Raw genomic sequence first — 57671 nt, forward strand, 5'->3', positions numbered from 1 at the left:
GAAACGCCGTAGCGCCGATGGTAGTGTGGGGTCTCCCCATGTGAGAGTAGGGCACTGCCAGACACCTATTTAGCCAGTCCGGCTCATAAGCAGAAGCCGGCTGAAGTTCCAGTCAAATGGATAAAAGAAATTCGGTGGTGCGGTAGTTCAGTTGGTTAGAATACCGGCCTGTCACGCCGGGGGTCGCGGGTTCGAGTCCCGTCCGCACCGCCACCGTATTTAGGGGCGTAGTTCAATTGGTAGAGCACCGGTCTCCAAAACCGGGTGTTGGGAGTTCGAGTCTCTCCGCCCCTGCCAGTTAACAACTAAGTAATAATTGATATAGCTTTCAGATTAATAGCCCAGCTAAATTTAGCTGGGTTTTTTCTTGTTTGTAATTTACCTCGTGTTCATTGTCTACTTGTAGAAATTCTCTTTAAAATCCCAATTATTTTCACAATATGGTTCTTATATGGTTCTTAGCTTGTTATAGGCGCTTTTTCGACAGGAATTTTTAACAACTGCTGAATAAATGTTTGTTGATCACTGTTTTGTAACCATACCGCATATAATGGGCGTTTGATTTGTTCTCTATTAGGTGACGTCACCAGCTTAGGATAATCTTCCTGCCAATGAATAGGCAGAAAGGCTGCAGCATTTACGCTATTTAGCAATTCTCGGGCAATATGTGCTGATGTGGTTGTAATGATCGGCGGATAGTCATTTTTTAAGATCTGTTGCTCTTGCTGGTGAAAATCAGCTCCCCACTCCAACTTGATGTAATTTTCTACGCCTTGTTTAAGATTATGTTGCGTTGTCAATAAAACGAGCTGGATGTTACCGATCAATTGACTTTGGAATTCATCCATCTTAGGCGGTTCTGTCGTGATTAAGAGATCTAATTCACGGGAGTGTAGCTGTTTGACTAGAATTTGGCGTGTAGAAACGCGAGATTCAACTCTCATCCCTTGATGATGCTGATAAAAAGTATTCAGCCAAGATATCAGGTAGCCCTCCCATAGGGACGCAGTAGCACCGATAGAGAGTTCTGTATGCTGTGAGACATAACTGATTTCTTTCTTTGCTAACTGCCAAGTATTCATTAGTGATTCTGCATAGGGTACAAGACGTTCCCCTGCGGCTGTCAGGCGAATATTATTGCGATGCCGTGTAAATAAATTGGTACCCAGCTGATTTTCTAATTGGCGGATCCGAAAGCTAACAGCGGATTGTGTTAGATAGAGTGATTCAGCTGCCCGACCAAAGTGGCGAGTCTTACTGACTTCCAAAAAGGTTTTCAGTAATTCAGTGTCCACATGTATCTCCAATAGTTTTTGTCGTTAAGATTTAAATATTTTGTTTTACAGAATGTCAAGCCTACCTAATACTCCGCGCCATAATTAGTATGACAGTAGAGTTAGGAGTGTGTCAGATGGCTGAAAGCTTCATCACGACTAATCGTTTTTTTGATAATAGAAATTATCCACGCGGATTTTCCCGTCATGGTGATTTCACCATCAAAGAGGCCCAATTGCTAGAACGTTATGGCCATGCGTTCAATGAATTGGATCTTGGTAAACGTGAACCTCAAACAGAAGAAGAAAAACTGTTTGTTGCCGTTTGCCGAGGTGAGCGTGCCCCTGCAACGACAGAGGAAAAAGTATGGACAAAGTATTTGGCAAAAATCAGCCGTCCAAAACGTTTTCATACTCTTTCCGGCGGAAAACCGCAGATAGATTCTGCAGAGGACTATACCGATACTGATGATTAATATCATCATTGATAGTAATGATCCATCAAGAGGGGCGAAATAGTCCCTCTTCTAGATTACCCTGCTTGTTTCTGTAGTTGAATAAGTAACCTATCTATGCTCCGGTAGCTGAGTGCTTCCATAATATCTGGTCTTTCTATTCTTTTTTGTTCTTTCAGGTCTGCAATCGTGCGTGAAACTTTGAGTATTCGGTGCCAGGCACGAACAGATAAGCCTAATTTCAGTAGTGTATCTTCCAGAAAAATTGAATCTTCCATCTTAAGTTTACAGGCGCTGTCAGTTTGTTTGCGATTGAGATAAGCATTCACATGTCCACATCGTTCTATTTGCACTTTTCTGGCGATTAGTACCCGTTTTTTGACTTCATAGCTACTTTCGCCATGTTTTTCTGATGACTGGCTTAAGATACCTGGAGGAAGTAAGGGAACTTCAATTGAGAGATCAAAACGATCTAGAAAAGGACCTGATAATTTGGAGAGATAGCGTAATATTTGCTGTGGGCTACTGCGATTGTGCAATCCTTGGTGATATCCCGTTGGGCTTGGGTTCATGGCAGCAATTAGTTGGACTTGAGCAGGGAAACAGACTTTCGCTCTTGCACGGGATATGACTATTTCGCCGGATTCTAATGGCTCACGTAGCGCATCCAGGGCACCTCGGCTGAATTCAGGCAATTCATCCAAAAATAATATACCATTATGCGCAAGGGAAATTTCCCCTGGTTTAGGAATTGAACCTCCACCAACGAGAGCTGCCATTGATGAACTGTGATGAGGCGCTCTAAATGGGCGTGTATGCCATTTTTGAGGATTAACCGAGTTACCCGTTAGGCTGTTGATTGCAGCGACGTCTAGAGCCTCTAGATGCGTTAAGGGTGGTAGTAAGCCACACAATCGGCTGGCCAGCATAGTTTTACCTGTACCAGGAGGGCCAAGTAGAAGAAGATTATGACCTCCAGCGGCGGTAATTTCCAGTGCACGCTTGGCTTGCTCTTGCCCGATAATATCCCGTATATCTAAAACAAGAGGGTCAGCCTGTAACGTAATGGGAGGTGGGGAGGATAAAATGGCGGTTTCTCCTCGCAGGAAGTGGCAGACTTGAAGTAAGTGATTGGCCACCAATGTTTCATTCTGGGATAAGATAGCCAGTTCAGCTTGATTTTCTATGGATAAAATCAATAGTCTTCCTGCTCTTTTCGCACTCAGTGCGGCGGGGATGGCACCCATGACTCGGCGTATTTCGCCAGACAGTGCTAACTCCCCTAAAAATTCATAATTATGCAGCTTATCTGTCGGTATCTGTTCTGATGCTGCCAAAATCGCGATGGCGATAGGTAAATCATATCTTCCTCCCTCTTTAGGGAGATCGGCAGGCGCCAGATTGACGGTGATCCTTTTTGGTGGATAAGTAAAACCGCTGTTGAGCAACGCGCTTCTGACCCGATCTCTCGCTTCCTTGACGGTGGTTTCAGGTAGACCAACAAGCGTTAAGCCAGGCAGGCCATTACTGATATGTGCTTCTATTGTGACAATGGGGGAATCAACGCCTATTGTTGCTCGAGTATAAATGACGGCGAGTGTCATGGTGCTCTCCTTAGCAAGAAAGTCGCTATCATGAATTGATAAAAAATAATAAAAAGTATTTTGTTGTTATTTTGCGAAGAGGCTCGTAAATATATTTACTGCTATTGGTATTTCGAAATTCATTCACTATTTGGTTTTTCTAATTAACATTTTGTTATATATGAATAATTTAATATTTTTAGGTGCTTTTTATAAAGAGAGTGAATGAAATCTGTATGATATTATTCGTCAGTTATTATATATAATTTATATTAATGAATTATCTGTTGTCCCATTTGTTCATAATAATGGGCATAGATAAAAAATATCTGCTTGGATGTTACCCCCTATAGAAAGGTGATTAAGTCGAGTTTTTATTATTTCCTATATTAATTATTTTATTAAACATACAGATGGCAATGTTTTCTGATAGCAAAAAGTATAAATGCCAGTGTATTTATCTGTTTAAATATTTATCTATATGAAAAATATAATTAAAATATTTTTTTGTGAAAAAAATAAAATTAATCGTTGTCAATAATCATGGAAAATGATAACTCTTAAAGATACGTTGAGCATACGAGTTAAAACGAAAAAAATTATGAACACATTTGTCCTAGTGATTAGCCTAATTATCGTGAGCGTGGTGGTGATTATTATCCCACCGTGCGGGGCTGCACTTGGACGAAGGAAGGCTTAAACAGAAAAATAGCCAGATTTCACAAAGACCCCCGCACCGAAAGGCGCGGGGGTTTTTTTTGACACGTAGAAACGCATAACAAAACAACATCACAGCAAGCCATTTACAAGCTAAATACAACAGGGGAATGACAATGAACGGGGCGCAATGGGTTGTACAAGCATTACGAACACAGGGAGTTGAAAAGGTTTTTGGTTATCCTGGTGGAGCAATCATGCCGGTTTATGATGCGCTGTATGACGGGGGAATTGAACACTTGTTGTGTCGTCATGAACAGGGAGCGGTGATGGCAGCAATCGGCTATGCAAGGGCGAATGGTAAACCCGGGGTTTGCATCGCGACATCAGGGCCAGGGGCAACAAACTTAATCACCGGATTGGCGGATGCGCTGCTGGATTCTGTCCCAGTTGTGGCTATCACCGGTCAGGTGAGTTCTGAATTGATTGGCACTGATGCCTTTCAGGAAATCGATATGTTGGGGCTTTCCCTTGCTTGTACAAAACACAGTTTTCTGGTCGATTCGCTGGATAAATTACCCCAGGTCATAGCTGAAGCCTTTACCATAGCAACAAGTGGCCGCCCCGGCCCTGTACTGATTGATTTACCGAAAGATATTCAGTTAGCTCAAAGCGATTTAGCGCCTTACCTGATACCTGTTGTGTCCGAATCTTTTTTCCCTGAACAAGAATTGGAACAGGCTCGTCACATGATGGCCATGGCCCAAAAACCCATTTTGTATGTAGGTGGTGGTATTGGCATGGCTGATGCAGTACCTGAGCTGCGATGTTTTGTTACCGAAACGGGATTACCCGTTGTTTCCACGCTGAAAGGCTTGGGAGCTGCGGATGCCGAGCATGAATGCTATTTGGGGATGTTGGGGATGCATGGCACAAAGGCTGCCAATCTTGCTGTCCAATCCTGTGATTTATTGATTGCCGCTGGAGCCCGTTTTGATGATCGAGTGACAGGGAAATTAAATACTTTTGCCCCCCATGCCAAAGTGATCCATGTAGATATCGATCCTGTTGAATTCAATAAATTACGTCAGGCACATGTTTCATTACCGGGGAATTTAAAAACATTGTTGCCCCACTTACAGCAACCTTTATCGATCGAATCCTGGCAACAGGAAGTCAAAAAATTAAAAAACGAACATACATGGCGTTATGACTATCAAGGCGTAAGTATTTATGCGCCATCACTATTAAAACAGGTGTCTGAACGCAAGCCATTCAACGCGGTAATCACAACTGACGTTGGGCAGCATCAGATGTGGACAGCGCAGCACATGACATTTGATGGGCCGGAAAATTTCATTACTTCCAGTGGATTAGGCACGATGGGCTTTGGCATTCCAGCGGCGATTGGCGCCCAGATGGCTCGTCCGGAAGATATGGTGCTCTGCATATCCGGTGATGGTTCTTTCATGATGAATGTACAGGAGTTAGGTACCATCAAACGTAAGCAGTTACCGATCAAAATTATTTTATTGGATAACCAGCGTCTGGGCATGGTTCGGCAGTGGCAAGAACTATTTTTTGACAAACGTTATAGCGAAACGATCTTAAACGATAATCCTGATTTTATTACCTTGGCAAAAGCTTTTGATATTCCTGGTCAGCAAATCACTGATGAAACCCAAATCAATGCAGCACTGGATGCTTTGTTCAGCAGCGAAGGTCCGTATTTATTACATGTATCCATTGACGAATTAGAAAATGTCTGGCCATTGGTTCCACCAGGCTCAAGCAATGCAACCATGTTGGAGAAGTCATTATGATGCAGCATCAACTTGCTATTCAGGCACGGTTTTGTCCTGAGATTTTGGAACGAATTCTGAGAGTTGCCCGTCATCGTGGATTTCAGATATGTGCTTTGAATATGGATCATACAACAGATAGTGATAATGTAAGCATTGAACTCACAGTCGCCAGCCAACGCTCTGTAAATTTACTTTTTTCTCAACTGATGAAATTAGTCGATGTTGCTGGTGTTGAGATCCGAAACAAAGAATCACAATTAATAAGCGCATAAGGCGCAATTGAAGGAAATTGAAGAATGACAAAGCAAGCTGATTATATTTGGTTCAACGGTGAAATGGTTCCTTGGGCCGATGCGAAAGTCCACGTTATGTCTCACGCCCTGCATTACGGAACTTCCGTATTTGAGGGCGTTCGTTGCTATAACTCTCACAAAGGGCCAGTTGTTTTTCGTCATCGTGAACATATGCGGCGTTTGCATGACTCAGCCAAGATTTACCGTATGCCCGTGAGCCAGAGCGTTGATGAATTAATGGAAGCCTGTCGTGAAACACTCCGTAAAAATAAATTAGTCAGCGCTTACATTCGCCCATTGGTTTTTATTGGTGATGTTGGAATGGGGGTCAATCCTCCAGACGGTTATAAAACAGATATCATTATTGCGGCTTTTCCATGGGGGGCTTATTTAGGAGAAGAGGCGCTGGATCAGGGTATTGATGCGATGGTTTCTTCATGGAATCGTGTGGCAGCAAATACGATCCCAACAGGGGCAAAAGCAGGTGGTAACTATCTTTCCTCTCTGCTGGTGGGCAGTGAAGCACGACGCCATGGCTATCAGGAAGGTATTGCACTGGATGTTCATGGCTATATTTCAGAAGGTGCGGGGGAAAACCTGTTTGAAGTGAAAGATGGGGTGCTGTTTACGCCTCCATTTGCGTCATCAGCGCTGCCGGGGATTACCCGTGATGCCATTATCAAGCTGGCGCAGGATCTTGGTCTGGAAGTTCGTGAACAAATACTTACCCGTGAATCGCTTTATTTGGCTGATGAAGTATTTATGACGGGGACAGCGGCAGAAATCACGCCGGTTCGTAGTGTTGATGGCATTCAGGTGGGTATTGGTAAATGTGGGCCAATCACTAAAAAAATCCAGAATGCCTTCTTTGGCTTATTTGATGGTACGACAGAAGATAAATGGGGCTGGCTGGACGTCGTTAATCCTTAATAAAAAAGACAAAATGTAACAGGCGGCTCGTTCCCTGCCTGTTTTGATTGCTGATACTAATTAGATAAGACACGGGAGTGAAAACAATGCCTAAATACCGTTCTGCCACGACAACTCATGGCCGTAATATGGCGGGAGCACGAGCCTTATGGCGTGCGACGGGTATGACCGATGAGGATTTTGGAAAACCTATTATTGCGGTTGTGAACTCATTTACTCAGTTCGTGCCCGGGCATGTTCACCTGAGGGATTTAGGAAAACTGGTAGCAGAACAGATTGAGGCATCAGGAGGCGTTGCGAAAGAGTTCAACACGATTGCAGTTGATGATGGTATTGCGATGGGGCATGGCGGAATGCTCTATTCCTTGCCTTCGCGTGAGTTGATTGCTGATTCTGTGGAATATATGGTCAATGCCCACTGCGCGGATGCGATGGTGTGTATCTCCAACTGTGACAAAATCACGCCGGGCATGTTGATGGCATCAATGCGCCTGAATATTCCGGTTATTTTTGTTTCTGGCGGCCCGATGGAAGCCGGTAAAACCCGCCTGTCTGATCAGATCATCAAACTGGATCTGATTGATGCGATGATTCAGGGAGCCAATCCCAATGTCAGTGATGAAGAAAGCAATCAGATAGAACGTTCAGCTTGTCCGACGTGCGGTTCCTGCTCAGGCATGTTTACGGCTAACTCCATGAATTGTCTGACTGAAGCATTGGGGCTTTCGCAGCCGGGTAATGGTTCACTGCTCGCCACTCATGCGGATCGCAAGGTGCTGTTTTTAAATGCGGGCAAACGCATCGTCGAGCTGACCAAACGCTATTATGAGCAAAATGATGATAGCGCTTTGCCTCGTAACATCGCGACCAAAGCTGCCTTTGAAAATGCGATGATACTGGATATTGCGATGGGCGGGTCGACCAACACGGTACTGCATCTGCTGGCGGCGGCGCAGGAAGGCGACGTTGATTTCACTATGGCGGACATTGATCGTTTATCTCGTCTAGTACCTCATTTGTGTAAAGTGGCACCAAGCACCCAGAAATATCATATGGAAGACGTACATCGCGCAGGGGGAGTCATCGGGATCCTCGGTGAACTGGATCGTGCGGAGCTTTTGAATCGTGATGTGAAAAATGTTTTGGGGCTGGATCTGCCGCAAACATTGGCTCAGTACGACATCATGCTGACACAGGATGAAGGTGTTAAGAGCATGTATTCTGCGGGGCCAGCAGGTATTCGAACCACTAAAGCCTTTTCGCAGGATTGCCGTTGGCCGTCATTGGACACAGATCGCAAGGAAGGGTGTATCCGTGAACGCACTCATGCTTATAGCCAAGATGGTGGTTTGGCAGTGCTGTCTGGTAACGTCGCGGCTAATGGCTGTATCGTAAAAACCGCTGGGGTGGATGAAGGAAGCCTGACTTTTCGTGGCCCAGCCAAGGTTTATGAAAGTCAGGATGATGCAGTAGAGGCGATTCTGGGAGGCAAAGTCGTTGCGGGTGATGTTGTGGTTATCCGCTATGAAGGCCCGAAAGGCGGTCCCGGTATGCAGGAAATGCTCTATCCAACCACCTATTTGAAATCGATGGGACTGGGTAAAAGCTGTGCTCTTATCACTGATGGTCGTTTTTCAGGCGGAACATCAGGGTTGTCGATTGGGCATGTTTCCCCTGAAGCGGCCAGTGGTGGTGTGATTGGGTTGGTTTATGATGGCGATATCATCGACATTGATATTCCGAACCGTAAAATCCATCTGGATGTTAACGAAACAGAACTGGCAGTACGTACACAGGCTGAACTATCTCGTGGAGATCAGGCATGGACACCTAAATCCCGCGATCGTCAGGTCTCTTTTGCCCTGCGTGCTTATGCTTTACTGGCGACCAGTGCCGATAAAGGCGCTGTGCGCGATAAAGCAAAATTAGGGGGCTGACTGTGGCAGTTTATCCTCTTAATGCTGAGCCAAAGGGAGCGGAATACCTCAAAGCCGCCTTGAGTGCACCGGTTTATGATGTCGCCCAAGTCACCCCGCTGCAAGAAATGGAAAAAATCTCTGCCCGTTTAGCGAATACCATTTTAGTTAAACGGGAAGATCGTCAGTTAGTACACAGTTTCAAACTGCGCGGTGCATACACGATGATCGCGGGTTTGACTGAGGAGCAGAAAGCTAAAGGCGTGATTACCGCTTCTGCGGGCAATCATGCGCAGGGGGTGGCACTTTCTGCCAGCAAAGTGGGTACCAGAGCCATCATCGTCATGCCGATTGCTACAGCAGATATCAAAGTTGATGCAGTCCGCAGTTTTGGTGGTGAAGTCCTGTTATACGGTGCTAATTTTGATGAAGCTAAAGCAAAAGCCATCTCGGTGGCAAAAGAGCACGGTTATACCTTTGTACCGCCGTTTGATCACCCTGCCGTGATCGCGGGGCAGGCAACACTGGCAATGGAACTTTTACAGCAGGATGTCCACCTTGATCGCATTTTTGTGCCGGTTGGTGGTGGCGGTTTGATTGCGGGTGTTGCAGTACTGATCAAACAACTTGTACCGGAAATGAAAGTCATCGGAGTGGAGGCCGAAGATTCTGCGTGTCTGAAAGCGGCACTGGAAGCAGGGCGCCCGGTTGACTTACCGAGAGTGGGGCTGTTTGCGGAAGGCGTTGCAGTCAAGCGTATCGGTGATGAAACATTCCGTTTATGCCAGCAGTATGTCGATGATGTCATTACGGTGGATAGTGATGCCATCTGTGCCGCCATGAAAGATATTTTTGAGGATGTTAGGGCGATTGCCGAACCTTCCGGTGCTATGGCACTGGCGGGTTTGAAGAAATATGTACAGCAGCATCAGATTCAGGGAGAAAGGCTGGCGCATATTCTCTCAGGTGCCAACGTGAATTTTCATGGTCTGCGTTACGTTTCTGAACGCTGCGAACTAGGAGAACAGCGCGAAGCATTACTGGCTGTCACAATACCTGAGCAAAAGGGAAGTTTCTTGAACTTTTGCCAGACGTTGGGAACGCGTGTTGTGACCGAATTTAGTTACCGTTATTCGGATGCGACTAACCCTGCTGAAGCCTGTATTTTTGTTGGTGTACGGCTGAATCGTGGCAATGCAGAACGTCTTGAAATCATCAATGAGTTGAAAGCATCGGGTTATCAGGTCGCTGACTTTACCGATGATGAAATGGCAAAACTGCATGTTCGTTACATGATCGGTGGCCGTCCTGCCAAGCCATTACAGGAACGGCTATACAGTTTCGAATTTCCTGAATCGCCGGGAGCTTTATTAAAGTTTTTGCAGACACTGGGAACACACTGGAATATCACACTATTCCATTACCGCAGCCATGGGATGGATTACGGTCGCGTATTGGCTGCCTTTGAACTTTCAGGTGCGGAAGTGCGTTTTGATCGCCATCTTGATGATTTGGGTTATGAATACCATGATGAAACGAATAATCCTTCTTTTAACTTATTGTTGAAATAGGATTCTTTGATCATCGGCATAAAAAATAGCACCTTGGCAGGTGCTATTTTCAGAATAAAGAATTTTTCACAACATCCCCCAAAATGCTTTAACCAATGGTTCCTGTAAGCGCTTACTCAGCGTACAGACGCCTAACTCAAATGGTTCGACCAGCGCAATATTCTCTAATAGGGATATACGATTGCGTACAGGTTCTGGGCTATTTTCGACGACAACCGCCGGGATCAGCGCGATACCGCAACCTAACGCGACCATCGAAACAATGGCTTCATGGCCTGAAACGGTAGCGTAAATCAAAGGATTAGGGATTTTATTCCGGCGGAACCACAGTTCGATGCGTGTACGTGAAGGCCCATGTTCCGGCAGAATAAAAGGAATGGCATTCCAGTCAGGTTGTTCCTGTGTGGCAAGTGTTCTCACAGCACAAGGCAGGGAAGGGGCAATCAATACCAAAGGGATTTCGCCTATCTTGGTAAAACTGACATTATGGGGCAGTTTCTCCGGTTTGCCTGCAATGCCTAAATCGGCTTGGTCAGATTGGATCCTATCGACGGCATCAGCGGCATCTCCCGTTGTCAGTTTTATTTCTACCAAAGGGTGCTCTGCCCGAAATTTATCCAGTACCTGCGGGAGATGGCTATAAGCCGCTGTAACTGAACAGAACAGGCGTAATTCACCGCTCAATGAGGGACTCTGGTGATTTAATGAGTGACGTAACTGTTGATATTGCAGGAGCGTCTGCTGGGCAAATTGTTTTAGCTGTTCACCTGCGAAAGTGAGCTTGACTGTCCGGTTATCCCGCAGAAATAACGGATGCCCTAATAGTTCTTCAAGTCGTTGGATTTGGCGTGAAAGTGTGGATGGACTGACGTGTATAGCTTTGGCCGTGCGTCCAAAGTGACAACTTTCTGCAAGATGTAAAAACAGTTTTAAATCGCGTATATCCATCGAGTTCTGGCCTTCTTACCGTGACAAGTTTAACGTTGCATAAAATGCAACATAGTCTTGTTAATATATCAATTTAAGCAATGGCTTTCATGGCATATATTGAAACGATGCAAACGACCTCACAACAATAATATCGGAGTCACCATGGCTAATTATTTTGATACGTTGAACCTGCGCCAGCAATTAGCGCAGTTAGGCAAATGTCGTTTTATGGCGCGGGAAGAATTTGCTGACGAAGCAGGATATTTAAAAGGCAAGAAAGTGGTCATTGTCGGCTGTGGTGCGCAAGGGCTTAATCAGGGTCTAAACATGCGTGATTCTGGTTTGGATATTGCCTATGCATTGCGTCAAGAAGCGATTGAAGAAAAACGCGCATCATGGCGTAAGGCAACGGAAAACGGCTTCAAGGTCGGCACCTATGAAGAGTTGATCCCACAGGCCGATTTGGTCATTAACCTGACACCAGACAAACAGCATTCTGCGGTGGTTCAGGCAGTTCAGCCTTTGATGAAAGAAGGTGCAGCACTGGGATATTCTCACGGTTTCAATATCGTGGAAGTGGGCGAGCAGGTTCGTAAAGACATCACCGTCGTGATGGTTGCGCCTAAATGCCCAGGTACGGAAGTTCGCGAAGAATATAAACGTGGTTTCGGTGTCCCTACTTTGATTGCCGTGCATCCAGAAAACGATGTGAAAGGTGAAGGCATGGCCATCGCAAAAGCATGGGCTGCCGCAACGGGGGGTCATCGCGCTGGTGTGCTGGAATCTTCTTTCGTGGCTGAAGTGAAATCAGACTTGATGGGCGAACAGACCATTTTATGCGGTATGTTACAGGCAGGTTCTCTGCTTTGTTATGACAAGCTGGTGGCAGAGGGAACAGAGCCGGGTTATGCCGGTAAGCTGATTCAATTTGGCTGGGAAACCATCACGGAAGCACTGAAGCAGGGCGGTATAACATTGATGATGGATCGCCTGTCCAACTCAGCAAAACTGCGTGCTTATGCCCTTTCCGAGCAGTTGAAGGTTATTTTAGCACCGCTGTTCCAGAAACATATGGATGACATCATTTCTGGAACGTTTTCTTCTACCATGATGGCAGACTGGGCAAATGACGATAAAAACCTGCTGACTTGGCGTGCAGAAACAGGCCAGACACCATTCGAAAACTACCCGGATCACAGCGGCAATATCAGCGAGCAGGAATACTTTGATCATGGCGTGCTGATGATAGCGATGGTCAAAGTTGGGGTGGAGCTGGCGTTTGAAACTATGGTGGATGCCGGCATTATTGAGGAATCAGCCTATTATGAATCGCTGCATGAACTGCCATTGATTGCGAATACCATTGCTCGTAAGCGTCTGTATGAAATGAATGTGGTGATTTCCGATACGGCGGAATATGGTAATTATCTGTTCTCTCACGTTGCGGTTCCATTACTGAAAGAGAAATTTATGGCTACCTTGCAGGCAGGGGACATGGGTAAACCCGTGGCAGACAGCAGTATCGACAATGCCCAATTACGTGATGTTAACGAAGCGATTCGTCACCATCCGATTGAGACAATTGGTCGTACTCTGCGTGGTTATATGACCGATATGCAACGCATTGCAGTGGGTGGATAATTTGCTCATCAGGCCGATCTGATAGAGATGGACTCCCATAAAACAACGCCCGATGAAATTCTCTCGGGCGTTGTTTTTTTATGGGGGTTTACAGGCTAAGCTGTTGTTTCAGATCATCGATTGCCTGACGCTGTAAAGTTTCAAAAGGCGCTCTTGGTTGCTGCAATTCAAGCATGGCAAGAGTCGGATCAATGACTTCAGTGCGAACGCCAGACAATTCTTCCATTACGGCCAAGCCACAGAAAGGCACATAAGCTTCGGAATAACCGCCTTCGTGCACCATCACCAGCTTGCCATGACAGAGTTCATCCGCCATTTGCTGCATCTTGCGGGTCATCTCGCGGAAACTGTCACTATGCAGCTGCATCCGTGCCAGCGGATCAAAGCCATTGGCATCATAGCCACAGGCAATGATAATCAACTCAGGCTGGTAGCGTCGCAGTGCCGGCATGACAATTTGATCCATGGCATACATGTAGCTGTCATGACCCGCCCCAGCCATCAGTGGAATATTGATATTGAACCCTTCACCCGGACCTTCACCGATATCGCTTTCGCCGCTGTAACCTGCCGGATAGCAGCGATCCTGATGCAGTGAAATTGTCAGTACATCATCCCGTTGCCAAAAGATATGTTGTGTTCCATTGCCGTGGTGCACATCCCAGTCGACGACTGCTACCCGGCCAAGGCCCAGTTGCTCTTTTGCTTTTTCAATCGCAAGAGAAATATTGGAGAGGAAACAGAAGCCCATGGCTTGATCGGGCAGGCAATGATGGCCAGGTGGGCGAGAAAGGCTGTAGGCATTATCCAGCTCATCCTGCAAGACGGCTTTTACTGCTGCATAGGTTAGCCCCGCGGACAGTTTGGCAATTTCATAACTGCCTGCACCCAGTGACGCTTCAGACCCCAATGTACCGCCACCGTTATCGCTCAGGTACTTAAAGCGCTGTAAATAAGATTCTGTGTGAACGAGCCTTAACGTTGCTTCATCAATAGGCTCTGCACTCATTAGCTCTAATGAGTGACTTAAACCGGAAACATCCATTAAGCTTTTCATTCTGCGTTTGGTTTCTGGTGATTCGGCATGTCCTGCCCCGCACGGTGGCTGTATCCATCCACCTACGGGAAATATGAAGGTATGTTGGGAACCCGTATTGTGCCAGAAACAGAGTTCATCAAAGAAAAAACCAGTTTTACGTAGCATATTGCACCCATTTTATTGCTTCGATGATAATAAGATTATAGTGCTAATTAAGTTAAACAGATATTATGTGTTACTGTAAATAGAGGTTCACTATTGCATAGAAGAAGGGAATAAATCTATTTTTATAGAAATAACTTTAATCTTTATCACAAAATTAAATTATAAATAATAATGATCACGTGACTAATTAAAATTGTTACTAAATATGAAATTTTTGTATTAATTAATTTATTGATTTTTAAATAAAAACATTGAAATAAATATTTATTATCATGATTTGACAAGGTAATAAATAATATATAATCAGGATGTTTTTTCGCTAATATGTACGGATGTTAAATAATAAGTGTTAAATAACAATAGGATATAAATTGTTATCGCTAAGGTTATGGTTGGTGTTTATTAATATTAAGATGAAGAATAATATTAATGAAAACAGAATATCGTAAAAATTTATTTTTTCTTAATAATATAGTTACTGAAATAGAATAAATAATTTTAAAAAAGACTGGAGCGTATTTATGTATGATAAGTATCTGTAAATATTCTATTTTAGCTCATTTAGCTTTGTTAAGTTAATAATGAAAATCAATATTTAATTTGTTAATGGTTTATTATGAAAAACGTTTATTGTTTTTTATTTAAATATAATTTGAAAAACAATTTTCATATAAATTAGGGTTAAAAAATAGAATGACTTAATTATTTTATCTCGTGATAACCAATTTATGTAAAGGAAACTTCCTTTCTGCTACACTTCTTACCCCTGATGTTTATCCTGATATAGCCCTCTAAAGAGTATGCGATTAAATCCTAGTCAACAACAAGCGGTTGAATTTGTCACAGGGCCTTGTCTGGTTCTGGCAGGTGCAGGCTCCGGCAAGACCAGAGTGATCACCAATAAAATTGCCCACCTGATCCGTGCCTGTGGTTATCAGGCGCGTCATATTGCCGCAGTGACTTTCACCAACAAGGCGGCACGGGAAATGAAAGAACGTGTCGCTCAGACTTTGGGGCGTAAGGAAACCAGAGGGCTGATGATTTCGACTTTCCATACTCTGGGCCTGGAAATCATCAAGCGTGAATATAAAGCGCTGGGCATGAAGAGTAACTTCTCGCTGTTCGATGATCAGGATCAGAGGGTATTGCTGAAAGATCTGACGGCGGATTTACTGGAAGAAGATAAAGATCTACTGCAAAAACTGAACTCCAGCATTTCCAACTGGAAAAATGATCTGATGTCACCAGAGCAGGTGATTAGACAGGCTCGTTCGGCGCAGGAGCATCAATTTGCGGAGTGTTATCGCCGTTATGATCTGCATTTGAACAGTTGCAACGTTCTCGACTTTGATGACTTGATTACCAAACCTACGTTGCTGTTAATGCAGAATGAAGAGGTTCGGGAACGCTGGCAAAATAAAATTCGTTATCTGCTGGTGGATGAATATCAGGATACCAACACCAGCCAGTATCAATTGGTGAAACTATTGGTGGGCAATCGGGCGCGTTTTACTGTGGTGGGTGATGATGACCAATCCATCTATTCATGGCGTGGTGCTCGCCCACAAAACTTGATCCTGCTGAATGAGGATTTTCCTCAGTTGAACGTGATCAAACTGGAACAGAATTATCGTTCATCAGGACGGATATTGAAGGCCGCGAATATCCTGATTGCCAATAATCCCCATGTATTTGAGAAGAAACTGTTTTCAGAACTGGGCTATGGCGATCCGCTCAGGGTGATCGAAGCGAATAATGAAGATCATGAAGCGGAGCGAGTGGTGGGAGAATTGATCGCTCATCACTTTATTAATAAAACCGAATATAAAGATTACGCCATTCTATATAGAGGCAATCACCAGTCTCGTATTTTTGAAAAAATGCTGATGCAAAACCGTATTCCTTATCGCATTTCTGGGGGAACTTCATTCTTTTCCCGCCCTGAAATAAAGGACTTACTCTCTTATCTGCGGGTGTTGACCAATCCCGACGATGACAGTGCATTTCTACGGATCGTCAATACCCCACGTCGAGAAATCGGCGCGGTGACAATCCAGAAATTGGGCGAGTGGGCAAATCAGCGTAACAAAAGCTTGTATTACGCCAGTTTCGATCTCGGTCTGGAGCAGAGTCTTACAGGGCGCGGGTTGGCTGGCCTACAGCACTTTACCCACTGGATGGATGAAATTTCCCGCCAGGCCGAGCGTGAGCCATTGCTGGCAGTGCGGGATTTGCTGCGCGGTATGGACTATGAAAGCTGGTTGTATGAAACGTCACCTAGCCCAAAAGCGGCTGAAATGCGGATGAAAAACGTCAATCAGCTTTTTACTTGGATGAGTGATATGTTTGAAGGGGATGATCTTAATGAGCCAATGACACTTCCGCAAGTTGTGGCGCGTTTTACCTTGCGAGACATGCTGGAACGCGGGGAGGAAGATGGGGAATTGGATCAGGTTCAGCTGATGACACTGCATGCCTCCAAGGGGCTGGAGTTCCCTTATGTTTTTCTGGTAGGCATGGAAGAAGGTTTGTTGCCGCATCAAAGCAGCATTGATGAAAATAATATCGACGAAGAGCGACGTCTGGCTTATGTCGGGATTACCCGAGCGCGACGGGAGCTATTTTTTACCCTCAGCAAAGAGCGTCGTCAGTATGGTGAGCTGATTCGGCCTGAACCGAGCCGATTTTTGCTGGAGTTGCCGCAGGATGATTTGCACTGGCCGAGAGGCAAAAAGATGATCAGTGCGGAAGATCGAATGAAGCAAGGGCAATCGCGTCTTACCGATATCAAATCCCGTTTGGGGCTTGGTCAAAAAAACAGCGGTAAATAAAATCTGATGAATACCCTGTATTCGCGTTGAATACAGGGATAGGTAGATTATCCGAGATGGGAGTTATTCTGCTCTTCAAGGAACAATGTCCACTGAATATAACTTTGCAACTGGATTTCCTGATGTAAGGCTTCAGCCCTGAGTGGATGCTGCATTTGCCACTGATAGGGCAGGGTGATGGTGAGCGTCTCATTTTCAACCCGCAGCCGCAAGGCCGGCAAAGTATCGTCTCGCCGACGGCTGGCCAAAATAATGGCCAGACGCAACAAGCGGCATAATTGCTGTGCCTGTAACGGTGGCAAGGCATTTTGCTGACTGAGTGAGGCCAGATCGACAGGGCCGCTTTGATTGTTCAACAGCGTTGCCAGCAATCGTTTTTGAGCGGGGGTATAACCGGGAAGATCCAAATGACTGATGAGATACGCTGAATGAGCCGGGCCTTGGCGAAAATCGACACACAGGCCGATTTCATGAAGTAGACAGGCGCTGGTCAACAACTCGCGACATCGTGCATCCAGATTCCATACCGTGGCGACCTGCTGACAAAAATGTTCGGCCAGTTGTTTGACGCGCAGAGCTTGTTCAATATCCAGTTGAAAACGGTGTTGAATATTGCACAGAGTTCTTGTACGGATATCCTGCTCAATGGGTAAATTCAGCATCCCATAAACCAGCCCCTCACGCAGTGCGCCCCCCGCAAGGATCATGCTTTCGATGTTCAGTGCCTGAAAGATGGCAATTAAAATTGCCAGCCCGCTAGGGAAAACTAATGCCCGCTCCAATGTCAGCCCGTCGATTTCAAGCTCTTCCAGCTTGCCGCATTCAATCGCCTTGTATTTAAGCTGTTGTAGCTTCGGCAGGGTGATAAGTTCATCCATTCCCTGTGCAATCATGATTTCCTGCAACGCCTGTACTGTACCGGAGGCACCAACACAAATCTGCCAACCCTGCTTAAGCAGGGTCGTGGTGATAGGGGCGAGAATATGATGGGCAGCGGATTCTGCCTGTGCAAAGTTTTCTTCTGTCAGGCTGCGATCATTGAAGTAGCGTTCCAGCCAAGTGACACAGCCCACTTCAAGGCTGAACAACAGATTGGCTTTTGCTCCGGTGCCTGTAACCAATTCTGTACTGCCACCACCAATATCCACCACAAGACGCTTTTCAGACCCACCTGTCGTGTGGGCAACACCTTGATAAATCAGCCGAGCTTCTTCTTCACCACTGATGACTTTGACTGGACTCCCCAATATTTCAGAGGCTTTCCCGACAAAATCAGCCGAATTTACAGCCAATCGCAATGTTGCCGTAGCGACAACGCGGATCTGCGAGGCAGGGATATCCTGTAAATATTCGGAAAATAGGCGAAGGCACTGCCATCCCCGCTCCATTGCCTGTTGTGATAAATGATTATTTTTATCCAACCCGGTGGCCAGCCTGACCTTGCGCTTGATGCGGGTGACCACTTGAATGCTACCAGACACTTCACGGACAACCAGCATGTGAAAACTGTTTGAGCCTAAATCGATAGCGGCATAGAGCGAAGAAGAACTCAGCATAGTATTATTCAGCCTGGATGTTTACGGTTGCGAGTTGGATTTCCACGGCGCGACATATTGGTGCGGCGTGGGTGCCCTCCTGAACGAGCGCGGTTACGGCGCTTGGGTACAGGTAAATCCATCAGCAGTGCATCACTGTTATATTTGCTTACCGGGATCTGATGCTGGATATACTCTTCGATCGACGTTAGATTCAGAGCGTACTCTTCACATGCCAGACTGATTGAATGACCGCTTTCTCCTGCACGACCCGTACGGCCAATGCGGTGGACGTAATCTTCACAGTCGTCCGGCAGATCATAGTTAAATACATGGGTTACCAAAGGAATATGCAGACCGCGGGCAGCAACATCAGTGGCGACTAGAATATCCAGATTTCCCAGACTGAACTCTTCCAGAATACGCAGACGTTTTTTCTGCGCAACATCACCCGTCAGCAGACCAACACGATGCCCATCGGCAGCCAGATGCGCCCAGATATCTTCGCAGCGGTGTTTGGTATTGGCAAAAATGATGCAGCGATCTGGCCACTCTTCTTCCAGCAGGGTCTGTAACAGACGCATCTTTTCTTCATTGGAAGGATAAAACAGCTCTTCCTGAATGCGATGCCCCGTTTTCTGCAAGGGCTCCACTTCTACATATTCAGGGCTATTCATCTGTTCAAAGGCGAGTTCACGCACTCGATAAGACAGGGTAGCGGAAAACAGCAGATTCATTCGCTGAGCGGCAACAGGCATCCGGCGGAACAGCCAGCGGATATCTTTGATAAAGCCCAAATCGTACATGCGATCTGCTTCATCCAGTACCACAACCTGAACCGCATTAAGATTGACATATCCTTGTTTGGTGTAATCGATTAAACGACCGGTTGTGCCAATCACGATATCGACGCCAGATTCCAGAACCTTAAGCTGCTTATCATAGCCGTCGCCACCGTAGGCGAGCCCCATTTTCAGTCCCGTGGCTTCTGCCAACTCCTCCGCGTCAGAGTAAATCTGGACGGCTAATTCGCGGGTGGGGGCCATAATCAGCGCCCTTGGCTGATTGGTTTTGTGATCTGCCGCAGCAGGATGGGTCAGTAAATAATGAAAAGTAGACGTCAGAAATGCTAGCGTCTTGCCCGTTCCGGTTTGTGCCTGCCCCGCAACATCTCGGCCTTCGACAGTAAAAGGCAAAGTTAGCGCCTGTATTGGCGTGCAGTTGGAAAAGCCCTTTTTATCAAGGGCTTCAATGACCTTGGGGTGCAATGCGAAGTCGGAAAACTTCTTTTCTGTCAAATGTGTTTTGCTCATAGTGTGGTAGAATATCAGTTAACTATTGCTTTAAGAAAGTGTATCCGCTGAAATAAAGACACGTTTATGTTGGTTAATGTACACTGGGACCGTAAAAAATTTTACTTTGGAGCAAAAATAATGAACGAGAAGATTATAAGTGATCGTATCATCCATTTGGCTGATGCGGATTTTGATGCAAAAAAATTAAACGTAAAAGGCGCAGTTCTGGTCGAATTCTGGGCTGAATGGTGTGGTCCTTGTAAAATGATTGCCCCTATTTTGGACGAAGTTTCCGAAGAATACGCAGGCAAGCTGACAGTTGCCAAACTGAACGTTGATGATCACGAACAAGCACCAAAAGCTCATGGTATTCGCGGTATTCCAACACTGATCTTGTTTAAAGATGGTGAAAAGGCCGCAACGCAAGTAGGTGCTTTGTCAAAAACGCAACTGAAAGCGTTTTTAGACTCACATATCTAATTTAGAGTCTGATCACAGTAATCACGGGCGTTTAGCGGATAAAGTGATTTATCTTACTGACCGCTAGACGTCTGCAACGAAGCGTGGTAAGTTAGCAGTCATGTGCTTGTATGAAGCATTGCATCAGTGGATTCTTCAATTTATATAAAGAATTGACATTAAGCGTGTTACATACTAAACAATCTGTAGTGTCTGATAAATCTGTTATCTCTGGTTCATCTGAAGTATCTGATGGCATATCGCATTTGGCAAAGTATTTGAGAGCATATATACGGGAATCATTCGGTATATAGCTTGGTGCTGACAGCGTCTCTATGTTAAGCATCTTTATGTCGCGATTTTTTATATCTCAATCGTTATTGAGATAGTATTTGCTGAAGTTGTGTTTACTGAGACAGTACTCACACTGAGATAATGCTTACGATAAGATAGTTTTTATGATGAGATAGTTCTTATATTTGAAATTAACTACGTTTCGTTACTATTCTCTCAGCCGTGTTTTGACAGTTTGTCAGCCTTATTTTGAAATCAATCTGAGTACTTCAAACTATTGCCTTGTAATATTAGTTAATATGTTAAAAGGTTTTATTCGTTTCTGGTACAAATAAACAGGCACCGATAACGCTGCCATACCATTCACGTTCATAGTTCGAGATATACCCCGAGTTAAAGAACCCACCATTATGAATCTTACCGAATTAAAGAATACGCCGGTATCTGAGTTGATTACTCTCGGCGAAAATATGGGGCTGGAAAACCTGGCTCGTATGCGCAAGCAAGACATTATTTTTTCTATTCTCAAACAGCATGCGAAGAGTGGAGAAGATATTTTCGGAGATGGGGTACTGGAGATATTGCAGGATGGATTTGGTTTCCTCCGTTCCGGAGACAGCTCCTACCTTGCAGGTCCCGATGATATCTACGTTTCTCCTAGCCAAATCCGCCGTTTTAACCTCCGTACTGGTGATACCATTTCAGGTAAAATTCGCCCACCAAAAGAAGGTGAACGCTATTTTGCCCTGTTGAAGGTTAACGAAGTTAACTTTGACAAGCCTGAAAACGCCCGTAATAAAATCCTGTTTGAGAACCTGACTCCACTTCATGCTAACAATCGTCTGCGCATGGAGCGTGGCAATGGTTCTACTGAGGATTTGACTGCCCGTGTTCTGGATTTGGCCGCACCTATTGGCCGTGGTCAGCGTGGCCTGATTGTTGCTCCGCCAAAAGCGGGTAAAACCATGCTGCTGCAAAACATTGCGGCTAACATTGCCAACAACTACCCAGACTGCGTCTTGATGGTTCTGCTGATCGATGAACGTCCAGAAGAAGTCACTGAAATGCAGCGTCTGGTAAAAGGTGAAGTGATTGCTTCAACCTTTGATGAACCTGCTTCCCGTCACGTACAAGTGGCTGAAATGGTTATCGAAAAAGCAAAACGTCTGGTTGAACACAAAAAAGACGTTATTATCCTGCTGGACTCCATTACCCGTCTGGCTCGTGCGTATAACACTGTAGTTCCTGCTTCCGGTAAGGTACTGACCGGTGGTGTGGATGCTAATGCACTGCATCGTCCAAAGCGTTTCTTTGGTGCGGCCCGTAACGTTGAAGAAGGTGGCAGCCTGACCATCATCGCGACTGCGCTGGTTGATACGGGTTCCAAGATGGACGAAGTTATTTACGAAGAATTTAAAGGTACAGGTAACATGGAACTGCACCTGTCCCGTAAGATCGCTGAAAAACGCGTCTTCCCTGCCATTGACTACAACCGCTCTGGTACACGTAAAGAAGAATTGCTCACTACGCAGGATGAACTGCAAAAAATGTGGATCTTGCGTAAAATCATCCATCCGATGGGCGAAGCTGATGCGATGGAATTCCTTATCAACAAACTGGCTATGACAAAAACAAACGAAGAATTCTTCGACTTTATGAAACGTTCATAGTTTGTAAATGATAAATAGTCATTTCGTCAAAACGCCACATTCTTGTGGCGTTTTTTTTATCAAGGGATTAACTTGTTCGCCTGAAATGGTACATATTTTGCATCTTTTTCATCAGATTAAGTGAGTGTTTTCTGGGCGCAGCCATTTACAAATGCTTAGGAAACCATTATTAATCACGCTCTACAGCTTACGTTGTCTATTTGCTTTATTTTTATACATAGCAGAATGTCTTCTTTTTAATAGGGAGCTTATGGATTTGGTGTCGAATGGAACATCCATAAGCCAATGAATAATAGATGATCCATCATTATTTTTACAGAGAGTTGTTATTGTGAATATTCCCAGTATGAGTGTCGAAATTTTTTGCATATTTATATTTTCATCCGTGTTTCTGTTTCTGGCACGCAAGGTGGCAAAAATTATCGGCCTTGTTGATAAGCCGAATTACCGCAAGCGTCACCATGGATTAATCCCTCTGGTAGGTGGTATCTCTGTCTTTTTTGGCGTTTGCTTTGCTTTTGCTATAACAAAAGAATTTATACCTCATAAATGGTTATATCTGGCTTGTGCGGGAATATTGGTTTTTGTCGGCGCGTTAGATGACCGTTTTGATATCAGTGTGAAAATTCGGGCAGCAATTCAGGCACTGGTTGGGATCAGCATGATGTATTTTGCTGATCTCAAAATTGAAAGTTTGGGCAGTGCTTTTGGCCCATGGGAAATGACATTGGGCCCATTCAGCTACGTTGTTACTCTGTTTGCTGTCTGGGCTGCCATTAACGCCTTTAACATGGTCGATGGGATTGATGGCTTGTTGGGAGGTCTGTCCAGTGTTTCTTTCGGGGCATTGGGAATTTTGCTATATGCAAACGGTAATACGGCACTGGCATTCTGGTGTTTTGCGTTTATCGCGGGGATATTACCGTATATTTTTCTCAATCTGGGGCTACTCGGGAAGCGCTTCAAAGTATTTATGGGAGATGCGGGAAGCACTCTGATCGGCTTTACCATTATCTGGTTGCTGACCGAAACGACTCAGGGCGAACACAGTTCGGTTAATCCAGTGACTGCATTGTGGATTATCGCGATCCCATTAATGGATATGGTTGCCATTATGTATCGCCGACTGCGCAAGGGCATGAGTCCGTTTTCGCCCGATCGCCAGCATATTCACCACTTGATCATGCGTGCGGGTTTCACTTCCCGTCAGGCATTTATCTTAATTACTGTGGCCGCTGCTTTATTGGCATCGATAGGGATCATTGGTGAACAACTGAGTTTTGTGCCCGAGTGGGTCATGTTGGCATTGTTTTTGCTTGCATTTATGTTGTATGGCTATTGCATCAAACGAGCATGGCGGGTGGCCCGTTTTATTAAACGGTGCAAGCGTCGTATGCGCCGGGCAGTCAGCCATCACTAAAAACATTTGACTTATCAAAGAGGTTTTGGGCAGTGATAAACTCAGAAACGAAATCTAAGCAGGATCAATCTGTTATAGAGCATGAGTTGGATATTCGTGCACTGTGTCATGCTCTGTGGCGCGGAAAGATATGGATTATCGCACTGGCAATGATTTTCGCTGCCGTTGCTTTAGGTACATCGTACCTGATGCAGCAGAAATGGAGCGCAACCGCGATTGTGGATTTACCGACGACCAATGATCTGGGGAGTTATTATTCACAACAACAATTTCTGCGCAACCTGGATACCCACATCAATGCCTCTCCAGAGGCACAACTGCCGACTATTTCAGATGGTGCATACAAAGAATTCATCACACAGGTGGTGGCGTATGATACCCGCCGCGAATTCTGGCTTCAGTCTGATTATTACAAACAGTACAGGGAAGGTAATGAGAAAGCAGATGCGGTATTGCTGGAAGAGTTAATTAATACGATTCAAGTGTTACGGCGTGATGATAAAAAATTACCGAATGAAGTCATAAAATTGACGGCAGAAACGGCAGTGAATGCCAATCAGTTCCTGCGAGAGTATATGGCGTTTGCTAATCAACGTGCGAGTACTCACCTGAACAATGAGATTAAAGGTGCGTGGGCAACCCGTATCCAGTCGATGAAAGCGCTGGTCAAGCGTCAGGAAATGGTCGCCAAGGCGATGTACAGCCGCAAATTGAATGTCTTGCAGCAATCATTGAAAATAGCTGAAAAACAAGGCATCAACCGTAATCAAACAGACACTCCCATTGAAGAATTACCTGAATCCCAGATGTTTATGATGGGGGCGCCATTACTGCAATCACAAATTGAAACCTTGGAAGTCACTGGGCCTAATTACAGCATCGATTATGATCAAAACATAGCGATGTTGGCTACATTGAATGTTGGCCCGACTCTGCAAAATACTTTCCAGACCTACCGTTACCTCAGAACCCCTGAGGTGCCTGTCAACCGAGACACCCCCCGCCGTGTATTCATGATGATTATGTGGGGAGCTATTGGTCTGTTAGTTGGAGCTGGAGTCGCGCTGACAAGGCGTTCGCACACATAAAATCAGCTCAAATAAGTTTTATTCAGGGAAATATAAATTAATGACTGTTTCCGATGGTCTGTATTCTACATACACATACACATACACATACACATACACATACACATACACATACATCGGAAGCAGGGATAGAAATGGCGGTAAAGAACGCCCTTTCCTGGAAGCATCAGTAATGATTGACAAAATAAGAGAGCCACTGTGAAAGTGTTGACTGTGTTTGGTACTCGGCCGGAAGCTATCAAAATGGCTCCTTTGGTACACGCATTGGCCAAGGATGCTGCCTTTGACGCAAAAGTGTGTGTGACTGCACAGCATCGGGAGATGTTGGATCAGGTACTGCATTTGTTTGAGATCACGCCAGATTTTGACCTCAATATCATGAAAAAAGGGCAGGATCTCACGGATATCACGTGTCGTATTCTTGAAGGCATGAAGCCAGTATTAGAAGAGTTCAAACCAGATGTAGTGTTGGTGCATGGTGATACCGCGACTACAATGGCGACCAGCTTGGCCGCTTTCTATCAGCGCATTCCGGTAGGCCATATTGAAGCGGGCTTGAGAACCGGCGATCTTTACTCCCCGTGGCCGGAGGAGGCCAACCGTAAAATCGCAGGTCATCTGGCGATGTATCATTTTGCACCGACAGAAAACTCTCAAAATAACCTCTTGAAAGAATCCATTGCCGGAAGCTCTATTTTTGTGACGGGCAATACGGTTATTGACGCTCTGCTGTGGGTACGTGATCGCATTGTGAGTGATGACGCGCTGAGTGGTCAGCTTGCTAAACTTTACCCCTTTATTGACCCGAATAAAAAAATGATTCTGGTGACAGGTCACCGCCGTGAGAGCTTTGGGGGTGGGTTTGAGCGTATTTGTGAAGCGTTGGCACAGGTAGCCAGAGCGCACCCTGAAGTTCAGGTCGTTTATCCTGTTCACTTGAACCCGAATGTGAGTGAGCCTGTTAAACGTATTCTGCATGACATTGATAACGTTATTCTCATTAATCCACAGGACTATCTGCCATTTGTCTACTTAATGAATCATGCCTACATGATTCTGACAGACTCTGGTGGTATTCAGGAAGAAGCCCCTTCTCTAGGTAAACCCGTTCTGGTCATGCGCGACACCACGGAGCGGCCAGAAGCCGTTGATGCGGGTACAGTGCGGCTGGTGGGAACAAAAACGCAGACCATCGTTGAGGAAGTCACGCGCCTATTAACGGATGACATCGCTTATCAGCAAATGAGCCGCGCTCATAACCCTTATGGTGATGGTCAGGCTTGCCAGCGAATTCTTGAAGCATTGAGGAAAAATCAGGTGACATTATGAGCTTTGAAACAATTTCTGTGATCGGCCTTGGTTATATCGGTTTGCCAACTGCTGCGGCATTCGCTTCCCGCAAAAAAAACGTCATCGGTGTGGATGTCAACCAACATGCGGTAGAGACAATTAACCGTGGTGCGATTCATATTGTTGAACCTGATCTGGACAAAGTGGTGAAAACCGCTGTTGAAGGCGGTTACCTGAAGGCCGTGACTTGTCCGCAGCCTGCGGATGCTTTCCTGATTGCAGTACCAACGCCGTTTAAGGGCGAGCATGAGCCTGACATGGCCTATGTGCGTTCTGCGGCAGAATCGATAGCGCCAGTTTTGAAAAAAGGGGATTTGATCATTTTGGAATCCACTTCTCCTGTTGGTGCGACCGAACAGATGGCAGAATGGCTAGCAGCGGCACGTCCTGAGCTCTCATTCCCACAGCAGGCAGGCGAAAATGCAGACATTGATATCGCGTACTGTCCTGAGCGTGTTTTACCGGGTCAAGTCATGGTGGAATTGATCAAGAACGATCGCGTAGTGGGCGGCATGACACTAAAATCGTCCCGTAGGGCGAGCGAGCTGTACAAAATTTTCCTTGAAGGCGAGTGCGTTGTCACTAATGCCAAAACGGCAGAAATGTGCAAATTGACTGAAAACAGTTTCCGTGATGTCAATATTGCCTTTGCCAACGAACTTTCCCTGATCTGTGCCGAACAGGGGATCAATGTCTGGGAACTAATCAGTCTGGCAAACCGCCATCCACGCGTCAATATCCTGCAACCCGGCCCTGGCGTAGGCGGGCACTGTATCGCGGTAGATCCGTGGTTTATCGTATCCCAGAACCCGGCACAATCTCGCTTGATTCATACCGCGCGTCTGGTTAATGATGGCAAGCCGCTTTGGGTGGTTGACCAAGTGAAAGCCGCAGTCGCGGACTGTCTGGTGGAGAGTGGTAAACGGGCGGATGAAATTAAAATAGCCTGTTTTGGTCTGGCTTTTAAACCAAACATTGATGACTTACGGGAAAGCCCGGCTGTTTATATCACGAAGATGGTGGCACAGTGGCATGTTGGTCAAACTGTAGCGGTTGAACCGAATGTTCATCAATTGCCTAATTCGCTGAAAGATCGTGTGGAATTAGTTGATATACAACAAGCATTGAATGAAGCTGACGTTGTTTTGATGCTGGTGGATCACAGCCAGTTCAAGGCAATTGCCGGCAGAGAAATAAAACAAAAATGGGTTGTTGATACAAAAGGAGTTTGGCGTTGAAACGTATTCTGATTACGGGTGGTGCAGGTTTCATTGGTTCTGCTGTTGTTCGCCATATTATCAATCATACCGAAGACAGCGTTGTTGTGGTTGATAGTTTGACTTATGCGGGTAATCTTGAGTCACTGTCATCGGTGGTTGATCATCCACGCTATGCCTTTGAGCAGGTTGATATCTGCCAGCGTGATGCATTAGATCGTGTATTTCAGCAGTATCAACCGGATGCCGTCATGCACCTTGCGGCCGAAAGTCATGTGGATCGCTCCATTGATGGGCCTGCTGCCTTTATCGAAACCAATATCATTGGTACCTATGTTTTGCTGGAAGCATCCCGCGCATTCTGGCAGCAACTGGATCAGGAAAAGCAGGCTGCATTCCGTTTCCATCACATTTCAACCGATGAAGTGTATGGCGATTTGCATGGCGACGAGGGTTTCTTCACAGAAAATACGCCTTATGCACCAAGTAGCCCTTATTCCGCGTCGAAAGCATCCAGTGACCATTTAGTCAGGGCCTGGCGTCGTACTTATGGCTTACCGACCGTGATCACCAACTGTTCGAATAACTATGGTCCTTATCACTTTCCGGAAAAATTGATCCCTCTGATCATCTTGAATGCATTGGCAGGAAAGCCATTGCCTGTCTATGGCAAAGGAGAGCAGATCCGTGACTGGTTGTATGTGGAAGACCACGCGCGCGCGCTGCATCTCGTCGCTACCACGGCAGAACCGGGTGAAACTTATAACATTGGTGGTCATAACGAGCGCAGAAATATTGATGTCGTAGAGACCATCTGTGAACTGCTGGAAGAGCTGCGTCCTATAAAACCCGCAGGTATTGTCTGTTACCGTGACCTGATTACTCATGTGGCTGATCGTCCGGGGCATGATATGCGTTATGCCATTGATGCGGCGAAAATTGAGCGCGAATTGGGCTGGACTCCGCAGGAAACCTTCGAATCCGGTATTCGCAAGACCGTGCAATGGTATCTGGAGAATGAGAATTGGTGGCGGAGAGTTCAGGACGGTTCTTATGCGGGTGAACGTCTTGGTCTGGCGAATGAATAAACCTGTCTGGGGGATAGTATGAAAGGAATTATACTCGCGGGAGGCTCCGGCACCCGTCTGTATCCAATAACACGCGGCGTCTCAAAGCAGTTATTGCCCATTTATGATAAGCCGATGATCTACTATCCACTGTCAGTCTTAATGCTGGCAGGGATACGCGATATCCTGATTATTTCCACGCCGGAAGACTTGCCTGCTTTCAAACGCTTATTAGGCAGTGGTGAACAGTTTGGTATTCGCCTGAGCTATGCCGTGCAGCCTTCTCCCGATGGTTTGGCACAGGCATTTATCATTGGTGAAGAATTCATTGGCAATGATGCCTGCTGTCTGGTGCTCGGAGATAATATCTACTTTGGTCAGGCGTTTAGTCCGAAACTGCAAAGTGTCGTTGCCCGTCAGACTGGAGCAACGGTATTCGGTTACCAAGTGATGGATCCTGAACGGTTTGGTGTCGTGGAGTTTGATGAGCAATACCGCGTACTCTCGATTGAGGAAAAACCAGCCCAGCCGAAATCAAACTGGGCAGTCACCGGGCTCTATTTCTACGACAACAAAGTGGTGGATTTAGCTAAACAAGTGAAGCCTTCTGTCCGTGGTGAGCTGGAAATCACCAGTATTAACCAGATGTATCTGGAATGCGGCGAATTGAACGTTGAACTATTGGGACGCGGGTTTGCGTGGCTGGATACCGGCACCCATGACAGCCTGATTGAAGCCAGTACTTTTGTGCAGACCGTCGAAAAACGACAGGGATTCAAAATTGCCTGTCTAGAAGAGATCGCATGGCGTCACGGTTGGTTGAATGATGAACAGTTAAAAGCCGCTGCTGCCAACTTGGCAAAAACGGGTTACGGTAAATATCTGATGGACTTGCTCCATGTCTATTCGCGCTAATATTGAATCACTGGCATGGGATAGCCAATTTTTCGGTTTGCCCACTGCCCGTTTGAACTTTTCACTGCAGGCATCAGTGCTGACGACGGCTCAGTTAGATGAGTATGCACTGGTGCAGGCGAAAGTCCCTGCCCAGCAGATGGACACCATTGACGGTTTATCTGCCTTGGGGTTTTCATTGGTGGAAGGTGAAGCAGATTTTTTGCTGCCGGTGGATTCTGGCGCGATGCGTTGTAGGAATGCGACCGGAATTCAGTCGAAACAAGCGCTGATTTCCGCAACACCGCAGGATATACCTGTATTGACGGCAGCAGCAGCCAGTGTATTCAAGGCCAGCCGCTTTCGGGCACCTTGGTATCAGCCTGATGATAGCGGCCGGTTTTATGCGGCTTGGGTTGAAAAAGCAGTTTTGGGTACTTTTGACCATGAATGCTTGCTCGTCAACGATGAGTACGGTCAAATTATCGGCTTTGTCACCCTGAGAGATATCGGTAGCCATGAAGCCCGTATTGGCTTACTGGCAGCCCTTCCGGGCAATTATCACCGGGGCATTGGTAAAAAATTAATGTCGGCGGCGCAGCGGTGGTGTGAAAACCACCAGATACAGCGGCTGAGAGTGGCAACACAAATCAGCAACATCACTGCCTTGCGTCTTTATACACGTAGTGGTGCAACCATTGAGAGCACCGCATATTGGTTATACAGAGGATGAGATGATTCCATTTAACAAACCACCAGTAGTCGGCACGGAACTGGAATATATGCAACAGGCGATGGGCAGTGGCAAATTATGCGGCGATGGCCACTTCACTAAACGCTGTGAAGAATGGATGGAGCAGCATTTTAACTGTCTGAAGGTGTTGCTGACGCCCTCTTGTACAGCAGCATTGGAAATGGCGGCCATTTTGTTGAATATCCAGCCGGGTGATGAAATCATCATGCCGAGCTACACCTTTGTTTCGACCTCCAACGCCTTCGTCCTGCGTGGTGCAACCATCGTTTTCGTGGATATCCGCCCAGACACGATGAATATGGATGAAACCAAGATTGAAGCAGCCATTACAGACAAAACCCGTGCCATTGCGCCAGTGCATTATGCGGGTGTTGCCTGTGAAATGGATGTCATCATGGCGCTGGCGGAAAAATATAACCTGTATGTGGTGGAAGATGCCGCCCAAGGCGTGATGTCCACCTATAAAGGCCGCGCACTCGGTACTATTGGCCATATCGGTTGTTTCAGCTTCCACGAAACCAAGAACTACTCTTCCGGCGGTGAAGGTGGTGCGATATTAATCAACGATGAATCGATGATTGCCCGTGCCGAAATTATTCGTGAAAAAGGAACCAACCGTAGCCAATTCTTCCGTGGACAGGTGGATAAATACACGTGGCGTGATATTGGCTCCAGTTATTTGCTGTCTGATCTGCAAGCTGCATACCTTTGGGGGCAGCTGGAAATTGCTGAGAATATCAACCAGCGCCGCTTATCCCTGTGGGATAACTATTATCAGGCCTTGCAGCCATTCGCAGAAGCGGGACATCTGACCTTGCCAGTTGTGCCGGAGGGTCTGGAACATAATGCTCATATGTTCTACATCAAACTAAAAGGTGTCGAGGAGCGCGGCGCATTCAACCGCTACATGCAAGAAGCAAATATTCTGACAGTGTTCCATTACGTAGCATTGCATACGAGTCCGGCTGGCGAAAAATGTGGTCGTTTCCATGGAGAAGATCGTTTTACGACCAGCGATAGTGAGCGGTTGGTGCGTTTGCCAATGTTTTACAACATTACTGATGAAGAGCAGCAGGTAGTTATCAACCGTATCAAGGAATTTTTTGCCTGATATGTCACTTGCTAAAGCTTCTGTATGGACGGCGGGTTCCACACTAATCAAAATCGGTGTGGGGCTGCTGGTCATTAAACTTCTGGCGGTGTCCTTCGGCCCAGCGGGTGTTGGGCAGGCGGGCAACTTTCGCCAACTGATTACCGTACTGGGCGTGCTGTCTGGTGCGGGGATTTTTAACGGTGTCACCAAATATGTAGCGGAACACCATCAGCAGCCGGAAAAACTCAGGGCGATACTGGGTACTTCGTCTTCGATTATTCTGGGGTTTTCCACCCTGTTGGCGGTTATTTTTCTCTTGTTCACTGACGCCATCAGTATCGGCCTGTTTGGTCACAATAACTACAAAACAGTTGTACAGGCGCTCGCATTTATCCAAATGGGTATTGCTTACGCCAACTATTTTCTGGCCATCCTAAAAGGTTTCAGGGATGCTCAGGGCAACGCACTGTCGATTATTCTGGGTAGCCTGACAGGAATGATTGCCTATGGCCTCTGTTATTGGCTGGGAGGCTATGAAGGCGCGCTAGCGGGCTTGGCTTTGGTACCGGCTTTGGTGGTTCTGCCAGCGGGGTTGATGATCCTGCGCAGTAAGGTGATTACGTTTTCAGCATTAAAGCCCATGTGGGATCGCGTGATTGCCAGCCATCTGGGGAAATTCACGCTGATGGCGCTTCTGACTTCTATGACGCTACCAGTGGCTTATATCATGATGCGAAATCTGATGGCAGAGCGTTATAGCTGGGAGGAAGTCGGAATCTGGCAGGGTGTGAGCAGCATTTCGGATGCCTATTTGCAGTTTATCACCGCCTCTTTCACCGTCTATTTGTTGCCGACACTTTCCCGATTGGAAAGTAAGCAAGAAATTACTGGCGAAATCGTCAAGGCGCTGAAGTTTGTGTTACCTGCCGTTGCCGCAGCCAGCTTTTCAGTTTGGCTGTTGCGTGATTTTGTGATTTGGCTGCTGTTTTCAGATAAATTCACCGCGATGCGGGATCTATTCGCATGGCAGCTGGTGGGCGACGTTTTGAAAGTTGGCGCTTATGTTTTTGGTTATCTGGTGATAGCGAAAGCGGCGCTGCGTTTTTATGTACTGACTGAAATCAGTCAATTTCTGCTGCTGACAGGCTTCTCTCATTGGCTGATACCCGAAAATGGAGCGTTGGGGGCGGCGCAGTCATACATGGCAACTTACATTATTTATTTCATCCTTTGTTGTAGTGTATTTATTATTTATCGCAGGCGAGCATGACAACCCTAATTCACGTCTTGGGATCGGATATTCCACATCACAATCAAACGTTATTGCGTTTCTTTAATGACGTCTTGGCTCAGGAAATGATTTTTCCAGCTAAACCGTGTTTTATGGTGGTGTCCAAAGACCACACATGGCTATCTAATTACCCGGCCTTGGCGATCACGGTTTATGGCAGCAAAGCTGCTTTGGCACGGGCTGTGATAGAGAAAGCGCAGGCAGACAGAAAGACCCGTTTCTTTTTCCACGGCCAGTTCAATGCGGCTTTGTGGCTGGCTTTACTGGTTGGCAAAATCAAACGCCATCAATTCTGGTGGCACGCTTGGGGGGCTGACTTATATGAAGACTCCCGCCAGCTAAAATTCCGTTTGTTCTATCAGCTTCGTCGTTTGGCACAGAAACGGGTAGGGCAGGTTTTTGCCACGCATGGTGATCTCCAGTATTTTAGCCAGTCCAACCCCAATGTACCGTCAACACTGCTCTATTTTCCAACGCGTATGGAGCCATCACTAACCGTAACGGAAAAGACATGCCCGTCAGAGGGGATCACCATTCTGCTGGGGAATTCCGGTGATCAATCTAACCGCCATATTGAAGCGTTAAACAAGATTCACGGTCAATTTGGTGATGAAGCACGAGTGATTATGCCAATGGGTTATCCCGGCGATAATCAAGCCTATGTACAATGTGTGGAGCAAACCGCATTGTCGCTGTTTCGGGCGGAAAACGTCCATATTTTGAAAAATAAAATGGCTTTTGACGACTATCTGTCATTGCTGCGTCAATGCGATTTAGGCTATTTCATTTTCAATCGCCAGCAGGGAGTCGGAACTCTTTGCCTGTTAATTCAATTTGGTATTCCGTTTGTCCTGAGCCGTCAGAATCCATTCTGGCACGATCTGACAGAACAGCAGATCCCCGTACTGTTTGATGGAGATGAACTGAATAAACACTGGGTGCAGGAAGCACAGCGTCAAATGCTGTCCCTCGATAAAAAGGCGATTGCCTTTTTTGATCCCAATTTCATTGAAGGGTGGAAAGCCGCCCTGTCGGCTGCATTGGGAGAGTATTAATGACTTTGACGCAATTCAGCGGGTTATTTGTTGTTTACGTGATCTCGCTGTTCTTTATCCTAACCCTGACATATCAAGAGTTCCGGCGCGTTCGCTTTAACTTTAATATCTTTTTTTCACTGCTTTATTTGCTGACATTCTATTTTGGCTTTCCGTTGACCTGTATGTTGGTGTTCCATTTTGAGGTGCAGATAGTCCCTGTAGACTCATTGTTGTACGCGATGCTGGCTTCTGGCTGTTTTTATGCTATTTATTATGTCAGTTATAAAACACGTCTCAGTTATAAGACGCCAGCCCGTAAGACAGCCTCGTTTAGCACACCATCTTCTGTCGTGTCTCGCCGGCCGCTGTTCACCATGAATCGGGTGGAAACTAACCTGACGTGGCTGTTGTTGGCCAGCATTGCTATCTTTACAGTTGGCTCGTTCTTTATGCAGAACGGCTTCTTGCTGTTTAAGCTACAGTCGTATAGCCAGATATTTTCCAATCAAGTTTCCGGCGTGGCACTCAAGCGGTTTTTCTACTTTTTTATTCCTGCCATGCTGGTGGTGTTTTTCCTGAAACCCACTAAAACCCGCTGGTTGTGCTTTTTGGTGGCGACAGTCGGGTTTGGCATACTGACTTATGTGATAGTTGGGGGAACACGGGCTAACATTATTCTGGCTTTTGCATTATTTCTGTTTATTGGAATTGTCCGTGGCTGGATCACTTTGTGGATGCTACTTTTGGCGGGTGTCATCGGGATCGTCGGCATGTTCTGGCTGGCATTGAAACGTTATGGGCTTGATGTGAGCGGTTCGGAAGCATTTTATACTTTCCTGTACCTGACGAGGGATACCTTTTCTCCGTGGGAAAACCTCGCTTTGCTGCTGGATAATTACGGCAAAATTGATTTTCAGGGACTGGCGCCGATTGCCCGTGATTTCTATGTTTTTATTCCAAGTTGGATGTGGCCGGACAGACCTAATCTGATATTGAACACGGCAAATTACTTTACGTGGGATGTGCTGGATAATCACTCTGGTCTGGCGATCTCTCCAACCTTGATAGGCTCATTGGTGGTAATGGGCGGCGTATTTTTTATCCCCTTTGGCGCGATTGTTGTCGGATTGATTATCAAATGGTTTGACTGGGTCTATGAAGCGGGAAAACAGGAAGTTAATCGCTATAAGGCAGCAATTTTGCAGGCTTTCTGTTTTGGGGCGATTTTTAACATCATTGTCCTTGCCCGTGAAGGAATGGATTCTTTTGTTTCTCGAGTGGTGTTTTTTTGCCTCATTTTTGGTTTGTGTCTGGTGGTCGCAAAATTGTTTTATTGGTTGTTTGAAAGCGTGGGGCTGGTTCGAAAATTTGTCATCAGTAATGTGCCTGCGTCGCAGAAAATATCCACTATTGCGGATGTTAAGGAAGAAAAATGACACTGAATAACATTCCAAAATACCGTATCCGTGGCCTCAGTCTCTGGGGCTTTCGTGGAATGTCGCATTTCCTCGATCATCTTTTTCAGGATGGGCAGGTAAAAACAGGTACATTGGTTGCGATTAATGCAGAAAAAGTCCTCACTGCGGAAAAAGACAATGCGCTGAACATATTGCTGGATGAGGCTGAATACTTATATGCCGATGGCATTAGTATCGTGCGCGCCATTCGCCGCAAATATCCCGATGCGCAGGTGTCCCGCATTGCGGGGGCGGATTTATGGGAAGCTTTGATGGAACGGGCAGGTCAGGAAGGTACGCCGGTATTTCTGGTGGGTGGAAAACCTGATGTTCTGGCGCAGACAGAAAACAAACTGCGTAGTCAGTGGAACGTTAATATTGTCGGCAGTCAGGACGGTTATTTTACCCAGGAAGGGCGTGATGCGGTGTTTGAGCGTATCCATGCCAGTGGTGCCGCCATTGTCTCGGTAGCCATGGGATCGCCTAAACAGGAAATTTTCATGCGTGATTGCCGTAAAGTGTACTCTGGCGCACTGTATATGGGCGTAGGAGGAACGTATGATGTCTTTACCGGACATGTCAAACGTGCACCGAAAATTTGGCAAAATTTGGGATTGGAGTGGCTTTATCGTCTGTTATCGCAGCCAAGCCGCATCCGGAGGCAAATCAAGCTATTGAAATTTCTGGGCTATTATTACGGTGGTAAGCTGTAAACCCGTTATTTAGCTACCCACTGTATCAACATCAGTGATTAGGATGGATATCGTGGGTTTGACCTGCCTCGCTAATTTCTTTTCATTCCATACATCCATTGTGTCTGTTATTCACTATGCATAATGAAACAGGCTTTGACTCGATTTTATAATTTTTTATTTCACTGATGGGCAAAACGTGTTTTGATCCCTGCCTTTTTTTACAATGATTGATTATCAATTCCTGTAATTTTCTGCTTGCAAATAGAGACATCATAAAAATGGATAGGGAGTTTTATGAGTGATTCAAAACAAAGCCTGCAAAGGGGACTTGAGGCACGTCATATTGAGCTGATTGCGCTAGGTGGCACAATCGGCGTTGGACTGTTCATGGGATCTGCCAGCACATTGAAATGGGCGGGACCTTCGGTTCTGTTGGCTTACATCATCGCTGGGATTTTTGTTTTTTTCATCATGCGTTCGATGGGGGAAATGCTGTTCCTTGAACCCGTCACTGGCTCATTCGCCGCGTTTGGACATAAGTACCTCAGTCCTTATTGGGGATGTCTGACGGCTTGGGGCTACTGGTTTATGTGGGTTTCAGTGGGGATTTCAGAAATCACCGCTGTGGGGGTCTATGCAGAATTCTGGTTCCCAGATCTGCCCCAATGGGTTTCTGCATTGGTTGCTGTCGGGTTGGTTGCCCTAGCGAACTTGGCGGCCGTGCGTTTGTATGGGGAGCTGGAATTCTGGTTTGCCATGATCAAAGTGACCACGATTATCGTAATGATCCTGATTGGTATCGGTTTGATCTTTTTCGGACTGGGTAATGACTGGCAGCCTATTGGCTTGGATAATTTGACCGCGCATGGCGGCTTTTTCTCTGGTGGCTGGAAAGGGTTCTTGTTTGCCCTCTGTATCGTGGTGGCCTCGTATCAGGGAGTGGAGCTGGTTGGCATTACAGCAGGGGAAGCCAAAAACCCACAGGTAACACTTAAAAAGGCCATTAACAATATTCTGTGGCGTATCCTGATCTTTTATGTCGGTGCGATTTTTATTGTTGTGACCCTGTTCCCGTGGACAGAAGCTGGCACGCATGGCAGCCCGTTTGTTATGGTTTTTTCCAAAGTAGGGATTGCTTCTGCCGCAGCGGTCATTAACTTTGTGGTGCTGACTGCTGCGCTTTCGGGATGTAATAGCGGCATGTACAGTGGTGGCAGAATGCTGTATGCCTTGGCGAAGAATCGCCAGTTACCGGCTTCATTGCTGAAATTGTCAAAAAATGGCGTACCTGTGAGATGTATTGCGATCACCATTGGCTGCCTGATTGTAGGTTCCACCCTGAACTACCTGATCCCAAATCCACAGTCGGTATTCGTTTACGTTTATAGTGCCAGCGTATTGCCCGGTATGGTACCGTGGTTTGTCATTCTGGTAAGCCAGTTGCGTTTCCGCCAGCAGAATCAGGAAGCATTGAAACAGCATCGGTTTAAGTCGCTCCTTTTCCCTTACGTCAATTACCTGACTCTGGTATTTCTGAGTTGTGTTCTGATAGGGATGGCGATTAACCCGGATACGCGTTTTTCACTGATGGTAGGTGGCGCATTTTTACTATTTGTGTCACTGGCTTATTGGCTGGGGAAATTTATTTGCGGCAAAACGCAAAATAGTTCGTTAGATTAATTATTGACCAAATAAACCCTTTGCGGTGGAAATATGCTGGCTTTATCAACGAAGTGATTGAAGTGCAATCAAACAAATCATTTCCTTAAAAAAAGCACTGGACAGTTCGACATTAAATCCGTACTATCCTCCACCGCAACGGCGTTAAGCGCCCGTAGCTCAGCTGGATAGAGCGCTGCCCTCCGGAGGCAGAGGTCTCAGGTTCGAATCCTGTCGGGCGCGCCATTTAAAGCGTGCGAGAGCAGTGGCAGTGGGTTATCGTGGTGAACGACGTTGTAAGCAGTTTATGAAAAGATAACTTTCGAAAAGATAGTTGTTATGGTGGCTATAGCTCAGTTGGTAGAGCCCTGGATTGTGATTCCAGTTGTCGTGGGTTCGAGTCCCATTAGCCACCCCATCTTTTTTATGACACGCGATGGTGGCGGAATTGGTAGACGCGCTAGCTTCAGGTGTTAGTGTCCTTACGGACGTGGGGGTTCAATTCCCCCCCTTCGCACCATAAAAAAGAGATTGTAGAAGAAGTACATTTCGGCGAGTAGCGCAGCTTGGTAGCGCAACTGGTTTGGGACCAGTGGGTCGGAGGTTCGAATCCTCTCTCGCCGACCAAATTCTGAGAAAGCCCTGCTATTTTTGCAGGGCTTTTTCTTTTTGTATCTCTGGGAGAGATGCTATTTCTAATCGTTATTTCCCAACTATCAAAAAGCCCTTCATTTCTTTTTGTCATTTCCCACTTGTAGCTTGAAATCTATTATTTTTGCACTTTTATAGGTGTTATAACTATTTGTTTTTAAATGTCTTTTATGTATGGTGTTGTATTTCCGCGACAAACATACTATTGAATGTCTCGGTTTGGAGACATTTAACTCATTGATTATTATCTTCTATATGTAAACAGCTGAAAGGGCGTCTCAAATGAGAGACGGTATTGTTCGATTATTCTTAGTGAGAAGTCGAATGCCTGTTGTCGGGTATCTGATACATCTTGAGTAAGAGAGAATTAACCTGATGACTAAAAGTTGGCACGAAACGTGCTTATAAAGAATTGTAGATACTCATCCCACTCCTTATGACAGCACAGACTTCATAAACCTCGGGATGATGTAGAGCTGATTATCAGTGCCTATGGTCCACGTTATAGATGAATAAGCATTTAGTCTTTTCATCACCAACCGGACACAACGTTGAGTGAGGCACTATCCGTCTGTAGACCTGATTGTATTTATACACCTGTCTTTTTTGATAGGTGTTTTTTTTGCTTGTATCCTGAGATTTGCATGATGCACCAAGGTTAACGATTCAATAGTATCGATAGGTATTGCAACCGTTAACCTTGGTGAATTTTCATCTAACATGAAGGTGTTTTATTCTTCTGCATCACTTTCGCGCTTCAGAGTCAGCATAAAGCCTTTGCTACGTGTTTGAGCGGCTTCTTCACGCTTATGCTGTCTATCGAACGCATCGGCAAGCCAAGCATAATCATGGGCGTCAGGACGCTGTGCAAGAGCCGTCTTGAATGCGGTTTCAGCCTCAGCCCACTGACCGTGGTGTAAGGCTACCTGCCCAAGTGTACTGTTCAGTAATGGTGTCGCTCCATGCTGCTTTAATAAATACGCCAGTGATTTTTGCACGGCTTCGGCATCATCTGTCTTTAAGTGTGGAATTAACAGCAGCAGGCGTTCGTCATATTGCTGCTTTAACCCATTGAGGACAATCTGCTGTGCAGTGTCGTGATCATTACACTCAATCAGATGTTCGGCCATGGCGACTTGTAGCACGATATCATTGCGGAGTTTGCGACTCTGATCTTTCCACCATGCCTTCAATCCCGTACTGCCTTTTTCTGCCATGATCTGATTCATCAACCCGATGTAGGCTTGCTGGCGCAATTGATGAATATGTTCTTCATCACACAAACCAACCTTTATCAGAGAAGGCAGGATATCGATGAGGGATTGGTAGGCTCCTGACTGCGTATAAGCCTGCTCCGCCAGTCGCAGTACTTCAGGATGGCGCGGTGCGTGGTTCAGTAGCTTATCCACACCATTGCGGGCGGCATGAACTTCGCCTTGTGCCAGTTGGATACGGACTCGGGTAATATCGACAGGCAACTGATCTTTATCGGCGACTTCTGCGGCACGTTCAATATACTGGTTGGTACGGAGGTAATCGCCACGCTGCTGGGCGGCTTCTGCGGCCAGTAAATAGTTGACGACGGGGTTTTCCGCATGGTCAGCATTACGGGTCATCAAATGTTCAACCTGCTTGAAGTCCCCTTCGGCCAATTTGAGCAGGGCCTGTTTGGTCTGCAAACGTGCCCGGCTGCGTTTGTATCCGCCAAAGAGCCAACTGTGGGTGAACGTACTGGTACGTATCAACCTGCGGTAACACCAGCCGATTAAAATCAGCAGGAACTGTAACAGAACAAATATAATCACCATCGCAGTGACGCTGGTGGTGATATTGTGATTGTCTGTTTGGATCAAAACGTACCCCTGATGCCCGGACAACAGAGGGCCGAGTACAACACCTACTATGAGGATAATGAACAGCAATAATACTTTCAGCATGTTCAACCCTCCTGAACAGGCGTTTCTGCCTGACCAGATGTTTCTGGGGGTTTCGGCTGGGGTTGAACCTCTGATTGAGGCTGAACTTGAGTGTCTGACTGATGTGGCAAATTGTAGATACGCTTGCGCACTAAGTCTGCCAGTATTGGCTGACTGCTCAGGTGTTCAGGGAGTTCAATAGAAAGCGGTTTCTGCGCCAGCGAATCAATATCCTGCAAAAAGGCTTTTGTATCTGGGGAAGCAGTATCGAAATAAGACCTCACCCAACTTGAAACGGCTTCCAATGATTGTTTATAGACTTCATTCTGGTGACGGGGAACCGCTTGGGCTGCCACCAGTAGTTTGGAGCGGATGTTTTCACGCAGGTAAACGTCTTGGTTCGGAGCCAATAATGGTACTACGGAGCTGTCACGACGTTTGATAGTAATGAAATTCTCCATAAAGCTGTCCCAGCTCTTACTCAGGTTTTTACGCCAGTCAGAGAGTGAAGCACTGATTCCTCCATCGTCTTCATCCATTGGCGCTTCTTGTTCTCCATTATCTTCCAGCCGTAAATTATCGATCTGATTTGATAAGCGATTCAGAGTAAGAATAATGCCATCTAAATCAAGCTGATTAATTTTAGAGAGCGTATTGATATCTTCCATGATGGCTTGGCGGATGTGTAGCAGGCTGGGATCATCCATCTCGGCAAGGCTTTGGTCGGCATTTTTCAGCAGTGCGATTGCGGTAGTCGTATCTTGTTCAGCCCATATTTTGCGGCCAGCCATCTTCACGAGATAATTTGCTTGTGCCAGGTGCCAGTTTTCGAGATCCGTATTTGAAATTTCTGATAAGCGGGTCTGAAGCTCCAACATGTGGCTGTCTGTTTGTTTATTTTGCAGTTTGGCCTGTTGCAAGTTGCTCTCTAGCTTCCGAAACTGGGTAGCGAAACCTTGTTTGTCGCTAGACTGTTGTTGTGCGAGAGAGGCAACCTGCTGCTGAAGAGCGAGGTTTTCGGCTGTTAATATTGCATTTTGTTGCTTGCCATAATGGTAAAGGTAAATGGCACCTGCACCGATCGCCAGCGTAATGGCAATTGAGAGTGTATTTCCCACCGATCCATAACGTTTGGGTTTATGGGGAGCCGTTTCAGGCTGCTGAGGGTATTTTGTCTCAACCGCATCAGTGGATTGCTTTTGTTCCGTCATAATGGACATCCCATATTGGTTTATTCTAGTGCCTGCATTAAGGCGTCATTATCTGCACTCTTGGCTATTTTTATTGCCTGCCAGCCCAGTGTTTGGGCAATATCGGCAAGGCGTTCGCTGACCACAATCAAGTCGCAACTCAATAACCACGTTTTGCCATCACCATCAGTGACTAAGTTATATAACAGTTGCAGCATTTCGCCACTGGTAACAACGAGGGTTTTTATACCATATTGTTGCCAATGGTGATTGAAATCAGCGACATGATATTTGATAGGCTGGCGTGAATAACACTCACAATAATCGACTTCCCCTCCCCGGTTTCTCAATGTTGAAGCGATAACTTCACGACCTCCATTGCCCCGGAGCAATAAAATCTTTTTATCATTCACCCGCTGCAAAATGGGGAGTTGCAGTAGATCTTCACTTGTTTCACCTTGTTCAGGCCAGAGGATCTCCAACCCGGTTTTTTGATAAAACATCAGGGAAGTTGATTTGCCGATACCATAATAGGATAGCTTATCAGGCCATGATAGACCTTCTTGCATAAGCTGTTCATTGGCATAGTGAACGGCGTTTTTTGATAACAGGAAGACTAAATCACCCGCCGATAGCCGTTGGAGTTTCTGTGACAGCAACGGCAAATCGCCGCCCGGATAAATCGCAATGAGTGGCGCACTGAATGCCATTTTTCCTATAGCCCTTAGTCGTTTGACTAACTGCTCTCCTGCGGGATTTGGGCGGGTGATCAAGATGCTCATTCAGGTGAGTTCCTCTGGTAGACGTCAGCCAGAATCTGGCGTGCGCCTTTCTCCAATAATTCTTCCGCCAATTCTACACCCGCTCGACAGGCCTCTTCTGGTGATACGGTTTTTTCACCACGTACAGTCATGCTGCCATCGGGAGCTCCGACAAGCGCGCGCAGCCAGATAGTGTTTCCCTGCCAGATAGCATAGCTGCCAATTGGCACCTGACAGCCTCCCTCAAGGTGGGTATTCATGGCGCGTTCAGCCAGAACGCAGATTTCTGTTCCTGTATGGTTTAAGGGAGCCAGTAACTCACGGGTTTGCTTATCATCAAGGCGGCACTCAATACCGACTGCACCCTGACCGACTGCGGGCAGCAGTAACTCCGGTGTCAACGGCATACGAATGCGATCTTCCAGCCCTAACCTTTTCAGACCCGCCGCTGCAAGGATAATGGCATCATAATCGCCGTTATCAAGCTTGCCCAGACGGGTACCTACATTGCCACGCAGGTCACGGACCACCAGATCAGGACGTAACTGACGAAGCTGGCATTGGCGGCGTAAACTGGATGTACCGACGACACTGCCAATGGGCAGCTCATCAAGCGAGGCGTATTTTACTGAAACAAAGGCATCCCTTGGATCACCCCGTTCACAAATTGTGACCAACCCCAAGCCGTCAGGAAATTCCACAGGGACATCTTTCATGGAGTGGACGGCAATATCAGCCCGATTTTCGAGCAGTGCCAACTCCAGCTCTTTCACAAATAACCCCTTACCACCCACCTTTGCTAGTGGAGTATCGAGGATCACATCCCCGCGTGTCACCATTGGAACCAGTTCCACTTTCAGTTCTGGATGAAACTGTTCCAGTTGCTTTTGGACATATTGAGCTTGCCACATAGCCAGTGGGCTTTGGCGGGTCGCGATACGAATGATTTTCATTGTCATTGATAATTATATTGGGTAATCGTATTAATAACGGTATTTAGGGGCTTTTGAGCCGCTAAATCGCGAGAAAATAGAGTCAGTTTTAACATTTCAATACGTTTTTTTCCAGTTAGGTAAAAGCCAAAAAAAACCTGAATAGATTATAGATATACAGGTGGTGAGATAAAAATAATTTTAAATATTAAAATAATATTTTATTTAAATAGAGAAAATAAACAAACAGATTGATTTAAAAGCAGATTACTATTTGAAATTTATCCTGATGGAAAAAACCGAAGGAGAGGTATTTACTAATTAAAAATATTATTAGTTTAAGCACTTATGTAAACCTTCTGGCATTACAATGCTTTACATAACCTATATATAAAATAATCAACTATAATCCCTTTTTCAAAAAACATATTATTATGTCTATTTTGTGATTAATGTAATATTTTACAATGAGTTAGTTGATCATTGACTGTTGCGGAGAAGGCGGAAAGGTGGTAGTGCGTACTTTACGCTTCGACCGCAAGGTGTTAAATTGATCACGTTTCCGACAATAATTTTGTAAAAATTTTTAAAAGTCATCTTGCAATACGATGCTTTATCGGAAACGGGGGCTACTTTAGGCACTGGAACTCAATCAGGCGAAACTCTTGTATCTCTATATTGAAACGTTGAAGCAGCGACTGGATGCAATTAACCAGCTTAAGTTAGAGCGTGCGACCAGCTCAATGAGTCCCGTTTTTAAGCAGGTTTATAATTTAATTCCGGTATTATTGCATTATCATCATCCAATGATGCCAGGCTATATCAAAAGCAACGTTCCTCATGGCGTTTGCTTTTTCACGTCTGATGAATCTCAGCAATTTTGGATTAATGATCTGGCAGGCCAGCCTGCTGGTATTTTGTCACACACTCCCAACGGTGAGCTGCCGATTACGGGTATTTACTCGATGGGCAGCACCTCTTCTATAGGGCAAAGCTGTTCCTCTGACTTGGATATCTGGGTCTGTCATCAATCCTGGCTGGATCATAGTGAAAAAGCGTTACTGGAACAGAAATGCACTCTGATAGAACAGTGGGCGGAGTCGCTGGGTATTGAAGTGACATTTTTTCTGGTTGATGAAAATCGCTTTCGTCATAATGCTTGTGGCAGCCTGAACGGGGAAGACTGCGGAACAACCCAGCACATTCTTCTGCTGGATGAATTTTATCGCACGGCGGTCTGCATGGCAGGTAAGCGCTTGTTGTGGATGATGGTTCCTGTGGAAGAAGAGGGGCAGTATGACGAATATGTGCTTTCTCTTTATGCCCAAGGTGTTTTGACGCCAAACGAGTGGCTGGATCTGGGCGGGTTGAGCGAACTGTCAGCAGAAGAATATTTTGGGGCAAGCCTGTGGCAGCTCTACAAGAGTGTTGACTCTCCTTATAAAGCAGTTTTGAAAAGTCTGCTGCTGGAGGCCTATTCATGGGAATATCCGAACGGAAAATTGCTGTCAATGGAGATGAAACAGCATTTCCATGATGGTTCTATTGTTTCCTTCGGCCTTGATTCTTATAGCATGATGCTTGAGCGTGTAACCCGTTATCTCACCGCAACGAACGATTTCACCCGTCTGGATCTGGCGCGCCGTTGTTTTTACCTGAAAGTTTGCGAAAAGATGCTGGGAAGCCACGAGGATAAAGGCTGTACAGGATGGCGCCATCAGGTCATGTCGCAGCTGGCGCATGAATGGGGTTGGGATGCCAGCAAATTGGCAATGCTGGATAACCGTAATTCATGGAAAATCGGGCTAGTGCGTGATGCTCATAATGAATTACTGGATACCATGATGATGAGTTATCGCAATTTGATCCGCTTTGCCCGGCGTAACAATTTAAGTGTGAGTGCCAGCCCACAGGATATTGGCGTACTGACCCGTAAATTGTATGCAGCATTTGAAGCCTTGCCCGGTAAAGTCACTCTGGTGAATCCACAAATTTCACCGGATCTGACAGAACAGGATCTGACATTCATCTATGTTCCGCCTGGGCGTGTAAATCGTAGCGGCTGGTATCTTTACAATCACGCGCCCACGATAGAAACGATCATCGGCCACCAGCCACTGGAATATAACCGCTATTTAAATAAATTGGTGGCGTGGACTTATTTTAACGGCCTGCTGACGAAAGGATCTCGTATCCATATTCATCACGGGAAGTCGCAATGTGACTGGAATAACTTGTGTGATTTGGTGAGCGATATCGCTACCCATTTTCCAATCCGCCTGCCTGCACCGACGCCAAAAGCGTTATATAGCCCCTGCGAGATTCGCCATCTGGCGATTATTGTTAATTTGGAAAAAGATCCCACTACGGACTTTTCCAATCGGATCGTGCATTTTGATTTCAGGAAGCTGGATGTTTTCAGTTTTGGTGAATTGCAGCAATGTTTGGTGGGGAGTATCGACCTGCTTTACCGTAACTCGTGGAATGAAGTGAGGACATTGCATTTCAGTGGTGAACAATCCATGCTGGAAGCGTTGAAAACCATACTGGGCAAAATGCATCAGGATGCGGCACCACCCGCTGAGGTTGACGTATTCTGCTATAGCGAGCATTTGCGTGGATTGATCCGAACTCGCGTCCAGCAGTTAGTTTCAGAATGTATAGAGTTGCGTCTGTGTAGTAATCGTCAGGATCCCAATCGTTTTAAGGCGTTGCGCATTTCAGGCCAGACGTGGGGTTTATTTTTTGAACGGTTAAACGTTTCGGTACAGAAATTAGAAAATGCGATGGAATTCTATGGCGCGATTTCGAATACTAAATTGCATGGTCTGCCCGTTAAGATTGATCCTAAAGAAAAACACTTACCTCCCGTGATCGATGGATTTGCCTGTGAAGGGATTATTCAATTTTTCTTCGAAGATATTGAAAGAAGTCAGGGATTCAATATTTATATTCTTGATGAGTCAAATCGGGTAGAAATTTATTCCCATTGTGAGGGCAGTAAAGAAGAATTGGTACGTGACGTCAGCCGTTTTTATTCTTCATCGCATGATCGTTTTACTTATGGCTCCAGTTTCATCAACTTCAACTTACCGCAGTTTTATCAAATCATCAGGAAAGGTGAGCGTACCCATGTCGCTCCATTTAGAGATGGTGTGTTTCCACCGGATAATACGGAACATAATGATACCGCGTGCAGTATTGATGTACATCTGGATGACTCGTGTAGGTCACACGATCCTTGTCATTCGTTGTATCCCTATTGATATAAAGCGAATAATTTGCAAAATACGTGAATTTTCGGCATATCATCTATTATATTCCAAGCGTATTTTATTACTTGTTGAATTAATTAAATATAGATTTACACTGTATTTTACTATAATTAAATATTGTTATTTAATTGAATTATAATATAAAAATAATTCATTAATTCATTAATTCATTAATTCATTAATAGTATTTTTCGTTAATATCTATATTTCAGATTTACATTAATTATTTCTTATATTATTTGTGATATTTTATATTTTATATTTTATATTATGGCGATTGGCTTTATGGCGATTCGGTTTATGGACGGTAATAAAAATGCCGTATTTTAATACGGCATAAGCAGTAGATGGGTTGCGTAGTAGCAAAAAAATGCTAAAACTGAAATGATTCGCCGCTCTGTTCTGTGATCGCCTGTTCCAGCATAGATAGAAAATCGTTACCACTGCGGTCACAAATCCATCTGTTTTCCTGACAACCAAAGTGGTAGCCACCACTTTTGGTTGCCAACCAGATTTGATGAAAGGGTTCTTGGCGATTGATAATGATTTTGCTGCCGTTTTCGAAAGTCAGCGTCATTACGCCGCCGTTTGTTTCACAGTCAATATCGGCATCGCCATCGTAGTTATCCAGTTGCTCTTCAATACGCTGCATCAATTGATCGGCCAATTGATGAAATTCGCTATCGTTCATGTTCATTTCCTATTTGCTTTTCAGGGTCTAACTGCGATTATAGAGAGTATTGGCGCATGAATTACAGGCATTAATTATTATGATGAAAAAACAATTCCGTTGGTCACTGGCTATCATAACACTACTTGCGGTTTCTGGTTGTGGCTTGAAAGGTCCTCTTTATTTCCCGCCGGCAGAGCCAACTGTGACACAACAGGCTCCAGCAGATCAGGCGAATAAAGCACAGCTAGAACACAATACACAATCGGATACTCAACAAAAATAGAGCCGATTTATGTGGTTTCTCTTGGAGCAGTATATGTTGGAGTAGTATATGCAGTTCTCCAAAATGCATGGTCTTGGCAATGATTTTATGGTCGTTGATGCGGTGACCCAAAATGTTTATTTTTCGCCAGAATTAATCTGCCGTTTGGCCGATCGACGTACTGGCGTAGGCTTTGATCAACTACTGGTCGTTGAAGCTCCCTATGATCCTGACTTAGACTTTCACTATCGCATTTTTAATGCTGATGGCAGTGAAGTTGCCCAGTGTGGCAACGGGGCGCGCTGCTTTGCCCGTTTTGTTCGCTTGAAAGGGTTGACCAATAAGCGTGATATTAAGGTCAGTACGCAAGCAAGCCGTATGGTACTGAGCATCACCAATGATGATCAGGTCTGTGTCAATATGGGAGAACCGGACTTTGAACCACAGCATGTTCCTTTTCGTGCCAATAAGGCGGAGAAAACCTATATTATCCGTGCCATTGAACGCACCGTGCTCTGCGGTGTTGTGTCGATGGGAAATCCTCATTGTGTGATACAGGTTGAAGATGTCGACACCGCAGAAGTGGAGATTTTGGGGCCAGTATTGGAAAATCATGAACGTTTCCCTGAGCGGGCGAATATTGGTTTCATGCAGATCATGAATCGTAGTCATATTCGATTGCGTGTCTTTGAGCGTGGTGCAGGAGAGACACGGGCTTGTGGCAGTGGTGCATGTGCAGCGGTCGCCGTCGGTATCCAGCAAGACCTGCTGGATAGCAAGGTTCGCGTTGATTTGCCGGGGGGTTCTCTGCAAATCTGTTGGGACGGGCCGGGCAAGCCGCTCTATATGACGGGGCCTGCAACTCACGTTTATGAAGGTACGATTCATTTGTGATTGATTCAGTTTTATCTGAGTCATTATTGAAATATGGGGCATTGGAAAATGGGTAAAAATGACGATCCACTGCACTTGGAAAATTGGTTGAATGATCAGGCGGTAGTGGATTATTTGCTGAATAATCCTGAGTTTTTTATCCGCAATGCCAATAGGGTCGATAAGATACGAGTTCCTCATCCGGTGCGTGAATGTGTCTCCCTGATGGAATGGCACATGGATCGCCAGAGAAAGCGCATCTGTCATCTGGAAGACGATTTGATACATTTGGTGGAGCAGGCGAAACAGAATGAAATACTGTTTTGCCGTCTGCTGCAATTACTCGCTGATCTCTCCGCTGCCAAAAGTTTGCAGGACTTTCTTTCCCGTTTGAGTTCATGGTCGAAAACCCTTGGGTTGAGTAATAGTTATGTTCGGTTATTCAGTGATAAATGGCGTCTTGGTGCGCCGCTGAATTCGCCGGAACTGGCTATCTCGCGTAATTTTTTTGAGCCTGTCCGCATTCAGCGATTTGGTGACAGTAACCATTATCTTGGCACACTGTATGGTCCAGAAATTTTACTGCTGATACCACAGGCTCGCTATGTAGGTTCAGTCGCTATCTCCCTTTTGGGTTCACAGGGGGAGCTGGGCATGGTGATTTTCAACAGCCGCGATAAACAGCACTATCATGAAGGTGTGGGAACCGATCTACTTGATCATCTGGCGAAATTGCTACCGAGATTATTGTCCCGCTGGGTAGAACGAGTATGACTCAGCCGATTGACTTGCTGCTTGAACCAGTAGAAACCTTTTTGCATTATCTGCGGGTTGAGCGTCGTTTAAGCCCATTGACGATCACTAACTACCGTCGTCATTTGGTGGTTCTGGCGTCGATGTCACTGGATATGGGGATACATGAGTGGCAGGCACTTGATCCGGCTAAAGTCAGAATGTTTGCCTCCCGCAGCCGTCGGTCGGGGTTACAGTCTGCCAGCCTGGCCCTGCGTCTTTCTTCCCTGCGCACTTTCCTTGATTGGATGGTGATACAGGGAAAACTGGATGCCAATCCTGCCAAAGCCGTTAGTGCACCACGTAAAAAGCGCCATTTGCCCAAAAATATGGATGTGGACGAAGTCAACCAGTTACTCAATATCAACCTGAATGATCCATTGTCCGTTCGTGACCGGGCGATGATGGAAGTGATGTATGGTGCAGGTTTGCGTTTGTCAGAACTGGTTGGTCTGGATTGTCGGCATCTGGAGTTGGAAAGTGGTGAAGTCTGGGTGCATGGCAAGGGCAGTAAAGAACGTAAAGTACCCGTGGGTCGTACAGCACGGGAATGGCTCCAGCGCTGGCTTGAAATGCGGGAATGGTTTGAGCCGGAAGATAATGCCGTTTTCATTTCTACCAAAAGCGGAAAACGGATCTCTGCCCGTAACGTACAAAAACGATTTGAACAGTGGGGCGTTCGCCAAGGGGTCAACAGCCATATCCATCCCCATAAACTACGCCACTCTTTTGCCACGCATATTCTGGAATCCAGTGGTGATCTCCGTGCAGTGCAGGAGTTACTGGGTCATGCGAACTTATCGACGACCCAGATCTATACCCATCTGGATTTCCAGCATCTGGCCAAAGTCTATGATGTGGCCCACCCCAGAGCCAAACGAGGAAAATCATAATGCGTTTTTATCGGCCTCTCGCGCCGTTTGCTGCGATGACATTCGATCTGGATGATACGCTTTACGATAATCATCCTGTAATCGATAAAACCGAAAAAGAAGTGTTGTGTTTTATCAGGCAGTACGATGTCAAGTTCAATCATTTTGAGAGAGAAGATCTGTATGTGTACCGTCAGGCGGTTCTTGAGTCGGAGCCTGAAATTTACCATGACGTGACATCTTGGCGCCGCCAGTCAGTAGAACTGATGTTCAGCCACCACGGTTTCAATCGTGAGGAAACCCTGCGTGGTGCGGATGAACTAATGTCCTGCTTTACTTATTGGCGTAATCAGATCATCGTGCCGGAATCCACCTATAATACTTTATCTGTACTGGCGAAAAAAATGCCGTTGGTGGCGATCACTAATGGGAATGCCGAACCTTCTGCGTGTGGGCTTGAGCCTTATTTTGAGTTTGTCCTCAAAGCGGGTGTGGACGGGCGAGCCAAACCTTACCCAGATATGTATCATCTGGCGGCTGAACGGCTGAACCTGCCAATAAGCCAGATCCTGCATGTTGGCGACAATCTGAAAACTGATGTGGAAGGTGCTCTGTGCAGTGGCATGCAGGCCTGCTGGATTAATATCGAAAATAGAAATCTGATGCAGGAGCCGGAGGGGCGTCGGGTTCCACATGTTGAGATTTCTGATTTGGCTTCTTTGATCGCACTGATATAATTTCAGATTGTAATCTGTATAAAAAAACAGTGACAAAAGTGACTGTTCTCAATTGATGGTAATTATGGACGTTTCTTATCTGCTCGAAAGCCTGAATGATAAACAACGCGAAGCTGTTACGGCATCGCGTACCAATATGCTGGTGCTGGCCGGGGCTGGCAGTGGCAAAACGCGCGTGCTGGTTCACCGGATCGCCTGGTTACTGTCAGTTGAAAATGCGTCACCTTTTTCCATCATGGCGGTGACCTTTACCAATAAGGCGGCGGCTGAAATGCGCCATCGGATTGAAAACCTGATTGGCACGAGCCAAGGGGGAATGTGGATCGGAACATTCCATAGTCTGGCTCATCGCCTGCTGCGTTTTCATCACCTTGACGCCAATCTGCCGCAGGATTTCCAGATCCTCGATAGTGAAGATCAGCACCGACTGATCAAGCGTATCATCAAGGCGATGAATCTGGATGACAAACAGTGGCCAGCCCGTCAGGGCATGTGGTACATCAACGGTAAAAAAGATGAAGGATTGCGCCCTCAGCATATCGAAAGCTACGGCAATCCGGTAGAAGCGACATGGATGAAAATTTACCAAGCCTATCAGGAAGCGTGTGACCGCGCCGGGTTGGTGGATTTTGCCGAATTGCTGCTGCGTGCCCATGAATTGTGGCTGAACAAACCGCAGATCCTGCAACATTATCGTGAGCGCTTCACTAATCTTATGGTGGATGAATTTCAGGACACCAACAGTATTCAATACGCTTGGATCCGCCTGCTGGCAGGGGATAGCGGCAAGGTGATGATTGTCGGCGATGATGACCAGTCGATTTACGGCTGGCGTGGGGCGCAGGTGGAAAATATCCAGCGTTTTCTCAGGGATTTTCCCGCCGCAGAAACCATTCGTCTGGAACAGAATTATCGCTCCACCAGTAATATCCTCAAAGCGGCTAACGCCCTGATTGCTCATAACAGCGACCGATTGGGTAAGAGTCTGTGGACAGAAGGCGGGGAAGGCGAGCCGATTGCACTTTACTGTGCTTTCAATGAGCTGGATGAGTCGCGTTATGTCGTCAGCCGTATCAAGCATTGGTTGGACAACGGCGGCGCACTGAAAGAGTGTGCGATCCTGTATCGCAGCAATGCCCAGTCCCGTGTGCTGGAAGAGGCGTTATTGCAGGTCTCCATGCCTTACCGCATTTATGGCGGCCAGCGTTTCTTCGAACGTCAGGAAATCAAGGATGCTTTGTCCTACCTACGTTTAGTATCGAACCGTTATGATGATTCCGCCTTCGAGCGCGTGGTCAACACGCCGACGCGGGGTATCGGAGATAGAACGCTCGATGTTGTGCGTCAAGTGGCGCGTGATCAGCAGAAAACGCTATGGGAAAGCTGTCTGCTGTTGCTTCAGCAAAAAGTATTGGCGGGGCGTGCCGCATCCGCATTGCAGCGTTTCATTGAATTGATTGACGCGTTGGAAACGGAAACGCAGGAGATACCGCTGCACGTACAGACCGACCGCATTATCCGTGACTCCGGCCTGTGGGCGATGTATCAGCAGGAAAAAGGCGAAAAAGCACAGGCGCGTATCGAAAACCTTGAAGAACTGGTTACTGCGACCCGCCAGTTCAGTTATAAGGATGAAGATGAAAACTTGATGCCATTGCAGGCCTTTCTGTCCCATGCGGCACTCGAAGCGGGGGAAGGGCAGGCGGATGTTTATCAGGATGCCGTACAGTTGATGACCTTGCACTCTGCGAAAGGGCTGGAATTTCCGCAAGTTTTCATCGTCGGCATGGAAGAGGGAATGTTCCCCAGCCAAATGTCTCTTGACGAAGGCGGGCGATTGGAAGAAGAACGTCGTTTGGCCTACGTGGGCGTGACAAGGGCGATGCAAAAACTGACACTGACCTATGCCGAAACCCGTCGTTTATATGGCAAGTCAGTGTATCATCGCCCGTCTCGTTTTGTCGGGGAATTGCCGACGGAATGTGTTGCTGAAGTTCGCCTGCGGGCAACCGTATCACGTCCGGTCAGCCATAAGCAGCTGGGAACACCTATCAGTGCCGACGACAGTGGTTACGCACTTGGTCAGCGTGTACGTCATCCGAAATTTGGTGAAGGGACAGTTATCAATATAGAAGGCAGTGGAGAACATTGCCGCCTGCAAATCGCGTTTCAAGGTGAAGGTATCAAGTGGCTGGTTGCCGCTTATGCCAGGCTTGAAACAGGCCAATAATAATCCGGTCGAATGTTGACAGGCTTTTTCGTCTAAGCGTAACATTCGCGCCTTACGATAAACGTAGGGAGTATAAGGAGACTTATGGTACATGCTGAACGCATTTAAATTAGAGAATAATCGCCTGCTCCGTCTTGAGCTTGAAAACGGTGATCAGTTATCTGACTCCATGTGGGTAGATTTAGTCGGTCTGGGAGATGAAGATCGTCTCCGTGTTCAGAATGAACTGGGGCAAGTACTGGCAACCCGCACTGAATTGGATGATATTGAGGCATCGGCACGTTTTTTTGAAGATGAAGATGGTCTGCACGTCCATTCATTCTTCTACTTTGAAGACGCCGAAGATCATGCTGGTAACTCGACAGTGGCATTTACCATCCGTGACAGTCGTCTCTACACATTGCGAGAGCGTGAACTTCCTGCATTTCGATTATACCGAATGCGCGCCCGCAACCAGACTATGGTTGACGGGAATGCCTATGAGCTACTGTTGGATTTGTTCGAAACTAAGATCGAACAGTTGGCAGATGTGATTGAAAATATCTACAGCGTACTGGAATCCCTGAGTCGAGTTATCATGGAAGGCAAACAGGGGGATGAATTTGACTCAGCGCTTTCAAACCTTGCCGAGCAGGAAGATATCGGCTGGAAAGTCCGTCTGTGTTTGATGGATAGCCAGCGTGCTCTTAACTTCCTCGTGCGTCGCGCCCGCCTGCCCGCTAATCAGCTTGAACAGGCCCGTGAAATCCTGCGAGATATCGAATCTCTGTTACCGCATAACGAATCTCTGTTCCAGAAAGTCAACTTTCTGATGCAGGCGGCTATGGGTTTCATCAATATCGAACAGAGCCGCATTATCAAAATCTTCTCGGTTGTTTCCGTCGTATTCCTGCCTCCAACGCTGGTGGCTTCCAGCTACGGTATGAACTTCGAATTTATGCCGGAATTGCACTGGACATTCGGTTACCCTGCGGCTATTGGTGTGATGATTGCAGCGGGGCTAGCACCTTATCTTTATTTCAAGCGGAAAAACTGGCTGTAATAATCCCCGCCCACTGGTGGGCGGAGGGATAATTCGGTTACTTGCGCAAGCGGTGCTGGGTGTACAGAGCATCCAGCGTAAACAGGATCAATGCAGCCCAGATAAAACCAAACGTGATCAGGCGCTCCGGACCAATCTGTTCGCCATAAACCAGCGTTGCCAGCAAAAACATCAGCGTTGGGCCAAGATACTGGAAAAATCCCAGTGTGGATAAACGCAGATGAGCAGCGGCTGCGGTGAAAAACAGCAGCGGTACAGTGGTAATGATACCTGCGGCAATCAACAACATGTTCAGTGATAGCGTGTTATCTAGCATATTACTGGTTGGGCTGCTGGTAAAACAGAAAAGATAGATCATCGCGACCGGAAATACCCAGACAGTTTCAATCATCATGCCGGTTTGGGAATCAACGCCCAATTTTTTACGGATCAACCCATAAACGGCAAATGTCATGGCCAAGTACAGTCCAACCACGGGGATAGAGCCAAATTGCCATAACTGAATCAATACGCCGGTGAAGGCCAGCCCTACCGCGATCCATTGCATCCGGCGGAAACGCTCGCCAAGAAATATCATGCCGAACAGTACGTTAACTAATGGATTGATAAAATACCCGAGGCTCGCTTCCAGCAGATGTCCATTATTAACCGCCCAGATATAGACGAGCCAGTTACTGGCAATCGTAAAAGCGGTGATGCCTAACAGCAGCAGTTTTTTCGGTTGACGCGCAACGACCCACACTTTACGCCAGTGGCGTGTCAGTGTTAGCAGTAGCACCATAAAGAACACAGACCATATAACACGGTGCGACACAATTTCATCGGGCGGTACCTGTTGTATGGTCTTGAAGTAGATGGGAGCCAGCCCCCAAATAAGATAAGCGCCTAAGGCATATAGAACGCCTTTGGCAGTCTGTTGGTCAGTCATAATATCCCTGAATGTAAAAGAAAATCAGAAGAGCTTGTGAATCGTTAGCACTCATACAATGTGTCACTGGGATGAATGATTTACAAGGGGTTAATGCCGTGAGGGATGAATAAAATTTTGCCACTCATTTTAATGGCGTTTTATGCTTAATTTGTATTTGTTAATAACATAATTCACTATATTTATACAACCTAACTCATTTTTCATCTCAAAGCTTGTGTGTTCAGGAGTGGATTAAAAAATGAACTTTCGTGGTTGATGGACTAAACGTAACTTATCTAGAAATTAGTTTGTTCTAATCTTATACAATCAATGTAACTGGCTATTTTTTATAATTAAATTATCTTCTTCCCGGATATATATTCTGAGTCATCAGGCTCAAGATCACCTCCTGTAGTATCTTCTCCTGCACCAATAAATATTTCTCCCGATGGAGACTTTATACATACTTCAACATCGGGGTTTCTATATAAAAAAAGGTGGGTTTGGAAATAGGGATGTTTGTCTGTTATCGGGTAATATTGGAATCCATTATTTATCGGAGACGGACAGGAATATTTATTCTGCTGAATTGAGCTGCGAAATTGTCTAGGTAAATAAAGTGATATGTTGAATGGAATTTAGGAAGAGTGAACGACTTGGGCTCACTCATAATCCAATGATTGGCGTACTTATCCTGTAAAAAAGGAATGTGTTTTTATGGCACATTCCCTTATTTTGGCTTTTGGGAGTCAATAAAGTATCACCCAACCAAATACGTTGCCATTGCGCTGGCGATATGCACCTGCCGCTCATTGTGCAGTTCAACTCTGGCCACTGACACTTTGTTGCCACTACGGACGATATTGCTGCTGGCGGTGAACACTTCACCGCGTCCCGGACGCAGGTAATCAATACGCAAATCAATAGTACCGATGGTCGGCAGGCGTTTTTCCATCTCTGCTATCGTGATGGTTTCCATTGCAGTCAGAGCGTTGCCTGCGCAAATCAGGCCACCGGCAACATCCAATATTGAGGCAATCACGCCACCGTGCAGGATTTTCTGGGCCATGTTGCCGACCAGCTTATCTTGATTGCGAAATCGAAGCTCTGCATAGTCGTGATCAAAGCGGAGTAATTCGAACCCCAGCAATTGGTTGAATGGCATGTGATAAACAAATAACTCACCAATAATCTTACGGGCTTCTTCCTGTGTTAATGGCTGGGTTGATCGCTGTATTGTTTCCATGTCGGATTTCCTGATGTTAAAAAGTCAATAAGCTGATATTGAACAGAACCTTATGGTTAATAATTTGTTAAGTTTATGCTTTTATAACTCATCTTACCAGTTTGCGAAGCACCTCGGAAAACAATTTATTGAAGGAAAACTTACTACAGAAAATTACCATTCAGTGTGTAGAATAAACAGGTGACTTTTTTGTTTTGGGATAGCCGTTTTTATACGCAGCTATTCAGTGGATATGGAGAATCCATGATCGATGATGATTTCGGGAAGATCCGTTTTGGCATCGGCACCATGCTGAATGATATGCTGTCATTGTTTCAACAGTGAGATAGCATAATATGTACAGGCGCCTGAATCGCGTCTGTATTTTTTACTGCCTGTTTTTTTAAATGATTGAGGGAAGGCGTGTCTACCGCAGAAGCCATCAGCACGGCATCGCTGGCTGAACAAGTATTACGAAAAACATTCGGATATCAGCAATTTCGTCCCGGACAGCAGCAGGTTATTGATGCTGTTCTCGATGGGCGTGATTGTCTGGTAGTCATGCCAACCGGTGGCGGTAAGTCGCTGTGTTACCAGATCCCTGCCCTGATCAACAATGGGCTGACGTTGGTGGTTTCGCCATTGATCTCGCTGATGAAAGATCAGGTTGATCAATTGAGGGCGAACGGCGTAGAAGCGGAATGTTTGAATTCAACCCAAAACCGTGAGCAGCAGATTGATATCGTTCAACGCTGCCGTCAAGGAAGCATCAAGCTTCTCTATATCGCACCTGAGCGGCTGGTGACGGATAATTTTCTCGATCAACTGCATGATTGGCACCCTGTGCTGCTGGCTGTTGATGAAGCACACTGTATTTCTCAATGGGGGCATGACTTCCGGCCAGAATATCGCGCGCTGGGGCAATTTCGTCGACGCTTTCCTGAACTTCCATTTATTGCACTGACAGCAACGGCGGACAAAACAACCCGTCAGGACATTACTCGCCTGCTGGAACTGCACGATCCGCTTATCCACCTCAGCAGTTTTGATCGTCCCAACATCCGTTACACATTGGTTGAGAAATATAAACCTCTCGATCAGCTATGGTCATTTGTGCGTGGTCAGCAGGGAAAAAGTGGGATCATTTACTGCAACAGTCGAACCAAAGTGGAAGAAACTGCTGAACGCTTGCAAAAGCGGGGGCTGAGTGTTGCCCCTTACCATGCTGGGCTGGATAACAATCAACGGGCATGGGTGCAGGACGCTTTCCAGCGTGACGATTTGCAGGTCGTTGTGGCAACCGTCGCTTTTGGTATGGGGATCAACAAACCTAACGTGCGTTTTGTAGTGCATTTCGATATTCCGCGCAATATCGAATCCTATTATCAGGAAACTGGCAGGGCGGGGAGAGACGGCCTACCGGCTGAAGCGATACTGTTTTACGATCCGGCGGATATGGCATGGCTGCGTCGTTGTCTGGAAGAAAAACCAGCAGGTGAGCAACAGGATATTGAACGGCACAAATTGAATGCCATGGGCGCATTTGCGGAAGCCCAGACTTGCCGTCGGCTGGTACTACTCAACTATTTTGGTGAAAGCCAGCAGACATCATGCGGCAACTGCGATATTTGTCTTGATCCACCAAAACGTTACGATGGTCTGGTGGATGCGCAAAAAGCGCTTTCCTGCATTTACCGTGTTGGACAACGTTTTGGTATTGGCTATATTGTAGAAGTATTGCGCGGTGCAAATAACCAACGCATTCGTGATTTTGGCCATGACAGACTGCCCATTTACGGTATCGGTAAAGAACAGAGTCAGGAACATTGGATGAGCATCCTGCGTCAGCTCATTCATCTGGGATTGATTAGCCAAAATATTGCCAATTATTCTGCGTTGCAGCTCACAGAGGCGGCGCGGCCTGTTTTGCGGGGAGAAGCGTCTTTACAACTTGCTGTGCCACGC

At 46.1% G+C, this 57671-nt stretch carries 46 protein-coding genes, 6 tRNA genes and 2 pseudogenes (1 of these 54 running past the window's edge); 40 read left to right on the forward strand and 14 right to left on the reverse strand.

Annotated features, from left to right (window positions below):
• The first annotated feature begins 136 nt into the window (after positions 1-136).
• Together NXS07_RS07075 and NXS07_RS07080 are read left to right on the forward strand one after the other, a co-directional pair.
• A tRNA-Asp gene (locus NXS07_RS07075) sits at positions 137-213 on the forward strand.
• Positions 214-221: 8 nt separating this feature from the next.
• A tRNA-Trp gene (locus tag NXS07_RS07080) sits at positions 222-297 on the forward strand.
• A gap of 161 nt (positions 298-458) precedes the next feature.
• On the opposite strand, the gene hdfR is transcribed toward NXS07_RS07080, so the two are convergent.
• Positions 459-1295, reverse strand: a complete 837-nt coding sequence (gene hdfR, locus NXS07_RS07085) for an HTH-type transcriptional regulator HdfR (protein WP_038192797.1) — start codon at positions 1293-1295, stop codon at positions 459-461.
• Between the two features lie 116 nt (positions 1296-1411).
• Between hdfR and NXS07_RS07090 the strand changes: the two genes are divergently transcribed.
• Positions 1412-1750 carry a MaoP family protein gene (locus NXS07_RS07090; protein ID WP_038192796.1) on the forward strand — a complete coding sequence of 113 codons (339 nt, stop codon included), beginning with the start codon at positions 1412-1414 and terminating at the stop codon, positions 1748-1750.
• Positions 1751-1806: 56 nt separating this feature from the next.
• Here NXS07_RS07090 and NXS07_RS07095 read toward each other — a convergent pair whose 3' ends face one another.
• On the reverse strand, positions 1807-3333 hold the full coding sequence (locus NXS07_RS07095) for a YifB family Mg chelatase-like AAA ATPase (RefSeq protein WP_258086450.1): 1527 nt from the start codon (positions 3331-3333) through the stop codon (positions 1807-1809).
• A 580-nt stretch (positions 3334-3913) separates the two neighbouring features.
• On the opposite strand from NXS07_RS07095, the gene ilvL reads away from it, so the two are divergent.
• The 6 genes from ilvL (at position 3914) to ilvA (ending at position 10484) form a co-directional block, all read left to right on the forward strand.
• A complete protein-coding gene (ilvL, locus tag NXS07_RS07100; RefSeq protein ID WP_071647081.1) occupies positions 3914-4012 on the forward strand; it encodes an ilv operon leader peptide in 99 nt (32 codons plus the stop codon).
• A gap of 133 nt (positions 4013-4145) precedes the next feature.
• The gene (ilvG, locus tag NXS07_RS07105) at positions 4146-5792 is read left to right on the forward strand and encodes an acetolactate synthase 2 catalytic subunit (RefSeq protein WP_258086451.1); all 1647 of its coding nucleotides are present in this window, start codon (positions 4146-4148) and stop codon (positions 5790-5792) included.
• Positions 5789-6046 carry an acetolactate synthase 2 small subunit gene (ilvM, locus tag NXS07_RS07110; protein ID WP_038192792.1) on the forward strand — a complete coding sequence of 86 codons (258 nt, stop codon included), beginning with the start codon at positions 5789-5791 and terminating at the stop codon, positions 6044-6046. The genes ilvG and ilvM overlap by 4 nt, the downstream gene beginning before the upstream one ends.
• 24 nt (positions 6047-6070) lie before the next feature.
• Positions 6071-6997, forward strand: coding sequence for a branched-chain amino acid transaminase (locus NXS07_RS07115; RefSeq protein ID WP_258086452.1), 927 nt, complete (start codon positions 6071-6073; stop codon positions 6995-6997).
• A gap of 86 nt (positions 6998-7083) precedes the next feature.
• On the forward strand, positions 7084-8934 hold the full coding sequence (ilvD, locus tag NXS07_RS07120; protein ID WP_238097871.1) for a dihydroxy-acid dehydratase: 1851 nt from the start codon (positions 7084-7086) through the stop codon (positions 8932-8934).
• A 2-nt stretch (positions 8935-8936) separates the two neighbouring features.
• Complete coding sequence (gene ilvA, locus NXS07_RS07125; RefSeq protein WP_038221391.1) at positions 8937-10484, forward strand: threonine ammonia-lyase, biosynthetic; 1548 nt, start codon at positions 8937-8939, stop codon at positions 10482-10484.
• Between the two features lie 66 nt (positions 10485-10550).
• On the opposite strand, the gene ilvY is transcribed toward ilvA, so the two are convergent.
• Complete coding sequence (ilvY, locus tag NXS07_RS07130) at positions 10551-11432, reverse strand: HTH-type transcriptional activator IlvY (RefSeq protein ID WP_038192784.1); 882 nt, start codon at positions 11430-11432, stop codon at positions 10551-10553.
• Between the two features lie 144 nt (positions 11433-11576).
• Between ilvY and ilvC the strand changes: the two genes are divergently transcribed.
• On the forward strand, positions 11577-13055 hold the full coding sequence (gene ilvC, locus NXS07_RS07135; protein ID WP_258086453.1) for a ketol-acid reductoisomerase: 1479 nt from the start codon (positions 11577-11579) through the stop codon (positions 13053-13055).
• An 88-nt stretch (positions 13056-13143) separates the two neighbouring features.
• Here the strand turns inward: ilvC and NXS07_RS07140 are convergent, their stop codons facing one another.
• On the reverse strand, positions 13144-14259 hold the full coding sequence (locus NXS07_RS07140; RefSeq protein ID WP_258086454.1) for a class II histone deacetylase: 1116 nt from the start codon (positions 14257-14259) through the stop codon (positions 13144-13146).
• Positions 14260-15059: 800 nt separating this feature from the next.
• On the opposite strand from NXS07_RS07140, the gene rep reads away from it, so the two are divergent.
• Positions 15060-17090 carry a DNA helicase Rep gene (rep, locus tag NXS07_RS07145; protein ID WP_038207822.1) on the forward strand — a complete coding sequence of 677 codons (2031 nt, stop codon included), beginning with the start codon at positions 15060-15062 and terminating at the stop codon, positions 17088-17090.
• A 47-nt stretch (positions 17091-17137) separates the two neighbouring features.
• On the opposite strand, the gene gppA is transcribed toward rep, so the two are convergent.
• A complete protein-coding gene (gppA, locus tag NXS07_RS07150; RefSeq protein WP_258086455.1) occupies positions 17138-18646 on the reverse strand; it encodes a guanosine-5'-triphosphate,3'-diphosphate diphosphatase in 1509 nt (502 codons plus the stop codon).
• Positions 18647-18654: 8 nt separating this feature from the next.
• Positions 18655-19938: an ATP-dependent RNA helicase RhlB gene (rhlB, locus tag NXS07_RS07155; RefSeq protein ID WP_038192774.1), complete on the reverse strand. Its 1284-nt coding sequence runs from the start codon at positions 19936-19938 to the stop codon at positions 18655-18657.
• Between the two features lie 135 nt (positions 19939-20073).
• Here rhlB and trxA point away from each other — a divergent pair, with 135 nt between their 5' ends.
• The 19 genes from trxA to NXS07_RS07250 all read left to right on the forward strand — a co-directional run bounded on the left by trxA (position 20074) and on the right by NXS07_RS07250 (position 37992).
• A complete protein-coding gene (gene trxA / locus NXS07_RS07160; protein ID WP_038192803.1) occupies positions 20074-20400 on the forward strand; it encodes a thioredoxin TrxA in 327 nt (108 codons plus the stop codon).
• Between the two features lie 683 nt (positions 20401-21083).
• Complete coding sequence (rho, locus tag NXS07_RS07165; protein WP_012990443.1) at positions 21084-22343, forward strand: transcription termination factor Rho; 1260 nt, start codon at positions 21084-21086, stop codon at positions 22341-22343.
• 331 nt (positions 22344-22674) lie between these two features.
• On the forward strand, positions 22675-23763 hold the full coding sequence (wecA, locus tag NXS07_RS07170; protein ID WP_258086456.1) for a UDP-N-acetylglucosamine--undecaprenyl-phosphate N-acetylglucosaminephosphotransferase: 1089 nt from the start codon (positions 22675-22677) through the stop codon (positions 23761-23763).
• Between the two features lie 32 nt (positions 23764-23795).
• Positions 23796-24851, forward strand: a complete 1056-nt coding sequence (gene wzzE / locus NXS07_RS07175) for an ECA polysaccharide chain length modulation protein (protein ID WP_038221387.1) — start codon at positions 23796-23798, stop codon at positions 24849-24851.
• Positions 24852-25049: 198 nt separating this feature from the next.
• Positions 25050-26180 carry a non-hydrolyzing UDP-N-acetylglucosamine 2-epimerase gene (gene wecB, locus NXS07_RS07180; RefSeq protein WP_038221386.1) on the forward strand — a complete coding sequence of 377 codons (1131 nt, stop codon included), beginning with the start codon at positions 25050-25052 and terminating at the stop codon, positions 26178-26180.
• Positions 26177-27439 carry a UDP-N-acetyl-D-mannosamine dehydrogenase gene (gene wecC / locus NXS07_RS07185; protein ID WP_046337705.1) on the forward strand — a complete coding sequence of 421 codons (1263 nt, stop codon included), beginning with the start codon at positions 26177-26179 and terminating at the stop codon, positions 27437-27439. The genes wecB and wecC overlap by 4 nt, the downstream gene beginning before the upstream one ends.
• Entirely contained in the window at positions 27436-28506 is a 1071-nt protein-coding gene (rffG, locus tag NXS07_RS07190) for a dTDP-glucose 4,6-dehydratase (RefSeq protein WP_038221384.1), read from the forward strand. The genes wecC and rffG overlap by 4 nt, the downstream gene beginning before the upstream one ends.
• Positions 28507-28524: 18 nt before the next feature.
• Positions 28525-29400, forward strand: a complete 876-nt coding sequence (gene rfbA / locus NXS07_RS07195) for a glucose-1-phosphate thymidylyltransferase RfbA (protein ID WP_038207804.1) — start codon at positions 28525-28527, stop codon at positions 29398-29400.
• Positions 29384-30112: a dTDP-4-amino-4,6-dideoxy-D-galactose acyltransferase gene (gene rffC / locus NXS07_RS07200; protein WP_038207803.1), complete on the forward strand. Its 729-nt coding sequence runs from the start codon at positions 29384-29386 to the stop codon at positions 30110-30112. The genes rfbA and rffC overlap by 17 nt, the downstream gene beginning before the upstream one ends.
• A 1-nt stretch (position 30113) precedes the next feature.
• Positions 30114-31244: a dTDP-4-amino-4,6-dideoxygalactose transaminase gene (rffA, locus tag NXS07_RS07205; RefSeq protein ID WP_038192761.1), complete on the forward strand. Its 1131-nt coding sequence runs from the start codon at positions 30114-30116 to the stop codon at positions 31242-31244.
• Position 31245: 1 nt separating this feature from the next.
• Entirely contained in the window at positions 31246-32496 is a 1251-nt protein-coding gene (wzxE, locus tag NXS07_RS07210; protein WP_038207801.1) for a lipid III flippase WzxE, read from the forward strand.
• Positions 32493-33572, forward strand: coding sequence for a TDP-N-acetylfucosamine:lipid II N-acetylfucosaminyltransferase (locus tag NXS07_RS07215; protein WP_038214028.1), 1080 nt, complete (start codon positions 32493-32495; stop codon positions 33570-33572). The genes wzxE and NXS07_RS07215 overlap by 4 nt, the downstream gene beginning before the upstream one ends.
• The gene (gene wzyE, locus NXS07_RS07220) at positions 33572-34990 is read left to right on the forward strand and encodes an ECA oligosaccharide polymerase (RefSeq protein WP_258086457.1); all 1419 of its coding nucleotides are present in this window, start codon (positions 33572-33574) and stop codon (positions 34988-34990) included. The genes NXS07_RS07215 and wzyE overlap by 1 nt, the downstream gene beginning before the upstream one ends.
• Positions 34987-35724, forward strand: coding sequence for a lipopolysaccharide N-acetylmannosaminouronosyltransferase (gene wecG / locus NXS07_RS07225; RefSeq protein WP_038214031.1), 738 nt, complete (start codon positions 34987-34989; stop codon positions 35722-35724). Before wzyE ends, wecG begins: the two co-directional genes overlap by 4 nt.
• 276 nt (positions 35725-36000) lie before the next feature.
• Positions 36001-37386, forward strand: coding sequence for a bifunctional threonine/serine APC transporter ThrP (thrP, locus tag NXS07_RS07230; protein ID WP_038192748.1), 1386 nt, complete (start codon positions 36001-36003; stop codon positions 37384-37386).
• A gap of 148 nt (positions 37387-37534) precedes the next feature.
• Positions 37535-37611, forward strand: a tRNA-Arg gene (locus NXS07_RS07235).
• Between the two features lie 96 nt (positions 37612-37707).
• Positions 37708-37783 (forward strand) — tRNA-His (locus tag NXS07_RS07240).
• 15 nt (positions 37784-37798) lie between these two features.
• A tRNA-Leu gene (locus tag NXS07_RS07245) sits at positions 37799-37885 on the forward strand.
• Between the two features lie 30 nt (positions 37886-37915).
• Positions 37916-37992 (forward strand) — tRNA-Pro (locus tag NXS07_RS07250).
• Between the two features lie 755 nt (positions 37993-38747).
• Here the strand turns inward: NXS07_RS07250 and hemY are convergent.
• The 4 genes from hemY to hemC are packed head-to-tail and all read right to left on the reverse strand — an operon-like array spanning position 38748 to position 42842.
• Complete coding sequence (gene hemY / locus NXS07_RS07255; protein ID WP_258086458.1) at positions 38748-39953, reverse strand: protoheme IX biogenesis protein HemY; 1206 nt, start codon at positions 39951-39953, stop codon at positions 38748-38750.
• A gap of 2 nt (positions 39954-39955) precedes the next feature.
• Positions 39956-41143 (reverse strand): uroporphyrinogen-III C-methyltransferase, encoded by a 1188-nt coding sequence (hemX, locus tag NXS07_RS07260; RefSeq protein ID WP_438818380.1) that lies wholly within the window; start codon positions 41141-41143, stop codon positions 39956-39958.
• A 20-nt stretch (positions 41144-41163) separates the two neighbouring features.
• Positions 41164-41904 (reverse strand): uroporphyrinogen-III synthase, encoded by a 741-nt coding sequence (hemD, locus tag NXS07_RS07265; RefSeq protein WP_258086460.1) that lies wholly within the window; start codon positions 41902-41904, stop codon positions 41164-41166.
• Entirely contained in the window at positions 41901-42842 is a 942-nt protein-coding gene (hemC, locus tag NXS07_RS07270) for a hydroxymethylbilane synthase (RefSeq protein ID WP_258086461.1), read from the reverse strand. Before hemC ends, hemD begins: the two co-directional genes overlap by 4 nt.
• 638 nt (positions 42843-43480) lie before the next feature.
• On the opposite strand from hemC, the gene NXS07_RS07275 reads away from it, so the two are divergent.
• Positions 43481-46081, forward strand: a complete 2601-nt coding sequence (locus NXS07_RS07275) for a class I adenylate cyclase (protein ID WP_258086462.1) — start codon at positions 43481-43483, stop codon at positions 46079-46081.
• A 382-nt stretch (positions 46082-46463) separates the two neighbouring features.
• On the opposite strand, the gene cyaY is transcribed toward NXS07_RS07275, so the two are convergent.
• Positions 46464-46781: an iron donor protein CyaY gene (gene cyaY / locus NXS07_RS07280; protein ID WP_038192732.1), complete on the reverse strand. Its 318-nt coding sequence runs from the start codon at positions 46779-46781 to the stop codon at positions 46464-46466.
• Between the two features lie 79 nt (positions 46782-46860).
• Between cyaY and lptM the strand changes: the two genes are divergently transcribed.
• The 7 genes from lptM (at position 46861) to corA (ending at position 53571) form a co-directional block, all read left to right on the forward strand.
• Positions 46861-47046, forward strand: a complete 186-nt coding sequence (gene lptM, locus NXS07_RS07285) for an LPS translocon maturation chaperone LptM (protein WP_080717580.1) — start codon at positions 46861-46863, stop codon at positions 47044-47046.
• 48 nt (positions 47047-47094) lie between these two features.
• Complete coding sequence (gene dapF / locus NXS07_RS07290) at positions 47095-47919, forward strand: diaminopimelate epimerase (RefSeq protein ID WP_258086463.1); 825 nt, start codon at positions 47095-47097, stop codon at positions 47917-47919.
• Positions 47920-47967: 48 nt separating this feature from the next.
• Positions 47968-48672, forward strand: a complete 705-nt coding sequence (locus NXS07_RS07295; protein ID WP_258086464.1) for a DUF484 domain-containing protein — start codon at positions 47968-47970, stop codon at positions 48670-48672.
• Positions 48669-49583: a tyrosine recombinase XerC gene (gene xerC / locus NXS07_RS07300; protein ID WP_038224540.1), complete on the forward strand. Its 915-nt coding sequence runs from the start codon at positions 48669-48671 to the stop codon at positions 49581-49583. Before NXS07_RS07295 ends, xerC begins: the two co-directional genes overlap by 4 nt.
• On the forward strand, positions 49583-50299 hold the full coding sequence (gene yigB, locus NXS07_RS07305; RefSeq protein WP_258086465.1) for a 5-amino-6-(5-phospho-D-ribitylamino)uracil phosphatase YigB: 717 nt from the start codon (positions 49583-49585) through the stop codon (positions 50297-50299). Before xerC ends, yigB begins: the two co-directional genes overlap by 1 nt.
• 64 nt (positions 50300-50363) lie before the next feature.
• The gene (gene uvrD / locus NXS07_RS07310; protein WP_498063297.1) at positions 50364-52529 is read left to right on the forward strand and encodes a DNA helicase II; all 2166 of its coding nucleotides are present in this window, start codon (positions 50364-50366) and stop codon (positions 52527-52529) included.
• Positions 52530-52620: 91 nt separating this feature from the next.
• Complete coding sequence (corA, locus tag NXS07_RS07315; protein WP_012990416.1) at positions 52621-53571, forward strand: magnesium/cobalt transporter CorA; 951 nt, start codon at positions 52621-52623, stop codon at positions 53569-53571.
• A 37-nt stretch (positions 53572-53608) separates the two neighbouring features.
• On the opposite strand, the gene rarD is transcribed toward corA, so the two are convergent.
• The 3 genes and pseudogenes from rarD to NXS07_RS07330 all read right to left on the reverse strand — a co-directional run bounded on the left by rarD (position 53609) and on the right by NXS07_RS07330 (position 55727).
• The gene (gene rarD, locus NXS07_RS07320) at positions 53609-54499 is read right to left on the reverse strand and encodes an EamA family transporter RarD (protein ID WP_038214057.1); all 891 of its coding nucleotides are present in this window, start codon (positions 54497-54499) and stop codon (positions 53609-53611) included.
• Positions 54500-54840: 341 nt separating this feature from the next.
• Positions 54841-54972: pseudogene (locus NXS07_RS22180) on the reverse strand (DUF6386 family protein); the annotation flags it as partial.
• A gap of 269 nt (positions 54973-55241) precedes the next feature.
• On the reverse strand, positions 55242-55727 hold the full coding sequence (locus NXS07_RS07330) for a thioesterase family protein (RefSeq protein ID WP_038207784.1): 486 nt from the start codon (positions 55725-55727) through the stop codon (positions 55242-55244).
• A gap of 204 nt (positions 55728-55931) precedes the next feature.
• Here NXS07_RS07330 and NXS07_RS07335 point away from each other — a divergent pair.
• Together NXS07_RS07335 and recQ are read left to right on the forward strand one after the other, a co-directional pair.
• Positions 55932-56051: pseudogene (locus NXS07_RS07335) on the forward strand (hypothetical protein); the annotation flags it as partial.
• A 78-nt stretch (positions 56052-56129) separates the two neighbouring features.
• A protein-coding gene (gene recQ, locus NXS07_RS07340; RefSeq protein WP_038214061.1) for an ATP-dependent DNA helicase RecQ crosses the window boundary here: on the forward strand, positions 56130-57671 show its 5' portion. 285 nt of this gene lie beyond the right edge of the window; the window shows 1542 of its 1827 coding nt (coding positions 1-1542); its start codon is at positions 56130-56132; its stop codon lies beyond the right edge, outside the window.

Origin of the sequence: Xenorhabdus bovienii, assembly GCF_024721015.1 — a bacterium.
Classification (GTDB): domain Bacteria; phylum Pseudomonadota; class Gammaproteobacteria; order Enterobacterales; family Enterobacteriaceae; genus Xenorhabdus; species Xenorhabdus bovienii.

Bases quoted from the DNA above. Each gene is read 5' to 3' on its own strand.
- NXS07_RS07090 (WP_038192796.1), top strand. From the start codon at position 1,412: ATGGCTGAAAGCTTCATCACGACTAATCGTTTTTTTGATAATAGAAAT.
- NXS07_RS07095 (WP_258086450.1), bottom strand. From the start codon at position 3,333: ATGACACTCGCCGTCATTTATACTCGAGCAACAATAGGCGTTGATTCC.
- ilvL (WP_071647081.1), top strand. From the start codon at position 3,914: ATGAACACATTTGTCCTAGTGATTAGCCTAATTATCGTGAGCGTGGTG.
- ilvG (WP_258086451.1), top strand. From the start codon at position 4,146: ATGAACGGGGCGCAATGGGTTGTACAAGCATTACGAACACAGGGAGTT.
- ilvM (WP_038192792.1), top strand. From the start codon at position 5,789: ATGATGCAGCATCAACTTGCTATTCAGGCACGGTTTTGTCCTGAGATT.
- NXS07_RS07115 (WP_258086452.1), top strand. From the start codon at position 6,071: ATGACAAAGCAAGCTGATTATATTTGGTTCAACGGTGAAATGGTTCCT.
- ilvD (WP_238097871.1), top strand. From the start codon at position 7,084: ATGCCTAAATACCGTTCTGCCACGACAACTCATGGCCGTAATATGGCG.
- ilvY (WP_038192784.1), bottom strand. From the start codon at position 11,432: ATGGATATACGCGATTTAAAACTGTTTTTACATCTTGCAGAAAGTTGT.
- ilvC (WP_258086453.1), top strand. From the start codon at position 11,577: ATGGCTAATTATTTTGATACGTTGAACCTGCGCCAGCAATTAGCGCAG.
- NXS07_RS07140 (WP_258086454.1), bottom strand. From the start codon at position 14,259: ATGCTACGTAAAACTGGTTTTTTCTTTGATGAACTCTGTTTCTGGCAC.
- rep (WP_038207822.1), top strand. From the start codon at position 15,060: ATGCGATTAAATCCTAGTCAACAACAAGCGGTTGAATTTGTCACAGGG.
- gppA (WP_258086455.1), bottom strand. From the start codon at position 18,646: ATGCTGAGTTCTTCTTCGCTCTATGCCGCTATCGATTTAGGCTCAAAC.
- rhlB (WP_038192774.1), bottom strand. From the start codon at position 19,938: ATGAGCAAAACACATTTGACAGAAAAGAAGTTTTCCGACTTCGCATTG.
- rho (WP_012990443.1), top strand. From the start codon at position 21,084: ATGAATCTTACCGAATTAAAGAATACGCCGGTATCTGAGTTGATTACT.
- wecC (WP_046337705.1), top strand. From the start codon at position 26,177: ATGAGCTTTGAAACAATTTCTGTGATCGGCCTTGGTTATATCGGTTTG.
- rfbA (WP_038207804.1), top strand. From the start codon at position 28,525: ATGAAAGGAATTATACTCGCGGGAGGCTCCGGCACCCGTCTGTATCCA.
- rffC (WP_038207803.1), top strand. From the start codon at position 29,384: ATGTCTATTCGCGCTAATATTGAATCACTGGCATGGGATAGCCAATTT.
- rffA (WP_038192761.1), top strand. From the start codon at position 30,114: ATGATTCCATTTAACAAACCACCAGTAGTCGGCACGGAACTGGAATAT.
- wzxE (WP_038207801.1), top strand. From the start codon at position 31,246: ATGTCACTTGCTAAAGCTTCTGTATGGACGGCGGGTTCCACACTAATC.
- NXS07_RS07215 (WP_038214028.1), top strand. From the start codon at position 32,493: ATGACAACCCTAATTCACGTCTTGGGATCGGATATTCCACATCACAAT.
- wzyE (WP_258086457.1), top strand. From the start codon at position 33,572: ATGACTTTGACGCAATTCAGCGGGTTATTTGTTGTTTACGTGATCTCG.
- wecG (WP_038214031.1), top strand. From the start codon at position 34,987: ATGACACTGAATAACATTCCAAAATACCGTATCCGTGGCCTCAGTCTC.
- thrP (WP_038192748.1), top strand. From the start codon at position 36,001: ATGAGTGATTCAAAACAAAGCCTGCAAAGGGGACTTGAGGCACGTCAT.
- hemY (WP_258086458.1), bottom strand. From the start codon at position 39,953: ATGCTGAAAGTATTATTGCTGTTCATTATCCTCATAGTAGGTGTTGTA.
- hemX (WP_438818380.1), bottom strand. From the start codon at position 41,143: ATGACGGAACAAAAGCAATCCACTGATGCGGTTGAGACAAAATACCCT.
- hemD (WP_258086460.1), bottom strand. From the start codon at position 41,904: ATGAGCATCTTGATCACCCGCCCAAATCCCGCAGGAGAGCAGTTAGTC.
- hemC (WP_258086461.1), bottom strand. From the start codon at position 42,842: ATGACAATGAAAATCATTCGTATCGCGACCCGCCAAAGCCCACTGGCT.
- cyaY (WP_038192732.1), bottom strand. From the start codon at position 46,781: ATGAACGATAGCGAATTTCATCAATTGGCCGATCAATTGATGCAGCGT.
- lptM (WP_080717580.1), top strand. From the start codon at position 46,861: ATGATGAAAAAACAATTCCGTTGGTCACTGGCTATCATAACACTACTT.
- dapF (WP_258086463.1), top strand. From the start codon at position 47,095: ATGCAGTTCTCCAAAATGCATGGTCTTGGCAATGATTTTATGGTCGTT.
- NXS07_RS07295 (WP_258086464.1), top strand. From the start codon at position 47,968: ATGGGTAAAAATGACGATCCACTGCACTTGGAAAATTGGTTGAATGAT.
- xerC (WP_038224540.1), top strand. From the start codon at position 48,669: ATGACTCAGCCGATTGACTTGCTGCTTGAACCAGTAGAAACCTTTTTG.
- yigB (WP_258086465.1), top strand. From the start codon at position 49,583: ATGCGTTTTTATCGGCCTCTCGCGCCGTTTGCTGCGATGACATTCGAT.
- uvrD (WP_498063297.1), top strand. From the start codon at position 50,364: ATGGACGTTTCTTATCTGCTCGAAAGCCTGAATGATAAACAACGCGAA.
- corA (WP_012990416.1), top strand. From the start codon at position 52,621: ATGCTGAACGCATTTAAATTAGAGAATAATCGCCTGCTCCGTCTTGAG.
- rarD (WP_038214057.1), bottom strand. From the start codon at position 54,499: ATGACTGACCAACAGACTGCCAAAGGCGTTCTATATGCCTTAGGCGCT.
- NXS07_RS07330 (WP_038207784.1), bottom strand. From the start codon at position 55,727: ATGGAAACAATACAGCGATCAACCCAGCCATTAACACAGGAAGAAGCC.